This window comes from Bordetella genomosp. 12 (genome assembly GCF_002261355.1).
GTDB lineage: Bacteria > Pseudomonadota > Gammaproteobacteria > Burkholderiales > Burkholderiaceae_B > Bordetella.
Genome location: NZ_NEVU01000003.1, coordinates 967,732 through 1,023,895 on the forward strand (window position 1 = coordinate 967,732; position 56,164 = coordinate 1,023,895).

The 56,164-nt window shown below is 63.5% G+C and carries 54 protein-coding genes and 3 tRNA genes (2 of these 57 running past the window's edge); 36 read left to right on the forward strand and 21 right to left on the reverse strand.

Annotation, left to right across the window (positions count from 1 at the left end; all coding sequences use genetic code 11):
- On the reverse strand, positions 1-506 hold the 5' end (the start) of the coding sequence (murB, locus tag CAL22_RS16635) for a UDP-N-acetylmuramate dehydrogenase (protein ID WP_208622023.1). It extends 514 nt beyond the left edge of the window; only the first 506 of its 1,020 coding nucleotides appear in the window; its start codon is at positions 504-506; its stop codon lies off the left edge, out of view.
- A gap of 234 nt (positions 507-740) precedes the next feature.
- Between murB and CAL22_RS16640 the strand changes: the two genes are divergently transcribed.
- From CAL22_RS16640 to CAL22_RS16685, 10 genes are all read left to right on the forward strand, one after another.
- Positions 741-816, forward strand: a tRNA-Gly gene (locus tag CAL22_RS16640).
- 430 nt (positions 817-1,246) lie between these two features.
- A complete protein-coding gene (gene hisD, locus CAL22_RS16645; protein WP_094815170.1) occupies positions 1,247-2,569 on the forward strand; it encodes a histidinol dehydrogenase in 1,323 nt (440 codons plus the stop codon).
- Entirely contained in the window at positions 2,566-3,342 is a 777-nt protein-coding gene (locus tag CAL22_RS16650) for an SDR family NAD(P)-dependent oxidoreductase (RefSeq protein WP_244193918.1), read from the forward strand. Before hisD ends, CAL22_RS16650 begins: the two co-directional genes overlap by 4 nt.
- The gene (locus tag CAL22_RS16655) at positions 3,339-4,370 is read left to right on the forward strand and encodes a LacI family DNA-binding transcriptional regulator (protein WP_094815174.1); all 1,032 of its coding nucleotides are present in this window, start codon (positions 3,339-3,341) and stop codon (positions 4,368-4,370) included. Before CAL22_RS16650 ends, CAL22_RS16655 begins: the two co-directional genes overlap by 4 nt.
- 20 nt (positions 4,371-4,390) lie before the next feature.
- Positions 4,391-5,359 carry a 3-hydroxyacyl-CoA dehydrogenase gene (locus CAL22_RS16660; RefSeq protein ID WP_094815176.1) on the forward strand — a complete coding sequence of 323 codons (969 nt, stop codon included), beginning with the start codon at positions 4,391-4,393 and terminating at the stop codon, positions 5,357-5,359.
- A 95-nt stretch (positions 5,360-5,454) separates the two neighbouring features.
- Positions 5,455-6,450: a Bug family tripartite tricarboxylate transporter substrate binding protein gene (locus CAL22_RS16665; protein WP_094816729.1), complete on the forward strand. Its 996-nt coding sequence runs from the start codon at positions 5,455-5,457 to the stop codon at positions 6,448-6,450.
- Between the two features lie 9 nt (positions 6,451-6,459).
- Entirely contained in the window at positions 6,460-7,863 is a 1,404-nt protein-coding gene (gene leuC / locus CAL22_RS16670) for a 3-isopropylmalate dehydratase large subunit (RefSeq protein WP_094815178.1), read from the forward strand.
- Entirely contained in the window at positions 7,860-8,465 is a 606-nt protein-coding gene (gene leuD / locus CAL22_RS16675) for a 3-isopropylmalate dehydratase small subunit (protein ID WP_094815180.1), read from the forward strand. The genes leuC and leuD overlap by 4 nt, the downstream gene beginning before the upstream one ends.
- A gap of 30 nt (positions 8,466-8,495) precedes the next feature.
- Positions 8,496-9,359: an isocitrate lyase/PEP mutase family protein gene (locus CAL22_RS16680; RefSeq protein WP_094815182.1), complete on the forward strand. Its 864-nt coding sequence runs from the start codon at positions 8,496-8,498 to the stop codon at positions 9,357-9,359.
- Between the two features lie 91 nt (positions 9,360-9,450).
- Positions 9,451-10,455, forward strand: a complete 1,005-nt coding sequence (locus tag CAL22_RS16685; RefSeq protein ID WP_094815184.1) for a tripartite tricarboxylate transporter substrate binding protein — start codon at positions 9,451-9,453, stop codon at positions 10,453-10,455.
- A gap of 143 nt (positions 10,456-10,598) precedes the next feature.
- On the opposite strand, the gene gcvA is transcribed toward CAL22_RS16685, so the two are convergent.
- Positions 10,599-11,513, reverse strand: coding sequence for a transcriptional regulator GcvA (gene gcvA, locus CAL22_RS16690; protein WP_094815186.1), 915 nt, complete (start codon positions 11,511-11,513; stop codon positions 10,599-10,601).
- Positions 11,514-11,812: 299 nt separating this feature from the next.
- Between gcvA and CAL22_RS16695 the strand changes: the two genes are divergently transcribed.
- The 7 genes from CAL22_RS16695 (at position 11,813) to CAL22_RS16725 (ending at position 20,389) form a co-directional block, all read left to right on the forward strand.
- On the forward strand, positions 11,813-12,859 hold the full coding sequence (locus tag CAL22_RS16695; protein WP_094815188.1) for a zinc-binding dehydrogenase: 1,047 nt from the start codon (positions 11,813-11,815) through the stop codon (positions 12,857-12,859).
- 8 nt (positions 12,860-12,867) lie between these two features.
- The gene (locus CAL22_RS16700) at positions 12,868-14,070 is read left to right on the forward strand and encodes an MFS transporter (RefSeq protein ID WP_432264309.1); all 1,203 of its coding nucleotides are present in this window, start codon (positions 12,868-12,870) and stop codon (positions 14,068-14,070) included.
- 307 nt (positions 14,071-14,377) lie between these two features.
- Entirely contained in the window at positions 14,378-15,004 is a 627-nt protein-coding gene (dsbG, locus tag CAL22_RS16705; protein WP_094815192.1) for a thiol:disulfide interchange protein DsbG, read from the forward strand.
- 152 nt (positions 15,005-15,156) lie between these two features.
- Positions 15,157-15,864 (forward strand): GntR family transcriptional regulator, encoded by a 708-nt coding sequence (locus CAL22_RS16710; protein ID WP_094815194.1) that lies wholly within the window; start codon positions 15,157-15,159, stop codon positions 15,862-15,864.
- Complete coding sequence (gene acnD / locus CAL22_RS16715) at positions 15,861-18,476, forward strand: Fe/S-dependent 2-methylisocitrate dehydratase AcnD (protein WP_094815196.1); 2,616 nt, start codon at positions 15,861-15,863, stop codon at positions 18,474-18,476. The genes CAL22_RS16710 and acnD overlap by 4 nt, the downstream gene beginning before the upstream one ends.
- 60 nt (positions 18,477-18,536) lie before the next feature.
- Positions 18,537-19,721, forward strand: a complete 1,185-nt coding sequence (prpF, locus tag CAL22_RS16720; RefSeq protein ID WP_094815198.1) for a 2-methylaconitate cis-trans isomerase PrpF — start codon at positions 18,537-18,539, stop codon at positions 19,719-19,721.
- Positions 19,722-19,780: 59 nt separating this feature from the next.
- Entirely contained in the window at positions 19,781-20,389 is a 609-nt protein-coding gene (locus CAL22_RS16725; RefSeq protein ID WP_094815200.1) for a LysE family translocator, read from the forward strand.
- A gap of 113 nt (positions 20,390-20,502) precedes the next feature.
- Here CAL22_RS16725 and CAL22_RS16730 read toward each other — a convergent pair whose 3' ends face one another.
- From CAL22_RS16730 to CAL22_RS16750, 5 genes are all read right to left on the reverse strand, one after another.
- Positions 20,503-21,528 (reverse strand): Bug family tripartite tricarboxylate transporter substrate binding protein, encoded by a 1,026-nt coding sequence (locus tag CAL22_RS16730; protein ID WP_094815202.1) that lies wholly within the window; start codon positions 21,526-21,528, stop codon positions 20,503-20,505.
- Positions 21,529-21,591: 63 nt separating this feature from the next.
- The gene (locus CAL22_RS16735; RefSeq protein WP_094815203.1) at positions 21,592-22,344 is read right to left on the reverse strand and encodes an SDR family NAD(P)-dependent oxidoreductase; all 753 of its coding nucleotides are present in this window, start codon (positions 22,342-22,344) and stop codon (positions 21,592-21,594) included.
- Positions 22,341-23,048 (reverse strand): SDR family NAD(P)-dependent oxidoreductase, encoded by a 708-nt coding sequence (locus CAL22_RS16740; RefSeq protein ID WP_094815205.1) that lies wholly within the window; start codon positions 23,046-23,048, stop codon positions 22,341-22,343. Before CAL22_RS16740 ends, CAL22_RS16735 begins: the two co-directional genes overlap by 4 nt.
- A gap of 9 nt (positions 23,049-23,057) precedes the next feature.
- The gene (locus tag CAL22_RS16745; RefSeq protein WP_094815207.1) at positions 23,058-23,951 is read right to left on the reverse strand and encodes an isocitrate lyase/PEP mutase family protein; all 894 of its coding nucleotides are present in this window, start codon (positions 23,949-23,951) and stop codon (positions 23,058-23,060) included.
- Positions 23,935-24,693: a GntR family transcriptional regulator gene (locus CAL22_RS16750; protein WP_094815208.1), complete on the reverse strand. Its 759-nt coding sequence runs from the start codon at positions 24,691-24,693 to the stop codon at positions 23,935-23,937. The genes CAL22_RS16745 and CAL22_RS16750 overlap by 17 nt, the downstream gene beginning before the upstream one ends.
- Positions 24,694-24,987: 294 nt before the next feature.
- Between CAL22_RS16750 and acnA the strand changes: the two genes are divergently transcribed.
- From acnA to CAL22_RS16790, 8 genes are all read left to right on the forward strand, one after another.
- Complete coding sequence (gene acnA, locus CAL22_RS16755; protein WP_094815210.1) at positions 24,988-27,669, forward strand: aconitate hydratase AcnA; 2,682 nt, start codon at positions 24,988-24,990, stop codon at positions 27,667-27,669.
- 16 nt (positions 27,670-27,685) lie between these two features.
- Positions 27,686-29,047, forward strand: a complete 1,362-nt coding sequence (locus CAL22_RS16760; RefSeq protein WP_167383719.1) for a dihydroorotase — start codon at positions 27,686-27,688, stop codon at positions 29,045-29,047.
- Positions 29,048-29,066: 19 nt separating this feature from the next.
- Positions 29,067-29,789, forward strand: a complete 723-nt coding sequence (locus CAL22_RS16765) for an isochorismatase family protein (RefSeq protein WP_094815214.1) — start codon at positions 29,067-29,069, stop codon at positions 29,787-29,789.
- A 4-nt stretch (positions 29,790-29,793) separates the two neighbouring features.
- Positions 29,794-30,795, forward strand: coding sequence for a CobW family GTP-binding protein (locus CAL22_RS16770; RefSeq protein WP_094815216.1), 1,002 nt, complete (start codon positions 29,794-29,796; stop codon positions 30,793-30,795).
- 53 nt (positions 30,796-30,848) lie between these two features.
- Positions 30,849-30,924, forward strand: a tRNA-Gly gene (locus CAL22_RS16775).
- Between the two features lie 70 nt (positions 30,925-30,994).
- Positions 30,995-31,068, forward strand: a tRNA-Cys gene (locus CAL22_RS16780).
- 202 nt (positions 31,069-31,270) lie between these two features.
- A complete protein-coding gene (locus CAL22_RS16785) occupies positions 31,271-31,525 on the forward strand; it encodes a hypothetical protein (RefSeq protein WP_244193971.1) in 255 nt (84 codons plus the stop codon).
- Positions 31,526-31,575: 50 nt separating this feature from the next.
- Positions 31,576-32,151, forward strand: coding sequence for a DUF2946 family protein (locus CAL22_RS16790; protein ID WP_094815218.1), 576 nt, complete (start codon positions 31,576-31,578; stop codon positions 32,149-32,151).
- Here CAL22_RS16790 and CAL22_RS16795 read toward each other — a convergent pair.
- Entirely contained in the window at positions 32,129-32,533 is a 405-nt protein-coding gene (locus tag CAL22_RS16795) for a DoxX family protein (protein ID WP_094815220.1), read from the reverse strand. The genes CAL22_RS16790 and CAL22_RS16795 overlap by 23 nt on opposite strands.
- A gap of 117 nt (positions 32,534-32,650) precedes the next feature.
- Here CAL22_RS16795 and CAL22_RS16800 point away from each other — a divergent pair, with 117 nt between their 5' ends.
- Genes CAL22_RS16800 through CAL22_RS16820 form a run of 5 tightly spaced genes read left to right on the forward strand, consistent with a single transcriptional unit; the run spans position 32,651 to position 36,765 of the window.
- Positions 32,651-33,568: a LysR family transcriptional regulator gene (locus tag CAL22_RS16800; RefSeq protein ID WP_167383666.1), complete on the forward strand. Its 918-nt coding sequence runs from the start codon at positions 32,651-32,653 to the stop codon at positions 33,566-33,568.
- 9 nt (positions 33,569-33,577) lie between these two features.
- Positions 33,578-34,156: an NUDIX hydrolase gene (locus tag CAL22_RS16805; RefSeq protein ID WP_094815222.1), complete on the forward strand. Its 579-nt coding sequence runs from the start codon at positions 33,578-33,580 to the stop codon at positions 34,154-34,156.
- Positions 34,153-34,905: a leucyl/phenylalanyl-tRNA--protein transferase gene (gene aat / locus CAL22_RS16810; protein ID WP_094815224.1), complete on the forward strand. Its 753-nt coding sequence runs from the start codon at positions 34,153-34,155 to the stop codon at positions 34,903-34,905. The genes CAL22_RS16805 and aat overlap by 4 nt, the downstream gene beginning before the upstream one ends.
- Before the next feature lie 42 nt (positions 34,906-34,947).
- Positions 34,948-35,667: an arginyltransferase gene (locus tag CAL22_RS16815; RefSeq protein WP_094815226.1), complete on the forward strand. Its 720-nt coding sequence runs from the start codon at positions 34,948-34,950 to the stop codon at positions 35,665-35,667.
- Positions 35,668-35,709: 42 nt separating this feature from the next.
- Entirely contained in the window at positions 35,710-36,765 is a 1,056-nt protein-coding gene (locus tag CAL22_RS16820; RefSeq protein WP_094815228.1) for a quinone-dependent dihydroorotate dehydrogenase, read from the forward strand.
- Between the two features lie 171 nt (positions 36,766-36,936).
- Here CAL22_RS16820 and phaP read toward each other — a convergent pair whose 3' ends face one another.
- A complete protein-coding gene (phaP, locus tag CAL22_RS16825; RefSeq protein ID WP_094815230.1) occupies positions 36,937-37,515 on the reverse strand; it encodes a TIGR01841 family phasin in 579 nt (192 codons plus the stop codon).
- Between the two features lie 358 nt (positions 37,516-37,873).
- On the opposite strand from phaP, the gene CAL22_RS16830 reads away from it, so the two are divergent.
- Complete coding sequence (locus CAL22_RS16830; protein ID WP_094815232.1) at positions 37,874-38,851, forward strand: tripartite tricarboxylate transporter substrate binding protein BugD; 978 nt, start codon at positions 37,874-37,876, stop codon at positions 38,849-38,851.
- A 123-nt stretch (positions 38,852-38,974) separates the two neighbouring features.
- On the opposite strand, the gene CAL22_RS16835 is transcribed toward CAL22_RS16830, so the two are convergent.
- From CAL22_RS16835 to CAL22_RS16845, 3 genes are all read right to left on the reverse strand, one after another.
- A complete protein-coding gene (locus CAL22_RS16835) occupies positions 38,975-39,805 on the reverse strand; it encodes an IclR family transcriptional regulator (protein ID WP_094815233.1) in 831 nt (276 codons plus the stop codon).
- 113 nt (positions 39,806-39,918) lie between these two features.
- Positions 39,919-40,734, reverse strand: a complete 816-nt coding sequence (locus CAL22_RS16840; RefSeq protein WP_094815235.1) for a competence/damage-inducible protein A — start codon at positions 40,732-40,734, stop codon at positions 39,919-39,921.
- Positions 40,735-40,755: 21 nt separating this feature from the next.
- On the reverse strand, positions 40,756-41,544 hold the full coding sequence (locus tag CAL22_RS16845) for an EI24 domain-containing protein (RefSeq protein WP_094816734.1): 789 nt from the start codon (positions 41,542-41,544) through the stop codon (positions 40,756-40,758).
- A 61-nt stretch (positions 41,545-41,605) separates the two neighbouring features.
- Between CAL22_RS16845 and CAL22_RS16850 the strand changes: the two genes are divergently transcribed.
- Positions 41,606-41,989, forward strand: a complete 384-nt coding sequence (locus CAL22_RS16850; protein WP_094815237.1) for a thioredoxin family protein — start codon at positions 41,606-41,608, stop codon at positions 41,987-41,989.
- 108 nt (positions 41,990-42,097) lie between these two features.
- Here the strand turns inward: CAL22_RS16850 and CAL22_RS16855 are convergent, their stop codons facing one another.
- From CAL22_RS16855 to CAL22_RS16865, 3 genes are all read right to left on the reverse strand, one after another.
- The gene (locus CAL22_RS16855) at positions 42,098-43,555 is read right to left on the reverse strand and encodes a DEAD/DEAH box helicase (RefSeq protein WP_094815239.1); all 1,458 of its coding nucleotides are present in this window, start codon (positions 43,553-43,555) and stop codon (positions 42,098-42,100) included.
- Between the two features lie 162 nt (positions 43,556-43,717).
- Positions 43,718-44,047, reverse strand: a complete 330-nt coding sequence (locus CAL22_RS16860) for an AzlD domain-containing protein (protein ID WP_094815241.1) — start codon at positions 44,045-44,047, stop codon at positions 43,718-43,720.
- Complete coding sequence (locus tag CAL22_RS16865) at positions 44,047-44,718, reverse strand: AzlC family ABC transporter permease (RefSeq protein ID WP_094815242.1); 672 nt, start codon at positions 44,716-44,718, stop codon at positions 44,047-44,049. The genes CAL22_RS16860 and CAL22_RS16865 overlap by 1 nt, the downstream gene beginning before the upstream one ends.
- A gap of 429 nt (positions 44,719-45,147) precedes the next feature.
- Here CAL22_RS16865 and CAL22_RS16870 point away from each other — a divergent pair, with 429 nt between their 5' ends.
- The 3 genes from CAL22_RS16870 to CAL22_RS16880 are packed head-to-tail and all read left to right on the forward strand — an operon-like array spanning position 45,148 to position 46,912.
- Positions 45,148-45,351, forward strand: coding sequence for a zinc-finger domain-containing protein (locus CAL22_RS16870; RefSeq protein WP_029578974.1), 204 nt, complete (start codon positions 45,148-45,150; stop codon positions 45,349-45,351).
- A gap of 29 nt (positions 45,352-45,380) precedes the next feature.
- Positions 45,381-45,803 (forward strand): YybH family protein, encoded by a 423-nt coding sequence (locus CAL22_RS16875; RefSeq protein ID WP_094815244.1) that lies wholly within the window; start codon positions 45,381-45,383, stop codon positions 45,801-45,803.
- An 11-nt stretch (positions 45,804-45,814) separates the two neighbouring features.
- Positions 45,815-46,912 carry a YheT family hydrolase gene (locus CAL22_RS16880; protein ID WP_094815246.1) on the forward strand — a complete coding sequence of 366 codons (1,098 nt, stop codon included), beginning with the start codon at positions 45,815-45,817 and terminating at the stop codon, positions 46,910-46,912.
- A 13-nt stretch (positions 46,913-46,925) separates the two neighbouring features.
- Here CAL22_RS16880 and CAL22_RS16885 read toward each other — a convergent pair whose 3' ends face one another.
- Positions 46,926-48,443: a M48 family metalloprotease gene (locus tag CAL22_RS16885; protein ID WP_094815248.1), complete on the reverse strand. Its 1,518-nt coding sequence runs from the start codon at positions 48,441-48,443 to the stop codon at positions 46,926-46,928.
- A 74-nt stretch (positions 48,444-48,517) separates the two neighbouring features.
- Between CAL22_RS16885 and galU the strand changes: the two genes are divergently transcribed.
- Positions 48,518-49,357: a UTP--glucose-1-phosphate uridylyltransferase GalU gene (gene galU, locus CAL22_RS16890; protein WP_094815250.1), complete on the forward strand. Its 840-nt coding sequence runs from the start codon at positions 48,518-48,520 to the stop codon at positions 49,355-49,357.
- A gap of 16 nt (positions 49,358-49,373) precedes the next feature.
- Here the strand turns inward: galU and CAL22_RS16895 are convergent, their stop codons facing one another.
- The 5 genes from CAL22_RS16895 to CAL22_RS16915 form a co-directional block, all read right to left on the reverse strand.
- The gene (locus CAL22_RS16895) at positions 49,374-50,234 is read right to left on the reverse strand and encodes a cytochrome c oxidase assembly protein (RefSeq protein ID WP_094815252.1); all 861 of its coding nucleotides are present in this window, start codon (positions 50,232-50,234) and stop codon (positions 49,374-49,376) included.
- 72 nt (positions 50,235-50,306) lie between these two features.
- The gene (locus CAL22_RS16900; RefSeq protein WP_094815254.1) at positions 50,307-51,425 is read right to left on the reverse strand and encodes a porin; all 1,119 of its coding nucleotides are present in this window, start codon (positions 51,423-51,425) and stop codon (positions 50,307-50,309) included.
- On the reverse strand, positions 51,412-54,147 hold the full coding sequence (gene mgtA / locus CAL22_RS16905; protein ID WP_094815256.1) for a magnesium-translocating P-type ATPase: 2,736 nt from the start codon (positions 54,145-54,147) through the stop codon (positions 51,412-51,414). Before mgtA ends, CAL22_RS16900 begins: the two co-directional genes overlap by 14 nt.
- Before the next feature lie 292 nt (positions 54,148-54,439).
- Entirely contained in the window at positions 54,440-54,772 is a 333-nt protein-coding gene (locus CAL22_RS16910) for a hypothetical protein (protein WP_094815257.1), read from the reverse strand.
- Positions 54,773-55,225: 453 nt separating this feature from the next.
- Positions 55,226-56,164 carry the 3' portion of a sodium:calcium antiporter gene (locus CAL22_RS16915; protein WP_094816736.1) on the reverse strand. The gene runs 60 nt beyond the window's last position, so 939 of the gene's 999 nt are visible here — the last part of the coding sequence; its start codon lies off the right edge, out of view; its stop codon occupies positions 55,226-55,228.

Genomic DNA, 56,164 nt, shown 5'->3' on the forward strand with positions numbered 1-56,164 from the left:
ACGCTGTCTCGATAGGCAAAACGGCACTCCTGGGCCGAGAACTGCACCAAGCGCCCCTGATGCAGGTCCCAGGCGCACAGGCTATCGAAACGATCGGCAAGCTCCACCCCATAAGCGCCAATGTTCTGCACCGGCGCGGCGCCCACCGTACCCGGGATGAGCGCAAGATTCTCCAGCCCGTCCCAGCCCTGCGCGATGCAGTGAGCGACGAAGTCATGCCAACGCTCGCCTGCCCCGGCTTCCACGATCCAGGCCTGCGCGCGCGCCTCGACCAAGCGTATGCCGCGCAGCGCTACCCGCACGACCAGCTCGCGCAGGGACTCGCCCAGCACCAGATTGCTGCCGCCACCGAGCACCAGACAGCCGCCGTAACCGGCCGCCAGCGCGCTCAGGGCCGGCAACTGGGCCTCGTCTTCCAGGGTAATGAATGCAGAAGCGCGCGACGCCAGCCCGAAGGTGTTCAAACCGCGCAGATCCTGGCCCGTAGGCACAAGAGAAATTGACATGGGCAATAAAAGCTATGCTATAGTTTCTGTCTTCGCTCATATTACTTGAACGACTGATTTGTCTGAGCCCGGCCCGGCTTTCTAGCCCGTTATCAAGCTCTCTTGATACACGTTGCCGCACTCAACACCGCAGTGAGTTTCACCGCAGTTTGCACAAATCAAAAATTCATGTACAATGCGCGTCTTTCGTGAAAACAGTGTCGCATTGAACTGCGTTCAAAAACGAAAACCCCTGCGGGAATAGCTCAGTTGGTAGAGCGCAACCTTGCCAAGGTTGAGGTCGCGAGTTCGAGACTCGTTTCCCGCTCCAAATTCCGATGTACAGGCCTGCGCCTTGTACAGCACGCAAAAAAAAGGAGCTTCGGCTCCTTTTTGCGTTTCTGGCTGCCACGCGCGGCCCTCGCTCCGAAAACGACAAGTACGTCACCTGCCGACCAAAGCGCAGCGCAGCCGCTCGTGCGCGCACTGCCTTTTGTCCGCCGCTTGCGACCGCCCCCATCCGGTAGGTCAAGCGCTCGCGGGGCGCCACACCGCATTGCGTGGTCCGCTCGACCGACTCGCTGCTTAGCAGTACGCGCCCTTCACCCCTCCCAAAAAGCCGGCGCCCCCAATCAACCCTCAACCACCTGCGCCGCCAGCGGATCAGCGTCGAAAGCTGCTAGCTAGGGAAAACGCTTAGTTTGCATACGAATGCATAGATTTTAGTCTGCATACGTATGCACAACTAACCAGAGAGCTCCATGATCCGCTATCTCAAACGTGGCCGTGACGTTCAAGCCCGCCACGCCGATGATCTCGCCGTTCGCAATACCGTCGAATCCATCATCCGCGATATTGAGCAGCGCGGCGATTCCGCTGTGCTCGAATACAGCAAGAAATTTGATAACTGGGCACCCGAGGACTTCCGACTGTCGCAGGCCGACATCGAACAGGCGATGAAGAGCCTATCTGCTCGCGAACTGGAAGACATTCGCTTCGCCCAGACCCAGATTCGCAATTTCGCCCAGATTCAGCGCAACTCCATGCTGGATGTCGAAGTGGAAACACGCCCAGGCGTATTCCTCGGTCATCGGCACATTCCTGTCAATGCGGTCGGATGCTACATCCCCGGCGGCAAGTACCCTTTGCTGGCCTCAGCGCACATGAGTGTGCTGACTGCGAAAGTGGCCGGGGTAAAGCGCGTCGTCGCCACGGCGCCGCCTTTTCAGGGACGACCGCATCCAGCCATTGTTGCCGCCATGCACTTGGCCGGTGCTGACGAAATTCTCGTTCTGGGTGGCGTGCAAGCGGTCGTTGCGATGGCGGTAGGAACGGGCAGCATCGCTCCCGTCGACATGTTGGTGGGCCCCGGCAACATGTTTGTCGCTGAAGCGAAGCGTCAATTGTTCGGCCGCGTCGGGATTGATCTGTTTGCCGGCCCGACAGAGACCTTGGTCATTGCAGACGATTCGGTAGACGGCGAGCTCTGCGCCGTTGACCTTCTCGGGCAAGCTGAGCATGGTCCGACTAGCCCCGCTGTGCTGCTCACCGATAGTGAAGAGCTGGCTCAGGCCACGATGCGCGAAATCGAACAGCAACTTCTAAAGTTGCCGACCGCAGGAATCGCTGCTCAGGCATGGGCCGACTTCGGCGAGATCATCGTCTGCGACTCGCGAGAAGAAATGCTACAGAAAGCCGACGAGATTGCCTCTGAGCATGTTCAAGTGATGACGCGCGACCCAGATTGGTTCCTCAACAAGATGACCAACTATGGTGCGCTATTCCTGGGCCCCCGCACGAACGTCGCCTTCGGCGACAAAGTCATTGGCACCAACCACACCTTACCCACCAACAAGGCGGCGCGCTATACCGGTGGTCTGTGGGTAGGTAAGTTTCTGAAAACGTGCACCTTCCAACGTATCAGCTCGGATGCAGCAAGCGCTGAAATAGGCGAGTACTGCTCCCGCTTGTGCCACATGGAGAACTTCGCCGGCCATGGAGAGCAAGCGAACATCCGCGTGCGTCGCTATGGCAGCCGTGCCGAGGTGCCATGGTACGAGCCCGTCCCGGAGTTGCTGGCGTGAGTACAGAGCGGCCGCTTCCCACTTTCAGTGGTTTCAGACTGGAAGGCCGGCGCGCATTGATCACGGGCGGCAGCCGTGGCCTGGGTTTGGCTAGCGCTGCGGCGCTGGCTCAAGCCGGCGCACGTGTCACGTTGGCGTCGAGGTCAGCCAACGACCTCGAGGTTGCCTGCTCGGCCATCCAGGCACAGGGCGGCAGCGCCGATTGTCTCGTCCTTGACGTCACGGACGCCTCCGCCGTGCAAAGCGCGCTACGGCAACGCCCTCCCTTCCAGATACTGGTCAATAACGCTGGTATGAATCGGCCGAAGCCGCTCATCGAGACACCCGACGAGGATATCGACGCTGTTCTCGCTTTGAACGTGAAGGCCGCGTTCTACGTGGCAAGAGAAGTCGCTCGTACCTTACTGGCAGCGAAGCTACCCGGATCGATTATCAACGTCTCATCGCAGATGGGACAGGTTGGCAGCCCGCGCCGCACACTCTACTGTGCGTCCAAACATGCCATCGAGGGGATGACCAAGGCGCTAGCCTGGGAGCTCGGAGCGTCCGCCATTCGTGTCAATACTTTGTGCCCGACGTTCATTGAGACGGAACTCACGGCCCCAATGTTCGAGGATCGGAAATTCCGCGAATTTGTGCTCGAAAGAATTGCGCTTGGACGACTCGGAAGACTCGACGAAGTGATGGGTCCAGTTGTTTTTCTTGCGAGTGACGCCTCCAGCTTGATGACGGGAAGCGCCTTGATGCTCGACGGAGGCTGGACAGCGGCATGAAAGCAAAAGTGACCGCCCATGATGTCGCCCGCCTGGCCGAAGTGTCGCAGTCAGCCGTGAGCCGCGCCTTCACGGCGGGGGCAAGCGTCGCGCCCGAGACTCGTGACCGAATACATGCGGCGGCCCGAAAGCTCGGCTACCGGCCCAATGCCATCGCCCGCAGTCTGATCACTCGACGCAGCCGAATCATCGGCTTGGTCATGAGCTACCTGGAGAATCAGTTCTATCCCTTGGTCATTGAGCGGCTGTGCCAGGCGCTACAACAGGATGGCTATCACGTATTGCTGTTCATCAGTGAAACCGAAGATGCGGACAACGTTCTGACCGACATTCTGCAATATCAGGTCGACGGCATCGTGATGGCATCCACCACCCTGTCGTCGGAGCTGGCAAATGACTGTATTACCGCGGGGATACCGGTAGTCCTTTTCAATCGGATGGCGAAGCTGGGTGCTCAAGGCCAGTACTCGACGAGTTCGGTCACCTCGCAGAATAGGGCCGGTGGCCGATTGATCGGAGACCTCTTGATCCAAACAGGTCACCGCCGCATAGCTTGGTTGGCGGGGTCAGAGAACGCATCGACAAGCCGCGACCGGGAGGAAGGACTATTCGAAGCGCTGTCATCGGCCGGCTTGAAGCTCTATGCCCGGGCAGTAGGAAACTACGATTTCTCCGATGCCCAAGAGGCCGTCTTGCAATTGTTCTCGGATCCTGCCACCCGCCCCGATGCCTTATTCGCGGCCAATGACCACATGGCCATCGCCGCCCTGGAGGTTCTCCGTTGCCAGCTCCGGATGAACGTCCCCCAAGACGTATCTATCGTCGGGTTTGACGATGTTCCTCAGTCGGCCTGGCCTTCTTTCAATTTGACCACGGTCCGACAGGATGTCGAGCAAATGGTGGACGCCACGCGAACCATTCTTCTCGAACAAATCGGGGGGCAGGTATGGGGCCGTCGGGTCGCCGTGCCTTGCGTGCTCGTCGAACGCGGCACCGTGCGTAACCGCAGAAACAATGACTCATTCTGATCGCTGACCCCGGAGACGACATGACGAAAAACGTCGAAGTTCTGGCCCTGTGCAAGCACCGACCCATTGCAGTGATTGGCGCTGGACTGGTGGGCGCCGGTTGGGCCGTTGTCTTTGCCCGTGCAGGTCTCACGGTAAAGATGTACGACACGAACATCGAAACCACTCACACTGCGATGCGGCTGATCAAAGAACAACTCTCATCGCTGAGCGATCACGGACTCATCGACGAAGACCCCGGTACGGTAGCCGCTCGAATAACTCCTGTGCCCACGTTGAATGAAGCTATCGCCGGCGCCATATACGCACAGGAATCCGTGCTTGAACGCGTCGAAGTAAAACGAGGCCTGATAAGAGATCTAGATGCTTGCGCGCCGCAGGATATGGTCGTGGGGAGTTCAACCTCCGGCATACCCGCCTCCGAGTTTTCACTCGGGCTGCCCATCTCTCCCAGAGTCTTGACGGTACATCCAGTCAACCCGCCCTATCTCATTCCCGTCGTCGAACTCGTTCCCTCCACTCAGACCTCTATCGAGTCTATTGAGTTCGCAACATCCTTGATGAATGCATTGGGCCAGACCGTGGTCCACGTCCGCAAGGAGGTGGAGGGCTTCGTACTCAACCGCTTGCAGGCAGTTCTCCTACGCGAAGCTTGGGCACTCGTCCAGGAAGGCGTGGTCAGTTGCGAAGATGTAGACAAAACCGTTCGCGATGGGCTGGGCTGGCGCTGGTCTTTCATGGGCCCGTTTGAAACCATCGACCTCAACGCGCCACAAGGCGTGGCGGACTACGCCGAGCGGCTTGGCCCTCTCTATCAACGCATCGCTCAATCTCGTCAACACGATTCACCTTGGGATGCAGGGCTAATAGAAAACGTCGCGTCCCAGCTGCGGCAGCACTTACCACTGTCCGAACTCGAAGAAAGAAGGGCTTGGCGCGACCAACGCCTGATGGAAATCGCCTCTGCCAGGCGCACGAAGCAGCAGTAGCCCCCCCCGGCAAAGAATCCGCCCCTTTGTCAACAAAGCATGGGCCGCAGGATAAAAAACCAAGCATTTCACAAAAAATGAGGAGACAGAAAATCATGAACTTCAAATTATCAAACAGAGCCAGATTGCATATCTTGGGTGCCGCACTCACCCTGATCGCAATAGGTGTACCCACGGCGAAGGCGCAAGGTGACTATCCATCCCGGCCAATTCGTCTGATTGTGCCTTTCGCGACGGCGGGAGTAACCGACACGAGCGCCCGCATCGTTGCAGAGAAACTTGGTCAGAAGTTAGGTCAGCAGGTAATCGTCGAAAACAAACCTGGAGCAGCGGGCAACATCGGCACCCAACTGGTTGCGCAGGCTGAACCTGATGGCTACACCCTGGTACTTGGCTATGACGGAACGCTAGTCATCAATCCAAACGTCTACGCCAAAGTGCCCTTCGATTCTGTCAAAGACTTCGCCCCGATAGGGAAAATCGGCGACGCCATTCTTCTGATTGCAGCCAACCCAAAGATTGGTGTGAACAACTATTCAGAACTTCTGACATATGCAAAGACCGTGCCAAATGGTCTCTCGTACGGCAGCGCGGGCACTGGCAGCACAAGTCATCTTGCGGGCGAGATGCTGCGTCAGCGAGCGGGAGTTCCCATGACTCACGTCCCCTATAAGGGTGGCGGTCAAGCCTTGATCGATGTCGTTGGAGGCACGCTCCCCATCACCTTCGCCGCCGTGACAGGAGCGATGCCGTTTATCAAAGGAGGACAGATAAAAGCTATCGCAGTGACTTCCCGTCAGCGCGCGCCCTCGCTACCGGATGTGCCGACGCTCAACGAAAGCGGCTTACCGGGTTTCGAGATCAGCTCATGGGTTGGTCTACTCGCTCCTGCTCGCACTCCAAAACCGATTGTCGACAAGCTGAGCACGGCGCTAAAGCAGGTAATGGAAGACCCGGACATGCGAGATCGCCTCGCAGCGCTAGGCATTGTTGCTACACCGGGCTCAGCCGATGAGTTTGGACAAGAGATCTCCCGCGACCTGGAGAAGAACAAGTCCATCGTCAAAGCCGCCAACATTAAACTCGACTGATTGTCAGCAATGACCACTTTATTCGACAAAATATGGGTGTCGCACTCTATCGCCAGGAATGAGAGCGGTGAAGACCTGATTTATATCGATCGGCACCTGGTTCAGGAGGTCTCCAGCCCGCAAGCCTTTGCAAGTATGGCTGAAAGCGGACATACGCTTCGATCATCGGCGCGTCATATTGCTGTACAGGACCATAACGTCCCGACTACGGCCGACCGCTTGACCAACATCCCCAACGAACAAAGCCGCATCCAGATAGCCACATTACGCAACAACACGCAAGAAACAGGTATGCGGCTATTCGACTTGGACCATCCATTGCAAGGCATTGTCCATGTCATCGCGCCGGAGCTCGGGTATGTGTTACCTGGCAGCACAGTGGTCTGCGGCGACTCTCACAGCGCCACGCTTGGAGCGATGGGCGCATTAGCGTGGGGCATAGGTACATCGGAGGTTGCTCACGTCATGAGCACTCAAAGCCTATGGATGAAGAAGCCCCGCACCATGGGCGTTCGCATTGCTGGCGCGCTTCCGCTCGGGACCTATGCTAAGGATCTCGCCTTGGCGCTCGTACACCAAATCGGAACGAGCGGCGGTACGGGCTACAGCATTGAGTACCACGGCCCGACGATTGATCTCCTCTCAATGGAAGCGCGACTGACACTGTGCAATATGACGATAGAGGCCGGCTCTCGGTTCGGACTTATCGCCCCGGACAGCACGACACTGGACTACCTTCGCGATAGGGTCACAGGCGCTGCGCGGGAGCACTTCAACGACGCAGTGAGAGCCTGGTCAGCCATGCGAACCGACTCGACATCTGACTATGACCGCGAAATCGAATTCGACGCGTCCGCGCTTGCTCCCCTCCTGACATGGGGAACGACCCCGTCGGAGAGCACGGTATTCAGTGGCAGAGTTGGCGACGGCGCGGACTATAAAAATCAAGAAGAAACTCGACGCCTGGAGGAAAGCTTACTCTACATGGGCCTGCGACATGGCCAAGCCATTTCTTCGGTTCCCATCGACGTCGCCTTCATCGGCTCGTGTACCAACGGCCGCCTGGAAGATCTGCGCGCAGCGGCAGAGATTGCACGCGGACGCAAGGTGGCGAAGGGAGTACGTGCCCTCGTGGTGCCGGGTTCAAGCAGCGTCAAGCGAGCCGCGGAAGCGGAGGGACTGGCCCAGGTTTTTGTGGACGCAGGCTTCGAATGGCGCGAATCCGGATGTTCCATGTGTATCGGCATGAATGGCGATAGCCTCTCGCCGGGCGAAAGATGCGCATCCACATCCAATCGAAATTTCGAGAACCGCCAAGGTCAAGGCGGCCGGACTCATTTGATGAGCCCCGCAGCGGTAGCGGCATCCGCGTTGCAAGGCAAGTTGACTGATCCCCGAGAGTACATCGTATGAAGACAGTGATCGCAGAAGTGTATGGCCTGGCCGCGCAGATTCCGCGCGACGATGTCGATACAGACGCCATCTTTCCAGGCAGGTTCTTGCGCCTGGTGGAACGCAAAGGTCTGGGAAAGCACCTATTTGCGGACTGGCTGGCCGAGGGCCGTTCTGAAGTTGAGTTTATGAACAGTCCGTCTCCAATCCGCATATTGGTGGCTCGTCAAAACTTTGGCTGTGGATCATCCCGAGAGCATGCGGTGTGGGCTCTGTCAGATTACGGCGTTGGAGCGGTCATTGCCCTTTCTTTTGGCGACATCTTCCGCAATAACTGTGTAAAGAATGGCCTGGTGGCGGCAACGGTCAAACCAAGTGACCACAAACGTCTCACCGACGCCTTGAACAGCTTTCCAGAAGCTCCCTTGCTCTTGAGAATCGCCACAAGTTCGCTGACGCTCACAACCGGCGAGGAGATACCCGTAGCTTTGGCTGACGGGCATGCCGAGCAGCTCCTGTCGAGCGAGGACGAGGTTGACCGCACGCTCAAACATGAAGCCGCCCTGCGCGCGTATGAATCCCGCGTTCAACGCGAGCAACCCTGGCTGGCCTCTTTGGACTGAATACATCGATTACTTCACATTGGAACTGATATGGCAAATCCCATTCTTAGAGAGAAGATAACGTCGGGCGAGTTCATCGTCGTGCCAGGCGTGCAAGACATGATCGCCACCATCATGGCAAAAAAAGTGGGCTTCGACGTGATCTATGGAAGCGGCTATTGGCTAACTGCGTCAAATCTTGGACTTCCTGACGCGGGAATTGCCACCTACACCCAAATGGTGGATCGGATGCGAACCATAACCCGTACAACGTCGGCAGCATTGATCGCGGACGCAGACACGGGTTATGGCGGCCTCCTCAATGTCCATCACACCGTTCGGGGCTACGAACAAGCCGGAGTTACCGCTATCCAGATCGAGGATCAAGAGTTTCCAAAGAAATGCGGTCATACGCCCTATAAAAGATGCGTCCCGGTCGAGGACATGGTGGAGAAAATAAAGGTCGCGTGCGAAGCGCGGGATGACAAGGCTAACTTCCTTGTCATCGCCCGCACGGACGCGCGCGCCAGCTTGGGCATGGATGACGCAATGCGACGCATGGACGCCTATGCCAACGCAGGTGCCGACATTTTGTTCTTCGAAGCGCCTCAAAGCGAAGAGGAAATGTATCGAGCATGTGAGGCTTTTCAGCTACCCATGATGGCCAACATGGCTGATGGCGGAAAAACACCCATCCTGCCGGCCAGCGTACTGAAGGAAATAGGCTATTCACTCGCCATTTTTCCGGCGATGACCAGTCTTGTGGCCGCCGCCGCTATGGAAAAGTCTCTCCGCCATCTCAAGCAAGCAGGCACCAGCCTATCTCCGGAAATACCCATGGCCGACTTCAACGAGTTCTGCCGCCTGATCGGTTTCGAAGAGGTTTGGGACTTCGAGAAGCGCTGGGCACGCTAAGCGGCAGATCCCGCGCAGCCGCACGGGGTTACCCCTTAGCCCTATTCCAGGATGTTCAATACGCCCAAATAAAAAACAGGTGGAGACTGACATGCCGAAACACCATACTGCCAAACGTCTTTCGCAGAGCGCGACGAAGCAAATCCGTGTCTCTCTAATAACCCTCGTCAGCACGTTATGCATCGCCAACCCAGTATTGGCGCAAGCCACATGGAAGCCGGAGCGACAAGTGACCATCGTGGTCCCCTATGTCCCCGGCGGGGGGACCGATGCTACAGCGCGGGCCACGGCGAAACTGCTGGGAGAACAGTGGGGGCAGCCAGTCGTCGTCTTGAATATGGCGGGAGCTGATGGGCTTATTGGCACCCGCCACGTCACCGATTCAAAGCCTGACGGCTATACCCTGCTACTGCAGACGCCGGCAATCGTATTAACAAAGCACACGCCCGCTTTCAGCGGCACCGATCCTCTCAGCCGGCTTGAACCCGTGACAAACATCGCGCAATCACCCGGCGTGATCGTGGGCAATGGAAAGTTCCCGGCGAGTTCTCTTCCCGAACTTATAAGCTACTGCAAGACCGCGCCCAGCCCCTGCTCAATGGGCACCGGAGAGAACGTCGCAAAGCTATTCGGACAGCAACTGAAGGCCGAATCCCTACCAGACCTGATCGTGGTGAACTACAAGGGCACAGCAGCAATCATCACCGACATGATCGCCAATAACGTCAACTTTGCCGTTACGGGCGTTGCCTCAGCGCTGCCTCATCAGAAATCCGGCTCGCTAAAAATAATCGCCAATCAGGGAACGCACCGCTTCAGCCAAGCTCCTGAGGTACCCACGGTCATCGAGACAGGAATGCCTGAGTATGAATACACCACGTGGTTCGGCCTATTCGCCCCCAAGGGCACGCCTCCCGAGGTAATACAGGGAATCTATAGCGCGGTAAAAGAGGCCACCGGGAAGCCCGAGCTGCAAAAAGCGATCATCACGGCAGGCGCCGAACCCTTGGCCAATACTCCTGCGGACTTCGCCTCCCAGATCCAGAAGGAAGACCGCCGCTTCACTTCTCTGGCGAAACGCTTCCCGCTGGAATGATGAAACGCACTTCGGCGGCAGCGGTGCCACAGGTGGACGCCGCGGTACGGCAGCACACCATGTGCTGCCGTAGTAGGACGTCTACTTCCAGGCAACTCCCTCCGCACCGCAACGCCTCGGTTGCGAAGGCGTGGTCAGTGCCCTCAGGCTGCCCGACTCTCTTGCAACAACCACGTTCTGAACGCCGCCAGCCTGGGAAGGTTGGCGCATTCAGGGCGATACACGACGTAGTAGGCAAGCGGCGAAACAAAATCGATATCCGGAAAGAGCCGCACCAGGCGGCCGGCTGCCAGGTCGTCCCGCGCCATGACGCTGCGGGCAAGCGCCACGCCACGGCCTTCTGCCGCGGCTTGCAGCACCGCGGCCGAATTGTTGATACGCATGCCACGCTGCGTCGCAACGCCCGCTATGCCTGCTTTGCCTAGCCAGGCTTCCCAGGTGGGAAAGGCCGCGTGCCCATCCATGGAAAGGTCGTGAATCAGGGTTTTCGCGGCCAAGGCTTGCGGCGTAGGCGCATGCGTCATGCTTTGCAGCAGCTCTGGCGAACACACCGGGTAGATGTCTTCGTCCATCAGTTTTTCTGCGGTCAGACCCGGCCAATTCCCCGTGCCGTAGCGCACACCGATATCGATCTGCTGCGCCACGAAGTCCACCGGTTTGAGACTGGTGTCCAGCCGCACGTCCGTTTCCGGATACCGGGTTTGAAAACGCTCGATGCGAGGCAGCAGCCATTTCGCGGCGAAGGCCGGGCTCGCCGTGACGGTCAGGACGCCATGGGCAGCACTTTCCTGCAGACGTGCCCAGGCCAACGCCAGGCGATCCAACCCTGAGCGAATGTCTGGCAAGACGCGTTGCGCCGCTTCCGTGGCAACGAGCCGGCTAGCCCCTTTGGTGCTGCGCAGAAACAACGCAACGCCCAGCGACTCTTCTAGGGCGCGCACGAGTTGCCCCACTGCGGCAGGGGTGACGTGCAGTTCGGCGGCCGCGGCGGAAAAGCTTTGGTGCCGGGCGCTCGCCTCGAGCGCGCGCAGCGCGGTGACATGGACGGAGGACTTCATAGACTGATAGTTTTTCTATTCATCAAGCACAGTTTATCTCGTTTGTTTTCTCCCCCTGAGCGGCCGAGAATATCGCCCAATCCCCCCATATTTCTTTAGCAAGCGCATAGAGTCCGCCACGGACGGAACTCTCCCTCCCGGCAGATTAGATAGCTTTTCTTTGTTATTTGCGGGCAGCAGGTCCACCAGCAGAAGGCGCTTGCCCGGCGATCCAGGCGCAGGATGCGATGGACGCCGCATCCCCGCTGCAATGGGTCTCTCGTTGAGTCCCGTGCCACTTTTTATCAGGAGACGACACAATGCCAGCGACTTATCGCGCCATGCAGATCACCCGGCCTGGCATTCTGGAGATGGTGCAGCGCCCCGTTCCCGAACCTGGCGCGGCGGAGGTGTTGATCGCCGTAGAAGCCTGCGGCATTTGCGGCGCGGATGCATCCGACATCGAAGGCGCGGACCCGGCACGGCAACCCGCTCGCGTACCGGGCCATGAAGTGGTGGGCTGCCTCGTCAAGCTGGGCGACAAAGTGCCGACGCGCTGGACGCTGGGCCAGCGTGTGGGCATCGGCCGGCTCGGCGGACATTGCAACGAGTGCGACCCGTGCCGCCAGGGGCGCTTCGCGCTGTGCCTTAATCAGCACTTTGTCGGCGCGACCTGCGATGGCGGCTATGCCGAGATGATGATTGCCCGGCACACGGGTTTGGTGTCCATCCCCGACGCGTTGCAGGCGGAGGATGCGGCGCCCATTCTGTGCGCCGGGCTGGCAACCTTCAATGCCCTCAAGCGAAGCGGCGCGCAGGCGGGTGATCTGGTTGCCGTTCTCGGCATCGGCGGCCTGGGCCATATGGCGTTGCAATACGCCCGCGCGATGGGCTTTAAGGTTGTCGCGCTCGGCCGGGGGCAGGATATCGCCCAAGATGCGCTGACCCTGGGCGCGCACGTCTATATCGACACGCACCAGGAAGATGCCGCCGCCGCGCTGCTCCGTCTGGGCGGCGCGGCGGCCCTCATCACCACGGTCGCCGACATGGCGGCCATCTCGGCCGCCCTGCCCGGCCTGGCGGCAGGCGGCCGCCTGGTGCTGCTGGGAGCGGGCAAGGACCCGCTACCGGTATCCCCCGGATTTCTGGTCTGCGGCGAACGTAGCCTCATGGGTTCGCTCACAGGCTCGCCCTACGACAATGAGCGAGCCCTGGATTTCAGCGTGCTCACGGGCACAAGACCGTTGATCGACACCTTGCCGCTGGAGGCGGCCAACGAAGCCTACCAGCGCATGCGCTCAGGCAAGGTGACCTTCCGCATGGTGCTGACGATGGGAGCAAACCGCGAGGCATCCTCCTCCCAATGAGCCATCCCGTGTCCCTCAATACAACGCAACCCGCTTCGCCTGGCTCGCTGTCGGAGCGCGCTCAGCGCGGCAACATCATTCGCCTCACATTGGCGCAAGCCCTGGCAGGCGCAAACTCTGTCGTGGTGTATGCCACGGGTGCGGTCATCGGCCACATGCTGGCCCCGGACAAAGCGCTGGCCACACTGCCGGTTTCTCTGTTTGTGGTTGGCATGGCGGCCTGCATCCTGCCCGTGGGCGCCATCGCGCGGCGGCACGGTCGGCGCGCAGCATTCTTGTCGGGTACGGCAAGCGGCACCTTGAGCGGCATCCTCGCCGCCATCGCCATGGGGCTGGGCGCCTTCTGGCTATTCTGTCTGGCGACGTTTTTTGGCGGCGCCTACGCGGCCGTTGTTCTGTCGTTCCGCTTCGCGGCAGCCGACGGTGTCAGCCCGGCCAAGCGTGCCCGCGCCTTGTCCTTCGTGATGGGCGGCGGCGTGCTGGCCGGTGTCGTCGGACCTCAACTTGTCACGCACACCATGTGGCTGTGGCCTGCGCATCTGTTCGCCGCCACATTCGTGGCGCAGGCCCTCGTCGCAATGTTATCGGCGTTGGTGCTCATCGGGGTCCGCCTGCCCATGCCCGGCTCGGCGCAGATCGAAGGCGGGCGGCCGCTGCGCGTGATCGCACGCCAGCCCCGGTTCATCACCGCCGTCATCTGCGGTGCGGTGTCCTACATGCTGATGAACTTTCTGATGACTGCCGCGCCGCTGGCAATGCAGTTGTGCGGCCACTCGCAGCAGAGTTCCAACCTGGGGCTGCAGTGGCATGTGATCGCCATGTATGCACCGAGCTTCTTCACTGGCCACCTCATCACGCGTTTTGGGGCTGGGCGCATCGTGACCGCCGGCCTGCTGCTGACGGGGCTGTCGGCAGCAGTGGGTTTGATGGGCACGGATGTCGCGCATTTCGTGCTGACCCTGATCCTGCTTGGCGTGGGTTGGAATTTCGCCTTCATCGGGGCTTCCGCCCTGGTGCTCCAATGCCACCGCCCGGAAGAAAAGACCGCCGTACAGTCGCTCAACGACTTCATTATCTTCGGCACGATGGCCGTCGGCTCGTTCGCTTCCGGCGGACTCCTTGCCGCCTATGATTGGCGCACGGTGCTAGGGGTGTCCTTCATCCCGCTGGGGCTCGCCGTGGCGGCATTGGCGCTTTCCCGTTCGCGCTAGCGGCCCTGGGCCATCTGCACGCTCACTGGTCAGCATGACAGCGGCGGCTCTTACTCATCGCGGCGGCGGGCCCAGCGTCGATCACGCACCGGAAGCAGACGCCCTCACCCGCGCGGCACCGAACACCGCCGCGCTCGCCGCGTCCAAGCCGGGTGTGTCTTTGCCTCATTGACGGGTCTCCATCGCGAGACAGCGCCTTGTACACCGCGAATCGTCGTCCTGCCGCTCAGGGCGGCGCACCGCCGCGAGCGCGAAGCACCTCTCAGCCGTTGATCCCCCCGTCTCCCCTGGATACAGGAGTGTTGCCATGCCCTCGACAAAAATCTTTGCCCAACTGCTGCTCGGTCTGGCGGCCTGCATGATGGCCCCCTACACCGCGGCAGAAGACGCCCCCGCGATCCCGCGCGCCGCCGAGCTGGCGCCAGGGCAGGATCCTGCCTCACGCCAACGCCAGCCGAATACCAAGAGCGAACCCATCTGGAAGCAACTGGCCGCGGCGACTTGGGTCGCTGACGGCAAGGCCGACGCCCCGCGCGTGGTCTACACCTTCAGCGATCCCAATTGCCCCTATTGCCAGCGCTTCTCGGAAGCCGCCCGGCCCTGGGTGGATGCCGGCAAGGTGCAATTGCGCCATCTTCTGATCGGCCTCATCAGCCCCTCCAGCAGTACCAAAGCCGCGGCCATCCTGACCGCTCCCGATTCGACTGCCGCCTTGCGCGAGAATGAACGCCATTTCCGGCGCGGGGGCATCCTTGCGGCGGCGGATGTGCCGCAAGCCATACGCTCCCGCCTGGACCAGAACCGTGACCTCATGGCCTCGCTTGGCTTTCGGGGCACGCCCGGCATCCTCTATCTGGACGACGCGGGGCAGTTGCAGCGCCTCAACGGCCTGCCGCGCGCCGGCGCCTGGGAGCGCATCCTCGGGCGGAAATGACCCAGCGGCCGATCGGCGGCCCGGCCGACCCTGCTGACGTCGGACACCCGCTTGCGGCCAGCCCGGTTAAGCACTACATTGTTGACAATACCCGCACAAGACGCCGATAAACCGCGTCGAATCCGGTCAAAAACCCCAATATTGTCAACACGATGGACCACCCTATCCTGCCGCCAGAGCTGGCGGCAGACACTGAAACGCTCTCCGACCAGCTGTTTCGCAAGCTGCAGTCCGCGATTATCAAAGGCGAGATTGCGCCGGGCAGCAAGATGTCGGAACCCGAACTGGCGCGCGCCCACGGCGTGAGCCGCGGCCCGTTGCGCGAAGCGCTGCACCGGCTGGAAGGCCAACGCCTGCTGGTGCGGGTACCGCATGCCGGCGCCCGGGTGGTCTCGCTCAGCCCCAAAGAACTCAGCGAACTCTACGAAATCCGCGAATCGCTCGAAGGCATGGCGTGCCGCCTGGCAGCCGCGCGCATGCCGGCGCAGGAAGTTCAGCAATTGCGCGATGTGCTGCACGCCCACGAAAAAGATGCTGCCTTTCAGGCCGGCCTGGGCTATTACCAGCAGGAAGGCGATTACGACTTCCACTATCGCATCGTCAAAGGCAGCGGCAATCAGATGTTGTTTCGCATGCTGTGTGATGAGCTTTATCAGCTTGCCCGCATGTACCGCATCCAATATTCGAATACGCCCAACCGGCCCAAGCAGTCTTACGCCGAGCACCACCGCATTCTGGACGCCATCGCGGATCGCGACGGCGAACTGGCCGAGATCCTGATGCGGCGGCACATCCGCGCATCCCGCCTCAATATCGAGCAGCAAATCACCCAAGGCAAGCAGACCAAGAGGGAAGCATGAACCACGCCTATCGCAAGCCCCTGCCAGGCAGCCGCCTGGATTATTTCGACGCCCGCGCCGCCGTGGAGGCCATCGCTCCCGGCGCCTATGACGAGCTGCCCTACACCTCGCGCGTACTGGCCGAGAACCTCGTGCGGCGCTGCGACCCGGCATTGCTGACCGATGCGCTCAAACAGCTCATCGAGCGCCGCCGCGATCTGGACTTCCCCTGGTATCCGGCCCGCGTGGTCTGTCACGACATCCTGGGGCAGACGGCCCTGGTGGACCTGGCCGGCCTGCGCGATGCGATCGCCGACAAGGGCGGCGATCCGGCCAAGGTCAACCCGGTGGTGCCGGTCCAGCTGATCGTGGACCACTCGCTGGCGGTGGAATATGGCGGTAATGATCCCGACGCCTTTGCCAAGAACCGCGCGGTGGAGGACCGCCGCAACGAAGACCGCTTCCACTTCATCGACTGGACGAAACAGGCCTTCCGCAATATCGATATCGTGCCGCCGGGCAATGGCATCATGCACCAGATCAATCTGGAGCGCATGTCGCCGGTCATTTACACCCAGGATGGCGTCGCCTATCCCGACACCCTGGTGGGAACCGACAGCCATACCCCGCACGTCGACGCCCTGGGCGTCATCGCCATCGGGGTGGGCGGCCTGGAAGCCGAGAACGTCATGCTTGGCCGCGCATCGTGGATGCGATTGCCCGACATCGTCGGCGTGCGCCTGACGGGTCGACCGCAGCCCGGAATTACCGCCACCGACGTGGTGCTGACCCTCACGGAATTCCTGCGCAAGGAAAAGGTGGTCGGGGCCTATCTGGAGTTCCATGGAGAAGGCGCCGCGGCGCTCACGCTGGGCGACCGCGCGACCATCTCCAACATGGCACCCGAATATGGCGCCACCGCCGCCATGTTCGCCATCGATCAGCAGACGATTACCTATTTGCGGCTGACCGGCCGCGAAGAAAGCCAGATCGCGCTGGTGGAAACCTACGCCAAGACGGCTGGTCTGTGGGCCGACAGCCTGGCCCAGGCCCGCTATGAACGCGAGCTGCAGTTCGACCTGTCCAGCGTGGTGCGCACCCTGGCCGGCCCGTCCAACCCGCATCGCCGCCTGCCGGTCTCGGCGCTGGCCGAGCGCGGCATCGCCGGCAAGATCGAGCACCTCCCCGGCCAGATGCCGGACGGCGCGGTCATTATTGCCGCCATCACCAGTTGCACCAACACGAGCAACCCGCGCAACGTCATTGCCGCCGGGCTGCTGGCGCGCAACGCCAACCGCGCCGGGCTGCAACGGCAGCCCTGGGTCAAAAGCTCACTGGCCCCAGGCTCCAAGACGGTGGCGCTCTATCTGGAAGAAGCCGGGCTGCTGACCGAACTGGAGCAGCTGGGATTCGGCGTGGTGGCCTTTGCCTGTACCACTTGCAACGGCATGTCAGGCGCGCTCGACCCCGTCATCCAGCAGGAAATCATCGATCGGGATCTTTATTCGACCGCCGTGCTGTCGGGCAACCGCAATTTCGACGGGCGCATTCACCCCTATGCCAAGCAGGCGTTTCTGGCGTCGCCGCCCCTGGTCGTGGCCTACGCGATCGCCGGCACGATCCGCTTCGACATCGAGCGCGACGTCCTGGGAACCGACGCGCAGGGCCGCGAGATCCGCCTGGCCGACATCTGGCCCAGCGACGACGAGATCGACGCCGTGGTCAAGGCCGCGGTCAAGCCTGAGCAGTTCCGGCAGGTCTACGCGCCCATGTTCGGCATCCAGAACGACCGCAAGGCGGCCGTCGATCCGCTCTACCCCTGGCGCCCGGCCAGCACCTATATTCGCCGCCCGCCTTACTGGGAGGGCGCACTGGCCGGCGAACGTACGCTGCAGGGCATGCGCGCGCTCGCCGTGCTGGGCGACAACATCACCACCGACCACCTTTCTCCGTCCAACGCCATCATGGGCGACAGCGCGGCCGGCGAGTACCTCGCCAAGATGGGCCTGCCCGAGGAAGACTACAACTCCTATGCCACGCACCGGGGGGATCACCTCACCGCCCAACGCGCCACTTTCGCCAATCCCAAGCTCTTTAACGAGATGGTGCGCAACGAAGACGGCAGCGTGTGCCAGGGTTCGCTGGCACGGGTTGAACCCGAAGGCCAGGTCATGCGGATGTGGGAGGCCATCGAAACCTATATGCAACGCAAGCAACCCCTGATCATCGTGGCGGGCGCGGACTATGGCCAGGGCTCCTCGCGCGATTGGGCGGCCAAGGGCGTACGCCTGGCGGGCGTCGAGACCATTGTCGCCGAGGGCTTTGAGCGCATCCACCGCACCAACCTCATCGGCATGGGCGTACTGCCGCTGGAGTTCAAGCCGGGCATCAATCGCAAGACGCTGGAGCTCGACGGCACCGAGACCTACGACGTTCTGGGCCAGCGCAAACCGCGTGCAGACCTCACCCTCGTCATCCACCGCCGCGACGGCCGCCGGGAAGAGGTCGTCGTGACGTGCCGGCTCGATACCGCCGAAGAAGTGTCGATCTACGAGGCCGGCGGCGTCCTGCAACGATTTGCCCAGGATTTCCTGGAGGCTTCCTCGGCGGCCGAGGCGCGCCAGGCCGGCTGATTTTCGGACGGGCGCATGCCGCGCCCGTTTTCTCTTTCCCTTTTTTACCAGGACTGCGACATGGCATTTGCCCCCCAGACCCGGATCCGCGCAACCTATATGCGCGGCGGCACCAGCAAAGGCGTTTTCTTCAAGCTGGACGATCTGCCCGAATCGGCGCGCGTGCCCGGTGCGGCGCGCGACGCACTGTTGATGCGCGTCATCGGCAGCCCGGACCCCTATGGCAAGCAGATCGATGGCATGGGCGCGGCGACCTCCAGCACCAGCAAGACCGTCATCCTGACCAAGAGCAGCCGGCCAGGACACGACGTGGACTATCTCTTCGGCCAGGTGTCGATCGATCAGGCCTTTGTGGACTGGAGCGGCAACTGCGGAAATCTTTCCGCCGCGGTCGGGCCTTTTGCCATCAGCAATGGGCTGATCGACGCAGATCGGGTCCCTGCCAACGGGGTTGCCGTGGTGCGCATCTGGCAGGCCAATATCGGCAAGACCATCGTGGCGCACGTCCCCATGACCGACGGGGCCGTCCAGGAGACGGGCGATTTCGAACTCGACGGCGTGACCTTCCCGGCCGCCGAGATCCAGCTCGAGTTCATGAATCCGGCCGAAGAAGGCGATGGCGGCTCGATGTTTCCGACCGGCAACGTGGTCGACGAACTCGACGTGCCAGGTGTTGGCCGCTTGCAGGCCACCATGATCAACTCCGGCATCCCGACCATCTTTCTGGACGCGCAAGCGCTGGGCTACCAGGGCACCGAACTGCAGGAAGATATCAATGCCGACCCGGCGGCGCTGGCCCGTTTCGAGACCATACGCGCCCACGGCGCCCTGCGCATGGGCCTGATCCAGCGGATCGAGGAAGCCGCCACGCGGCAGCATACGCCCAAGGTTGCCTTTGTCTCGCCGGCCCGCGCTTATGTGGCCTCCAGCGGCAAGCCCATCGCGCAGGACGACGTCGACGTTCTGGTGCGTGCGCTGTCCATGGGTAAGCTGCACCACGCCATGATGGGAACCGCGTCGGTGGCGATCGCCACCGCCGCCGCGGTGCCGGGCACGCTGGTCAACCTCGCCGCAGGCGGCGGCCAGCGCGACACAGTATGTTTCGGCCATCCCTCGGGAACGCTGCGCGTGGGCGCCCAGGCTGAAGCCGTCAACGGCGAGTGGACCGTCACCAAGGCCATCATGAGCCGCAGTGCGCGTATCCTCATGGATGGCTACGTCCATCTGCCGCGCATCGGCTTCTGAATGCGGGTCGGGGCGCGGCCGCGCGCCCTCCCGCCCATCCTCTTTTTCCGGTCTCGCCCATGGCTTTGCATAGCTGGCTGATCTATCTGATCGCCGTTACAGGACTGTCTCTCACCCCCGGCCCCAACACGCTGCTGGCCTTGACCCACGGCGCCTTGCACGGCCATCGCCGGGCCCTATGCACCATTGCCGGCGGCGCAGTCGGCTTCATTGCCCTCATCGCCTTGTCCATGCTGGGCATCAGCGCGCTGCTCAACGCCTGGGCGCCGGCGCTGAACGTCCTGAAATGGGCCGGCGGCCTCTACCTGGTATGGCTGGGGATACAGTTGTGGCGCGCGCCTGGCGTGCGCTTGCGCGCCACGCCAGACATGCCCCGCCTGCGCGGCACACAGATGTTCAGCCAGGGATTCCTGTCGGCCATCGCCAACCCCAAAGCCTTGCTTTTCTATGGCGCTTTTTTGCCGCAATTCATTGATCCGGCACGCAGCCTGCTCGTGCAGTTTGCCATCATGGCCGGCACCTTCGCTGTGATCGAGTTCGCGGTGGAGTATCTGCTGGCCCGGCTTGCTCACCGGGTTCGCCCCTGGCTGGAGCGCAGCGGCCGCCGCTTCAACAAGGTGTGCGGCGGGCTGTTCGCCCTCATGGGCATCGCGCTGCCCACAACCTGAGCGGCATGCCAGCCGCGAAAAAAAAGAGCCAGGCCTACAGGCCTGGCTTGAAAATAGCGCGACATCAGCGGTGACCGGCGAGACACCGTAATCCCGCACCTTGGTGCAAACAATCAGTCCACGCGAGCGCCCGAGATCTTGACGGCCTCGGCCCACTTGGCGATTTCCTTATCCAGGAAGGCGGCGAATTGCTCCGGCGTGGAGGGCGTGAACTCACTGCCAGCGGCAATCATCTTCTCTTTGGCGGCCGGATCGGCCATGACCTCGCGCATATCAGCCGAAATCTTCTCCACCAGCGCCTTGGGCGTCCCCTTGGGCGCGAAGAAGCCGGACCAAGGCGGCGCCGAGTATCCCGGGAAGCCCTGTTCGGCCACGGTCGGATACTCCGGCGCACTGGCGAAACGCTCGCCCGTGGTCAGGCCGATGATCCGCAGCTTGCCGCTCTTGGCATAGGCCTGCACCGCCGGCAGACCGGTGATGCCCACCTGGATCTGGCCGCCGAGCAAGTCGGTCACCATGGGCGCGCTGCCACGGTAGGGAATGTGGGTCAGGGCAAAATTGCCCTGATTCTTCAGCAACTCCATGCCCAGGTGGGACGCTGTGCCATTGCCGTCCGAACCGTAGGAGTACTGCACCACCCCCTTCTTCAACAGGGCGATCAGCTCGGGCAGATTCTTGGCCGGCACATCGTTGTTGACGACGATGGCATTCGGGTAGAGCGTGGCCTGCGTAATGGGCTCGAAGTCCTTGCGCGGGTCATAGCGCATGTTCTTGTAGAGCGAGGTGTTGATGCCATGCGAACCGGTCACCCCCAGCACCAGCGTGTAGCCGTCGGGTGCGGCGCGAGCCACGTACTCCGAGCCGAGGTTACCGCCCGCGCCGGGCCGGTTCTCGACGACGACGCCCTGGCCCCACTTCTTGGACAGGCCCTCGGCAACCAGCCGCGCGGTGATATCGGTTGCGCCACCCGCCGGGAACGGCACGATGATCGTGACCGGCCGCGTCGGGTAAGTGCTTTGTGCCAGGGCGCCCGCCGTGGCGGACAGGCCCAACACCCCGGCCAGCAAGGGCAAGGCGGCGTGCTTGAGCAGACTGCGGCGCAGGCTGGCGCCGGCAGTGGTGAAATTCCCCGTCTTCATGTGTCTATCCTTCTGTGCTCGAATCAATGCAAACATCAAATACAAACCACAAATCGGCCACCGCTATACTGCGGTGTACCCCCCATCCACGCGCACATCCGTGCCCGTGATGAACGCGGCATCCTTGCCCATGAGGAACAAGGCGGTACGCGCAATTTCTTCCACTTCGCCCAATCGGCCGACGGGATAGCGTGGCGCGAGCGCGTCGCGCGCCGCGTCGGCATGCCCGTAGCGCCTCAGCACCCGGCCGGTCAGCACGGCACCGGGCGACAGGCTCAGGGCCCGGATGCCTTCATCGGCGTGATCCACCGCAATGGCCCGCGCCAAGGCGATCAAACCCGCCTTGCTCGTCCCATAAGCGCCCCGGCCGGCAGCGGCCACGCTACCCAGTTGCGAGGCCACATTGATGACCACGCCGCGGCCGGCACGCCGCATGGGAGCCAGCGCCCACTTACTCATCAGCCAGGCGCCAGTCAGATTGATGGACATAGCCTGATGCCAGTGTGTCGCAGACAGATCCCCAATCTTGTCGCCGGGCGTCACCACGGCGGCGTTATTGACCAGCACATCCAGGCGCCCCCAACGCGCCAGCACGGCGTCTACCGCAGCACGGGTCTGCATGGGATCGGCAACGTCGCATTGCAACCGCAGAATCCGGTCGTCCTCGGCATGTCCCAGAGGCGCAAGCGCGTCGGCGTCTAGGTCGATCAGGGCCACGCGCGCGCCAGCACCGAGGCACTCGCGGGCGATTCCCCAACCCAGGTCGCCGGCCGCGCCGGTGATCACGACGACGTGTTCAGCAAGATCGGTACTCATATCGCCATCGTTCCCAACGAAGCCCCGCCGCAGACGTACAGCGTCTGGCCCGTGATGGCGCCGCTCAGAGGGGACAGAAAAAAATCAATCGCGCCCACCACTTCTTCTGGGCGTATCAGGCGTCCCAGCGGCAGGTCTACCTTCGGTGGCGCGCCCCGCTGCGGATCGTTGAGCATGGGCGTATCGACCGCGCCGGGCGCCACCACATTGACGGTGATGCCTCGCCCGATCCATTCGGCCGCCAGACTGCGGGCCATGCCGATCTGCGCTGCCTTGGAGGCGGCATAGGCCGCACGATGCGCGCGTCCGAGGACGGCGCGGCTGGACACCAGCACGATGCGGCCCGCGGTCGGCGGCAATCGCGCCGCCAGCAGCCCGATCAGCGCCAGGGGCGCGGCGCCGTGCAGGCGCCACAACAGCTCCGTGTCCTGCGCACGGGAATCCTGCGCCCCGCCGCTGCGCATGACCCCGGCACAATGCACAAAGGCCTGCACGTGAGCGGGCAAGGTATCGGCCAGACGGTCGATGGCCGCCGTCTCCGTCAAGTCGATCAGATGGTGCCGATAGGCGGCTTGACCTACCTCGGGCCAGGGCTGCCGGTCCAGGCCGTGCACGCACCAACCGTTGGCCAGCAAATGCCTGGTCAGCGCCAGGCCGATGCCTGAGGCGCTTCCCGTAATGACGGCTACGCGGTCAACCGACATGCTCGCGCCTCATTCGTCGAGGGTGGTCAGGCGCTTTTCCAGCGCGCGCATCTGCTCATAGCCCATGAGCTGCATGATGTCTTCGATACCCACCAGCAGATCGGGGCGGTCGACCGGTTCGCCGGTGGCGATCACTTCCTGCATGACCCCCAGCGCCTGGCGCATGCCGAAGATGGCCGCGGCCGGCAACATACGCGGCAGGCTGATGCGCTTGACGCCAATTTCCTTCAGGCGGGCCAGCGGGATAAGCGGGGTCGTGGGCCGGTTGCGAATACCAAAACCCATGTTGATGGTCAGCGGCACGCCGGCGGCATCGACCAGCCGCTTGATGTCGTCTTCGGTCCGTACGGCATCCGGGAAAATCATGTCCGCCCCCGCGGCGGCGTATGCGCGCGCACGTCGCACCGCGCCCTCAATACCCTCGACCGCGATCGCGTCGGTGCGTGCGATGACGACGAAGTCGTCGTCGCGGCGAGCCAGGCAAGCCGCCTCGATCTTCTTGACCATTTCAGCCTGGCTGATCACGTCCTTGCCAGGCATGTGGCCACAGCGCTTGGGACTGACCTGGTCTTCCAGGTTCACGCCCGCCACACCGGCCTCTTCAAACAATTGCACCGTGTGAAAGACATTGACCGGGTTGCCATAACCGGTATCGGCATCGGCGGTCAGCGGGATGGAGACCGAACGCGCCAGATTGCGGCAGTGCGTCACATTCTCGGACAGGCCCATGACGCCGATATCGGCGATGCCGAGCAAGGCATTGGAAACGGCGGCACCGCTCGTGCAGGCCGTCTTGAACCCCGCTGCTTCGACCAGGCGAATGCTGTAACCATCGTAGACGCCAGGCGACACGATGAAGGGTTCGTTCTTCAGCAGTTGCCGGAATTTATTGCGCGGATTCATGTCTTGCTGCTCCAGGACTTTCAGGTGGCCGCAGTGGTTGCCCGGAGAAGGTGGGCACCGTCTCGGCCAGGTGTTCAAAAAGATGCTGAGCCGCCCGCTCGATGTGTGAACGCATCAGCGATTCGGCCAACTCGGGGTCGCGCGCCTGGATGGCGCGCAGAATCTGCCAGTGTTCTGCGTAGGCGTCGTCTTTGCGTTCGAGCACCGTGCCCGAATGCCGGCGATAGACGCGCAGCAGGTGATATAGGTCGCCGCACAGGCAATTGATGATGCGATGGTTGCCGCTGGCGCGCACGATGCGCTCGTGAAAGTCGAAAACGCGCGGTTTGGGTCCCAGGCCCAGCGCGGCCTGTTGGCGGCGCTGGCGGTCCTCATCGAGCTCGGCATGCAGCTGCCCGATCTCCTCGTCACGCATGCGCCGCGTGGCCAGATTGCAGGCCACGCCTTCGAGCGCCATACGCATCTGAAACAACTCCAGCGCCGAGGTCGCCGACAAAGTCACGACCCGGGCCTTCATGTAGGGCTCACGGGTGACCAGTTGGATACCTTGCAGGCGACGCACCGCCTCGCGCACCGGCCCGCGGCTGACACCGAACTCCTGGGCCAGCGCCACCTCGTTGACAACACTTCCCGGGGCCAGGCGGCCCTGGTAGATGGCGTCGAGCACCTGGTCGAACACGACATCGGCCAGGGGGCCGACGGTGTCTTCCGGCAGGGCGAGAACGGTGGATGAGTTGCTCATAGTGTTGACAGGCTAGCAAACCCAGATTCAAAGTGTCAACTCTTTTGCGAAGTGCTGCCTGCTCTCTCGGCACCCTGACAACCCACCTCCGGCAGCCTAAGTTTCCATGTTTACGCTATATATACGCGGGAAAACCCTAGTGTCTCGCAAAAGCCGCAGAGAGCCACGCAGTGTTTTTACATTCAAAACTGTACGAGCATCAAGGATAAATCCATTCGAGCAAGCCCATAGTGTTGACACTATGATCGGATCAGTCTTAAGATCAATCCCGCCTGGAATTCTTCTTTCACCACCATGATTCATGCCTTATCCAGCGGCGGCCGGTCGCTGCACTACGTTGACCTGGCCAGCGCAGCCCAAGCACAGGGCCGCGATCTGCTCGCGCAGCCCTACGTCATCCGCGTCCTGCTGGAGAATCTGTATCGCCATCAACAATGGGGCGATGCCATTTCCGACGCGGAGATCGAGCGTCTGTGGCACTGGCGTGACCATGTCGGCGCCGACCTTGCCCTGCACGTCGCCCGAGTCATCCTGCCTGACTCCAGCGGCCTGCCCGTGCTGCAGGATCTCGCCGCGCTGCGCGATGCCGTCGCGCAGGCCGGCGGTGACGCGGCGCAAGTCGACACCCGCATCCCCGTGGACCTCATCGTGGACCACTCCCTGCAAGTGGATCACTGGGGCGACGCCCAGGCGGTGTCGCGCAACCTGCGCCGGGAGTTCGAGCGCAACGACGAGCGCTACCGGTTTCTCAAATGGGCCCAACAGGCCTTCAAGGGGCTGCGCGTCATCCCCCCGGGTATGGGCATCATCCACCAGATCAATCTGGAATATCTCGCGCCGGTCGTCGCGACCCGGCAGCGCGGTGACGAGTGCTGGGCCTACCCCGATTTCGTGATCGGCGGCGACTCGCACACACCGATGGTCAACGCATTGGGCGTGCTGGGGTGGGGGGTGGGCGGCATCGACGCCGAAGCCGCCCTGCTGGGCCAGGCCTACACCTTCCCGGTTCCGGAGGTCATTGGCGTGCGCCTGACCGGCCAGATATGCCCGCCGGCGCTCACGACCGACGCAGCCTTGCTGATCACTCAGCGGCTACGCGCCGCTGGCGTTACCGGCCGCATGGTGGAGTTCTTCGGGCCGGCGGTTGAGCAACTGAGCATCCCCGAGCGCGCGACCATCGCCAACATGGCGCCCGAGTATGGCGCGACCTGTGGCTTCTTTCCCATCGACGCGCAAAGCCTGGCCTACGCGCGCATGACCGGGCGAGCGCCGCAGCAAGTTCAGCTCATCGAAGATTACGCCAGGGCCAATCACCTCTGGCGCGACGCCAGCACGCCCGTGCCGCACTATGCCCGCATCGTCGACATCGACCTCTCCGAAGCCGTGCCCAGCATGGCGGGCCCGCGCCGGCCGCAAGACCGCATGCCCTGGCCTGACGTCCCAGCCGATTTCCGCCGCCGCCTCACCCAGCCCTTGAACGAGGGCGGCTTCGGGCTGGCGACGGCGCCGGCACCGGCCTCACGTCAGACGCTCACGCATGGCTCCATCGTGCTGGCGGCGATCACCTCCTGCACCAACACGTCCAACCCGGCCGTCATGCTGGCCGCCGGCCTGGTCGCCAAGAAAGCCCTGGCACTGGGGCTTACGCCCCCCGACTGGCTAAAGCGCTCGCTGGCGCCCGGTTCGCGCGCCGTCACCCGCTACCTGCAGGACGCCGGCCTGCTCGAAGCCCTCCAGGCGCAAGGGTTCGAAGTCATCGGCTACGGCTGCACGACCTGTGGCGGCAAATCGGGTCCGTTGACCCCGCAGGCCACCGACGCCATCGGCCAAGCGGGTCTGGTCACGGCCGCCGTTCTGTCGGGCAACCGCAACTTCGAAGGCCGGATCCACAAGCTCGTGCGCGCCAATTACATTGGATCGCCGGCCATGGTGGTGCTTTTCGCGCTGGCCGGCCGGGTCGATATCGACCTCGACACCGAACCCCTGGGCCCAGGCCGGGATGGCCGGCCGGTTTACCTGGCCGACGTCTGGCCCACGCCGCAAGAAATCCAGGCCTTGCTGCCCTACGCCGCCAATCCGGCCATTTTTGCCGACGTCTATGCCCCCGAAAGCCTGGACAGCGCGATCTGGCAGGATCTGCAAGCCCCCGGCGGGCTGCACTTCCCCTGGGACCCCGCTTCGCGCTACCTGGTGGAGCCGCCTTTTTTCCAGGGCGGCCCCAGCCATCCGCTGCAAGATCTGGCACGCAGCCTGCGGCAGGCGCGCGTCCTGGCCGCGTTCGGCGACTCGCTGACGACCGACCACATTTCACCCAGCGGAGAAATCCCGGCCGACACGCCGGCCGGGCGCTACCTCACCGACGCCGGCCTGACGCCGCGCGACTTCAATACCTATGTGGCGCGGCGCTGCAATCACCACGTCATGACGCGCGCCACCTTTGGCAATATTCGCATCAAGAATGAACTCGTCCCCGGCATCGAGGGCGGCTTTACGCGCCACTTCCCGGACAACGCCACCACCACCATCTTTGACGCCGCGCAGGCCTACCGTCAGGAAGACACGGCGGCCATCGTGTTGGGCGGCAAGGATTATGGGATGGGCAGCAGCCGTGACTGGGCCGCCAAGGGCTCGGCGCTGCTGGGTGTGCGCGCCGTGATCGCCGAATCCTTCGAACGCATCCATCGCGCCAACCTGGTGGGCATGGGCGTGCTGCCCCTGGCCTTCGAACCCGGACAAGGCTGGCGTCAATTGGGCCTGGAGGGCAGCGAACGCTTCGCGCTGCACAACATCGAGGCCGGCATCATGAGCGGAGAGCCCATCGAAGTCACCGCCGAGGCCGTCGATGGCCAAACAACCCGCTTTACCGTAAGCGCTCAGGTTCTGACCGAAGCCGAGCGCCAACTCATGGCCGCAGGGGGGATACCCGCCAGCGTGCTGCACAGTTTTTTGAATGAACCGGCCGCCAACCCCGCTTGAGCAGGAAATGACCACCATGCTGGATCTCGTACTTATCAATGCAAGACTGATGTTGCCAGGCCAGGGCCTGACCGAAGGCGTTCTCGGCGTTCGCGAAGGGCGTATTGTCCTCATCGCCGCGCCCGGCGAGGCGCCTGCGGCGCGCGAAACCATAGACTGCGAGGGTCTGTGGGTGTTGCCCGGCTTGATCGATCCGCACGTGCACTTTGGCTTTGGATCGCCCGAGACCGACTTCGAAACCGAATCGCGCTTTGCGGCCCTGGGCGGAACGACGTCGGTACTGTCCTTCCACCGCTCGGCCGACATCCGCGAATCGTTCGACGCCGTGCGCGAACGGGCGCTGGCGCAAAGCTGCGTAGACTTCGGTTTTCACTTTGGCATCACCAGCCACCTGCACGTCGACACGCTGGATGATATTTCGCGGCGGTTTGGCGTGTCTTCGTACAAGCTTTACATGATGTACAAGGGCGCAGCCGGGCTGTCCAAGGGATTTACGGATATCGACGACGGCCTGCTCTATTCCGCCCTGAAGACCACAGCGTCCATCCCCGGCGCCATCATGGGCGTGCATTGCGAGAACGTCGAAGTCATCCCGGTGCTGCGCGATCCGCTGCGCGCGGCCGGCCGCGATGACCTGAAGGCCTGGAACGAACAAAGCCCGGATTTTCTCGAAGCCGAGAACGTGCATCGCGTGTGCTACTTCGCCAACAAAGTCGGCGCCGCCGTCAACATCGTGCATCTGAGCAGCCGCGAAGCCCTGAATGAGGCGCGGCGCCACCGCCGCACGCCTGGCGCGCCCCCCGTCTACGTCGAAACCTGCCCGCACTACCTGTTTCTGAACGACGAATCGCCGGCCGGCCCTTACGCCAAGGTCAATCCGCCCGTGCGCGGGCAGGATGACGTGGAGGCCATGTGGGAAGGTGTGCTGGACGGCTCCATCACCACCATAGGCACCGACCATGTGCCGCGCAAACGGATCACCAAGGACAAGGACATCTGGGCGGCCACCAACGGGTTCCCCGGCACGGGACTGATGCTGCCCATCCTGCTGCACGAGGGCTATCACCGCCGCGGCGTACCGCTGGAAACCCTGATGAAGGTCGCCGCCGAAAACAGCGCACGCATTTATCGCATGCCTTCCAAGGGCAGCATCGAGATCGGCAAGGATGCCGACCTGGTCGTGGTCGACCCCGATCTGCAACGCGTGGTCGACCCCGCGACCCTGGAATCGAACTCCGATTACTCGCCCTATGAAGGCATGACCCTCAAGGGCTGGCCGGTGCGCACGCTGGTGCGTGGCCGCACGGTTGCCCTGGACGGCCGCATCACCGATCAAGCGCGCGCCGAGCCCGGTGGCCGCTATCTCAACCGCTTCTGATTTTTCTGCAGGAACCGACATGAGCGAAACCAAGAAACGCATCTGGGACGACTTTCTGACCGAGCGCGACAAGCAGGTGCTGGCCCAGGCTGGCTACGGCAAGCGCGGCGGCTTTGGCAAGCGCCCCGCCCTGTTCATCATCGACGTGCAGTACAACTTCTGCGGCGATACGCCCGAAGACATTCTCGAAGGCCTGAAGCAGTACCGCACGCACTGCGGCCGCGAAGCCTGGGAAGCCGTCGAACACATCGTGCCCTTGCTCGAACTCGCCCGCGACAAGAATATTCCGGTGTTCTATACCGAAAGCGGCCGACGCGCCGATCTGCTCGACAGCGGCGTGCAAGTGGGCAAAAACCATCGCGGTGGCGAGAAGACCGTGCTGGCCGACACCCATGCCACGCAGACCGTCGAAGCGCTGGCGCCGCGCCCGCAGGACATCCGCATCACCAAGCAGAAGCCTTCGTGCTTTTTCGGCACGATCTTCATGAGCCATCTGAACTTCCTGGATGTCGATACGCTGATCCTGGTGGGCTGCACGTCCTCCGGCTGCCTGCGCGCCACGACCGTCGATGCCTATTCCTATAATTTCAAGGTCATCATCCCCGAGGAATGCGCCTTCGACCGCTTCCAGTCCAGCCACGCCATGAGCCTGTTCGACCTGAACTGCAAGTACGCCGACGTGATCCCGAGCGTGGAGGTCGCAGACTATTTGCGCGAACTGCCCGCGCCCAAGGCTGACTGACCTCATGAATACGGCGACCGCCCTGCCGGTCTATCTGTTGACCGGGTTTCTGGGCAGCGGCAAGACCACCCTGCTTTCACGCCTGGTGCACAGCCCTGCCTTCCAGGACACCGCCGTCATCATCAATGAGTTTGGCGAAGTCGGCCTGGATCACCTGCTGCTGGGCCAGGCCGACGACAGCGATGTGGTGTTGCTGGACTCGGGCTGCCTGTGCTGCGCATCCAGCAGTTCCCTGGCCGACACGCTGGAGTCGCTGTATTACCGGCGCCAGCGCGGCGAGCTGCCGCCGTTTGCGCGCGTGGTGATCGAAACGTCCGGGCTGGCCGATCCCGGTCCGGTGATCAACACGCTGGCCTCCGATACGCTCATCGCCCGCCACTACCGCTTCGCCGGCGCCGTCGCCACGCTCGATGCGGTTCATGGGGTGCAATCGGTGCACGACTACCGTGAGGCCGCCACCCAGATCGCCATCGCCGATCGCATCGCGCTGACCAAAACCGATATCGCCGCGCCGTCATCCATTGCAGCGGCGCGCCAGTTGCTGCAGGAGCGCAATCCCACCGCCAGCGTGCTGCCCACCACACCGGCCAATATCGAGCAAAGCGCGCCCGCCTTGTTCGCCGACCTGCAAGCCGGCCACCTCGACGCCGTGCCCGCCCAGCCCAGCGGGCCTGCCACGCCGATCGCCCACGTGCTGCGCTATGGCATTGCCTCCTATATCTGGCGCCAGGCGGACCCCATAGGCTGGGAAGCCTATGCCCGCTGGGTACGCTACCTCCAGTTGCACCTGGGAGAGCGCCTGCTGCGTGTCAAAGGCCTGTTGCGCTGGAGCGACGGGTCGCTGCGCGCCGTGCATGGCGTGCATCACCTCTTCAATGCTCCCGAGCCGCTGTGCGGTCCGGCCGCCGCGTCGTCTCAGGCTGGCGCGCTGGTGGTCATCGCGCGGGATCTCTCGGCCGAGGAACTGGCCGATGCGATGCTGCAACTTCAAGCGCACGCCACTTGAACATGCCTGCAAAAAATGTGTATAATTCTTTTCTTCGTTGAATACGAAGCCCTGCGGGAATAGCTCAGTTGGTAGAGCGCAACCTTGCCAAGGTTGAGGTCGCGAGTTCGAGACTCGTTTCCCGCTCCAAATTCAAAAAAGGGAAGCTTAAGGCATCTAGCCCTTGCTTCCTTTTTTCTTGCAGCAACGTTTTACTGCCGGCGCAATGGCAGAGTGGTTATGCAGCGGATTGCAAATCCGTGTACGTCGGTTCGATTCCGGCTTGCGCCTCCAAATTCAAACCCCCGTTACGGTCCATCCTGACGGGGGTTTTCGTTTGGTGCGCAGCCACGCCAGCCCGCGCATTTGCTTACGCTTGCCTACGGCTCGCAGCGTCATGGTGCCGCACGCCTTGCTATGGTGTGCGCTGACTGACAAGCCCTTGAACACCATGACCGATCTTTTCCTGACGTGGCGCCGGCGTCTGCCCGGCGCGATGATTGCCGTGCTCCTGGCCGCCTGGGCCGCCCCCTCCCTCGCGCACGACCACCCTCATCGCCGTGGCGACTATACCCAGACCTACTGGGACGGCGCCTGCAAGGTGGAACGCAAATGGAAGCGCAATGGCCAGTACAAGGAAAAGCGCAAATGCCGCCCCGCCTATGCCTATCCGCAAGCCGTGCATCCCCAAACGGTTTATGGCCCGCCCGCCATTGTCATCCAGCCGCCGCCCATCATCCTGCGGCCGTAAGCGCCTGCCTATAATGCCCAGGCGCGGCCTCATGCCGCAATGAGCGCCTCATGGATCAAGCCGTCTTAGACTCCCTGCAACGCTGGCCCAATGTCCCCGCCGTGTACGGCTGGCTGTCGCTGGACAAGCGCGGACGCTGGCGGCTGCACCCGGATCAGGGCGAGGCCCAGCCCATCACCAATGCGCAGATTCTGGCCTTCATGGACCGCAACTACAGCGTGGACGAGGCCGGCTGCTGGTTTTTCCAGAACGGCCCCCAACGCGTCTACGTGGACCTGGCGGGCGCGCCCTACATCCTGCGGCTGGATGACCATGCGCAGCGCCTGATCAGCCATAACGGCCTGCCGGCGGGCACGATCAAACAGTGGTGGCTGGACGAGCGCGGCCAGCTCTGGGCGGACACCGAGCTGGGCCCCGGCCTGCTCGATGACCGCGACCTGCAGAGCGCGCTCGACCGGCTCATGCTCGACGATGGGCGCGCCCTGCTGGATGCGCCCGATGCCCTGCAGGGGCCGCAAATTCTGCAGGGCCTGGGCAGCCGGACCGCGTTCGCCCTGACCGACCAGGCCAGCCTGCCCGCCAGGCTGGGCTTCGTGCCGCGCCCTAGGCCCGGCGACCGCTCTTGACCAGCGTGAACTTGCCGTCGCCCAGCAAGGCCAGCACGGCTGCCGACAGCGCCAGGAATACCGGGTACTCCCAGCCGCCGCCCGGGTTGCCGAACCCCCAGCCATTGCCAAAATGCACCGTGGACGCCACCAGCAACTGGACCGTGGCCACCACGGCCACCCAGCGCGGCACAATGCCCAGAATCAGAAACAGGCCGCCCACAATTTCGAAGAAAGTCACCGGATAAGCCAGCCAGCCGGCAAAACCAATTTTCGCGAAGAACTGAGCCGTGCCGGGCAGCGTAAAGACCAGCAACTTGGTCAGGCCGTGGGCCAGGTACATCACGCCCAGCATCAGGCGCAGAAGAAAAGCGGCGTAAGGCGCGCTGCGGGTATCGATCATTATTATCTCCATAGGAACATCGAATCGCCTTCAAGAGCGATGGCAGCATTCTGTCGATTCCAAAAGCGGAGATAAACCGCCAAAATCGCAAATGGTTATTGCCAAACCAGGAACAATATGGACACCTATGGCGCCATGCAGACCTTTGCCAAGGTCGTCGAGCTGGGCTCATTCGCCGGCGCGGCCGACCGCGCCGGCATCGCAAGATCCGTCGTAACGCGGCAGATCGCTTTTCTTGAAGAAAAGTACGGGGTGCGGCTGCTCAACCGCAGCACCCGCAAACTCAGCCTCACCGACGCCGGGCGCGCCTTCTATGAACGCGTGCGCCCCCTGCTCAACGAGCTGGCCGAACTGGACCTGGCCCTGCAGGCGCAAGGCAGCCAGCCCACCGGCCGGCTGCGCGTAGCCGCCCCGGTGTCGTTCGGCGCCCTGCATCTCGGGCCCGCCATCGCCGACTATCTGCAAACCTACCCGCAGGTCGTCATCGACCTCGATCTGAACGACCGGGTCGTGGACCTGGTTGAAGACGGCTACGATGTGGCCGTGCGCATCGGCCCGCTGACGGACTCTTCGCTGGTCGCCCGGCCGCTGGCGCCGCAACCGCTCTACGTCTGCGCTGCCCCGGCCTACCTGGCCCGCCACGGCACGCCACAGCAACCCGAAGATCTGCGCCTGCACCGCTGCCTGCATTACAGCTATGCCAGCGGCGGCAATGACTGGACCTTCGAGCAAGACGGGCGCACCACGGTGGTGCGCATTAATCCGGCCATGCGCGCCAATAATGGCGATGTCCTGCGCACCGCGGCGCTGGCCGGCCACGGCATCATCCAGCAACCGGAGTTTTTGGTCGGTGAGGACCTGCGCGCCGGCCGCCTGGTGGCCGTGCTGCCGGACTACGAACGGCCGCCGATCACCATGATGGCCGTCTACCCCCATCGCAGGCTGCTCTCGCCCAAGGTCCGCTCATTTGTCGAGCACCTGGAAACGCACTTCGGCACGCAAACTTCCGCTGCCGGCACCCTACGCAACCGGTAGAATCAAGCCATGACCGCGCCCACCTACTTCCCGGCTCCGCGCCGCGCCAATTTCTGCAGCCAATGCGGCTCACCCGTTGCCCACCGCGTGCCGGAAGGCGACAACCGGGAAAGAGACCTCTGTGATCACTGCGGCGCCATTCACTACCAGAATCCGCGCATGGTGGTGGGTACGGTACCCGTCTGGCAAGGGCGCATCCTGCTGTGCCGGCGCGCCATCGAGCCGCGTTACAACACCTGGACACTGCCGGCCGGCTTCATGGAGCTGGGCGAAAGCACGGCGCAAGGCGCCGGGCGCGAGACGCTGGAAGAATCCGGCGCACGGATCCGCCTCGGCCAGCTCTACACCATCATCGACGTCCCCCAGATCGAGCAGGTACATATCTTCTATCTGGCCGACTTGCTCGGCCCGGAGCTCGATCCCGGCCCCGAAAGCCTGGAGGCGCGTTTTTTTGACGAGTCCGAAATCCCTTGGGACGATCTGGCGTTTCGCACCGTGGCCACCACGCTGGAGCGCTACCTGCAGGACCGCCGCACGGGCCACTTTCCGACGCACCACTACACGCTCGAGTCGCATCGCTCATCTTGAAGCTGCCCTGGCTGCAGGCCGACACGCCGTTTCCGCCGCCCGACACGGCGCTGACCGAACCCAACGGCCTATTGGCCGCCGGGGGTGAACTCTCGGTCGAGCGCCTGCGGCAAGCCTATTCTCAAGGCATCTTCCCCTGGTATTCGCAGGGCGAGCCCGTGTTGTGGTGGAGCCCTGATCCGCGCATGGTGCTGGCCTGTGACGACTTCGCCATCTCGCACTCGCTGCGCAAGAAACTGCGCGGACTGGCGCGCGCCGAGCAAGCCGACGAAGCCGGCATCACAGTGCGCGTGGACACGGCGTTTGCCGACGTCATGGCCGCCTGCGCGGGCGCACGCCCCGGCCAGCCCGGCACCTGGATCACCGCCGAGGTGCAGGCTGCCTACTGCGCCTGGCATGCGCAAGGCCAGGCGCACAGCATCGAAACCTGGATGGACGGCCGCCTGATCGGCGGCCTGTATGGCATCAGCCTGGGCGGCATGTTCTTTGGCGAGTCGATGTTCGCGCACGCCACCGACGCCTCCAAGATCGCGCTGGCCTACCTGGTGGGCCTGCTCAAGCGCCACGGCGTGGCCTGGATAGACTGCCAGCAACAGACCCGTCACCTGGCCAGCCTGGGCGCGCAGCCCGTACCCCGCTCCCGCTTCGTGGCCCACGTGGCGCAAGCCATCCGGCTGCCGGCGCCGCCATGGCGGCCCGGCAGGCTGCTTCAAACCGGCGACATCGTAGCCCTGGCGGTTCAGCGTTAATATGGGTTCGGCCGCGCCTCTACGCGCCGGCTGCCGCCCCGGATGAGCCAGCTCAAAGAACTCCCCTTCTCGACGCTTCAGTTCTATGCGACCGCCCCCTACCCCTGCAGCTATCTGCCGGGCCATCAGGCGCGCTCGCAGGTCGCCGCTCCCGGGCACCTCATCAATGCCGGCACTTACTCCCAACTGGTGCAGCAGGGCTTCCGGCGCAGCGGCCTGTTTACTTACCGGCCACATTGCGACAATTGCCGCGCCTGCACGCCGGTGCGAGTCGACACCGCCCAATACGCGCCCAACCGCAGCCAGCGCCGCGCCTGGAAGGCCCACCAGGATCTGCGCGCCTTCGTGGCCGAACTGGCCTGGTCGCCCGAACACTACGAGCTGTACTCCCGCTATCAGCAAGGCCGCCATCCCGGCGGCGGCATGGACGACGACAGCCGCAGCCAGTATGCGCAGTTTCTGCTGACCTCGCGGGTCAACACCCGCCTGGTGGAGTTCCGCCGGCCCGACGGGGCTTTGGCCATGATTTCCATCATCGATGTCCTCGAAGACGGCCTATCGTCGGTCTACACGTTCTACGACCCGGATGCGGCGGGCAGCCTGGGCACCTACAGCATCCTCTGGCAGATCGAGCAGTGCCGCAAGCTGGATCTGCCCTGGCTCTACCTGGGTTATTGGATCAAGGACAGCCGCAAGATGGCCTATAAAGCCAGTTTCCAGCCGCAAGAGCTCCATATCGACGGGCAGTGGCGCGCGCCCTGATCCCGCGTCGCGCGGGCGCCGACTCGCTTACAATTCTGCCTCATGTCTATCCTCTTCAATGCCTATCCCCTGGCCCGCCCGGCGTTGTTCGCCATGGATGCGGAAACCGCCCACGAAGTCACGCTCGCGGGCCTGCAACGAGCCTATGATTGCGGCGCGACGCGGCGTTGGCTGCATGACCAGCCCCGGCTGCCGACGACCCTGATGGGGATGACATTACGCAACCCGGTGGGTCTGGCTGCGGGCCTGGACAAAAATGGCGCCCATATCGACGCGCTGGGCAACCTGGGTTTTGGTTTCGTCGAAGTCGGCACGGTCACGCCGCGCGCCCAACCCGGCAATCCCAAACCGCGCATGTTCCGCCTGCCCCAGGCCACGGCGCTGATCAATCGCCTGGGTTTCAACAATCAGGGGCTGGACGCCTTTCTGGCCAACGTCCAGCGCAGCCGCTTCCGCAGCGAGGGCGGCATTCTGGGCCTGAACATCGGCAAGAACGCCGACACGCCGATCGAACGCGCCGCCGACGACTATCTGATCGGGCTGGCCGGCGTCTACCCGCATGCCGATTACGTCACGGTGAACATTTCTTCGCCCAACACCAAGAATCTGCGTGCGCTGCAGGGTGGCGACGAGCTGTCCGAATTACTGGCTGCCTTGCGCGACAAGCGAGCCGAACTCGCCCAGCAGCATCAGCGGCAGGTACCGCTGGTGGTCAAGATCGCGCCCGACCTGACCACTGAGCAGATCGACGTCATCGCCGACGCGCTGCTGGCCCACGGCGTGGATGGCGTCATTGCCACCAACACCACGCTATCGCGCGACGCCGTGCAGGGCATGGCACACGCGACGGAAGCCGGCGGCCTGTCCGGCGCCCCCGTACATGAACTGTCGCTGGCCGTCATTGCCCGCCTGCGGCAACGCGTCGGCAGCGCGCTGGCCATCATCGGCGTGGGTGGCATCGTCTCGGGCCAGCAGGCGCGCGAAAAAATGGCCGCTGGCGCCGATGCCGTGCAGCTGTATACCGGCCTGATCTACCGGGGTCCGGCCCTGGTGGGAGAATGCGTCGGCACCCTCAAGAACACGGGCGCCGCCCGCTGATCGCCCGCCCCAGGCAGACAAAAAAAGGCCACCCCGTTAAGGGTGGCCCTAATTCCAGCTCTGCTCTGTCACTCAACAGTACTACGACACGGTCGGGACAACAAGCCCACCGGGCAAAAAACCGGCGGCAGAAACACCGGCAGGCTTCCGACCGTTAACAGGCCACGTGCATCAAGCCGAACGGCGCGTGCGACCGGCGGCCTTCGTGGCAACATCAGCGGCGTCCGAGGCAGCCTTGAACGTGGCGTTGGCCGCTGCGTTCAGGTTGGACTCGGCGACTTCGGCAGCCTGCTTGGCGGCCTTGGTCAGCGAATCGTAGGCGCTGTTGGCGGTAGCCAGCGAGGACTTCATCAGGGCAACGGCGCTTTCCGAGCCGCTGGGCGCATTCTTGGAGAATTGCTCAACGGCGTCCTGCATCTGCTGTTGGCCTTCGGCGATCTGTTCTTCGGCCAGCTTGGCCAGATCGACCTGAACGCCGTTCAGGATGTCATAGACGTGCTTGCCATAAGCCAGGGCCTTTTCGGCGCTGGGCTGCACCAGGCCGGACGTGAAGGAAGCCGCATCCTGCGCATCCTTCAGATCCACGGCTTGCTGCGACTTCTGGGCAACTTCATCCAGCGTGGCCTTGACGACCTTCAGATTCAGGTCGATGAGTTTTTCGAACCCACCGAAAACGGCGGTTTGCGCCGCAACCAGAGTTTGAATGGCGGATTTCTGGCGAGCCAGAACTTGTTGGGGGATGGCGCTCATAGGGGTTCTCCTTCACATTAATTAGGATGGGCCTGGCCTGACGGGCCTATGGCCGACCACCAAACGGGCGCGGACCTGGTGAAACTGACCGCCGGCTCGTTTGTTGCGATGCACAATTTGTATTGTAGGTCGAAAAAATCCTCTGTCAAGCGCTATTTGTGCATCGCAACAATAACGGCAAATCCTTGTCGGCAAAGCGATTTTCGCCTCCCGTCAGGAATTTCCCCAGGGTGACGCCAGGCGCAGACTTCCCTACACTTCACCCCTCACCCAACTAATAACAATCCCTTACAAGTTGGGCCAAGATAAATTCATAACAAGTCATTCGCAGCGTTTTTTTCTCTGCATTGGAGACCCCATGAATCGCCTTTCCCGCACGCTTACGGTCGCTTTTGCCGCCGGCACGATGTTTGCCGCCGGTAGTGCAACGGCCGCCTATCCGGATCACCCCGTCAACATGGTGGTGCCCTTCGCCGCCGGCGGCCCGACGGACAACGTCGCGCGCTCCCTGGCGGAAGCGATGCGTCCCAGCTTGGGCGAAACCATCGTCGTCGAGAACAAGGGCGGCGCAGGCGGCACCATCGGCACCAACCAGGTTGCCCGCGCGCCGGCCGATGGCTACCAGATCCTGTTGATGCATGCCGGTTTCTCGACCGCGCCCTCGCTGTACAAGAGCCCTGGCTACGATCCTTACACCAGCTTCGCGCCTATCGGTCTGGTGGTCGACGTGCCCATGACCATCATCGCCCGTTCGGATTTCCCGGCCAACAACATCAAGGAACTGGCCGAGTACGTGAAGAAAAATCACGACAAGATCTCGCTGGCCAATGCCGGCATCGGCGCGGCCAGCCATTTGTGCGGCGTGATGCTGGCCGAAGCCTTCGGCGTGAATCTGCTGACCATCCCCTACAAGGGCACGGCACCGGCGATGAACGACTTGCTGGGCAAGCAGGTCGACCTGCTGTGCGACCAGACCACCAACACCACCCAGCAGATCGCCTCGGGCAAGGTCAAGGCCTATGCCGTCACCAGCCTCAAGCGCGTGCCGACGCTGCCTGATCTGCCCACGATGGACGAGTCGGGCTTCAAGGACTTTGAGGTCGGTATCTGGCACGGCATGTGGGTGCCCAAGGACACGCCCAAGGACGTGCAGGAAAAGCTGGTGAAATCCTTGCAGGCCGGCCTGGCCGATCCGAAGTTTCAGGAGCGCATGAAGCAGCTCGGCGCTACCGTGCTGTCTTCGGAGGCCAATCCCAAGGCGCTCGACGCCAAGGTCAAGCAACAAGTCCCGCAATGGGAAAAACTGTTCTCCAAGGCAGGTGTCGAGAAACAGTAAACACCGCGGCGGGCAAACCCGCCCCACGGTCAAACGGCCCGTCCTGGCAAGGAGGGGCCGTTTTTTTTGGGGATGCCGCCGTGCCTGCGCCGCCGCCCCGCGGCACTGCCGGGGCGCGAGAAACTAGGCCGCCACCACGCCGGGGTGGGCGTCGGGTTCGAAGCCCAGGGCCTCGGAGATGGTGGCCGCCGCGTCGGTCAACAGGCGCACCCATTCGTCCTGCAGGCGCTCCGCCGGGGCGGAAATCGACAGCCCCGCCACCAGGCGGCCGGTATCGTCGCGGATACCGGCGGCGATACAGCGCACACCGAGTTCGAGCTCTTCGTTGTCGCGCGCATAGCCGTGGCGGCGCACCAGCGCCAGCTCGCGCTCGAGACGGTCGGGCTCGGTCAGGCTGTTGCGCGTATGGCCGGCCAGCCCGGTACGCAAGGCGTAGGCGCGCACCTGGCGCTGATCCCAGGTCGACAGAAACAGTTTGCCCGTGGAGGTCAGGTGCAGCGGAGCGCGCCCGCCAATGGCGCGCACCACCTGCATGCCCGAGCGCTCGCTCCATGCACGGTCGATGTAGACGATCTCATCGCCCTGCTGTACTGACAGATTGATGGTCTGCCCGGTGGAACGATGCAGATTGCGCATGATGCCGATCGCGGCTTCGCGCACGTTCAGGCGCCCCTTGACCAGAGAACCCAGCTCGAGCAGCCGCATGCCCAATTGATAGAGACCGTTATCTACCCGCTCGACATAGCGGCCGATGACCAGATCATTGAGGATGCGATGCGCCGTGGAAGCATGCAGCCCCGTCGTGGCCGACAACTCTTTGAGCGTGACCGGCTCCGGCTGCGCCGCCAGCGCGTCAAGCAGGCTCATGGCGCGCTCTATCACCTGGATGGCGATTTGCGGCTGACCGGCGTCGGGGTCCGGCGTGGTGACGGAGGCAGAAGGCTGACGGGACATAGTCTCTGACGTGCGCGCCCGAAATGCGGCAACGCAGCAAAATTTTATTTATCGTATTGTGAAATTCGGGCTGCCATTTGGCAACCCTTATTTGTACGCCCGCCCGGCTGACATCAGCCTTTTACGGGGGCCGTGAACTGTCCCCCCAGGCGCAGCACCTCGGCCCGCAAGAACTCGAGCGCCTCGGCCGCCGGTTCGGGCTCGCCTTTGACGCCCAGTTCGATGTGTCCGGGCGCGCCTGCTTCACCCACGCTGGGCAGGCTGAAAGCGCGCACGGCAGGCCAGCGCGACTCCAGCGCCTGCAAGGACAGCGTGATGCGCGACTCCGGCATGTTGAACACCAGAAAAGAATGCTCGCTGTGGCGCACCGTGTGCTGCAGCTCGCGGTAGCGCGTATCCAGGGTCCACTCCAGCATGGGCCAGGCCATCACCGGAAAACCCGGCACGAAGCTGTGCTCGCGGATGTAAAAACCCGGGATGCGGTTGTAGGGATTGGGAATGATCTCGCAGCCCTGCGGAAAGACGCCCATTTGCAGGCGCTGCTGGTTCTCCGGCGTGCTCATGTCCGCCGTGCCCTGCCCTTTGGCAACCAGATCCTGGGTGCGCTGCACGATGGCCTGCTCGGCCTGCGGATGCAGGGCCAGATCCACGCCCAACGCCTCGGCCGCGGCCTGCCGTGTGTGGTCATCGGGGGTAGCGCCTATCCCCCCGCAAGAAAACACGATATCGCCACTGGCGAAGCTGCGCCGGTAGGCCGCCACCAGCTTGTCGCGCTCATCGGGCAGGAACTCGGCCCACGACAACTGCATGCCGCGCGCGCCCAGCATTTCGATCACTTTGGCGAAATGCTTATCCTGGCGGCGTCCGGAGAGGATTTCATCACCCACGATGATCAGACCGATGCGGCGGGCGGCTATATCTGCGGCCATGAGAATTCCAGAGAAATGAGGTTAATCGTCTATCGGCGCCTGCTGCGCCCGCAGGCGTTGCAGGCTGTGCAAACCGTAATGCGCATACACCAGGCTGGAATACACCGGCAGGATGATCCAGGCCGGGGGCAGCAGATTGAGCAGCGCGCAGATCAGGCCGATAACCCAGAAACCGGTGTTGTGGCGGGCCAGTAGCCAACGCCGCTCCTGCGGGCTGGCATGCTCGACGATGGCATCGACGCGCAGCATGCGCGTGAAAGCGAACGCCCACCAGAATACCGACAGCAGCAGCGCCATGGGCGGCACCAGCCAGAAGGGCAAGGTCAGCAACCAGCCCAGGGCAAACAACAGACTGACCCAGATGGCGTTCCAGACGCTGACGACCGTGGCGTTGCGGCCCATGCGGGTCAGGCCGGCGTACTCGCGCTGGCTCACATGGCGCAGGACCAGCGGCATGACGAACACCGCGGCGATCGCCAGCCCCAGAATGCCCGAGATCGGTAGCAAAATGGCGGCCGCCACCAGGGGCACGAGATAGAGCTTCAGCGAAAACAGGCCGATGGCCACCAACCATTCATCGACCCGGTTGACCATCTCCCATTGCGAGGCCTCCAGACGCAGCCAGTCCGTCAGCGGCGTCCAGAACAACCACAGCAGCAGGATGGAGCCCACCAGCGCGATCAGAAAGGGCAAAAGCACGGCGAACAGCATGCCCGGATGCAATTGGGACACGAAGGCGCGCTTGAAGGCGCGCGCCACATCGGCCCCGGTACTGGCCGAGTAGGCCCGAGGATGGGAAGGAAGGGTCATGGGCGCCGCCGAAAGAAAGGCATGCCGGGTATGATAGTCAAACACGCTGCGATTTGCCCACATGCCTTTACTCTTGCCCGGAACCGACTCCCAAAGCCTGCGCCAGGCGCTGGCCCGTCCCGATACCTGGCTGATCGCCTGTTTCTGCGCCGCCTGGTGCAGCACCTGCCTGCAATACCGGCCCAAACTCGACGCCCTTGCACACGCGCGCCCCGGCCATGTCTTCGTGTGGGTGGATATCGAGGACCACCCCGATTTGTTGGGCGATGAGGATGTCGAGAACTTCCCCACGCTGCTGGTGCAGGCGGGCGGGCGCACGCTGTTTTACGGCACCATGCTGCCGCACATCGGTCATCTGGAGCGCCTGCTCGATAGCCTGACGGCCGACGCGCCAGCCGTCACCACCGCATTGCCCGATATCCGCGCATTGCTCACGCAAGCCTGAGCCCGCGCCTGCCTTGCGGCGGCCCGGATGGCTCAGTAGGGTCAGAAGATCGGCGTGATGGCCGCCAGGCCGGGAACGCCATGCGGCCCGGCCTGCGGCAGCGCAACCTTAGTCAGGCTTGCGGCTGCCGCCCAGGAGCACGGCCAGCTGGCGCTTGCCCGTCGACGGCGAGCGCGGGGCATCCGGTTCCGCGGCGGCACTGGACGCGGCGGGTACATAGGGCTTGTAGAAGAAGTCGTCCACCGGTTGGCGCGGCGCGCGGCGGTTGTCGCGCCCGCTGTCACGCCCTTCCCGGTTGTCCCGCCCTTCGCGGCCCTCACGACCCTCACGGCCCTCACGGCTGCTGCCGCGTTCGCCGCCACGGCCGTGGCTGGCCGCCAGCAACTCGGCGGGGATTTCCAGTTTGCCGCGCGGCACTTGACGCTTGATCAGCTTCTCGATGTCGAGCAGGTAACGCTCTTCTTCGGGGGTGAACAGGGCAATAGCCTCGCCGCTGGCGCCCGCGCGGCCCGTACGGCCGATGCGGTGCACATAGTCTTCGGCGTTGTAGGGCAGGTCATAGTTGATGACGCAGGGCACGCCCGCCACGTCCAGGCCGCGCGCGGCCACGTCGGTGGCAACCAGCACTTCCAGTTCGCCCGCCTTGAACGCTTCCAGCGCCTTCATGCGGTCGGCCTGGGATTTGTCGCCATGGATGGACTCGGCCTTGACGCCATCGCGCTCGAGCTGACGGGCCAGCCGGGCCGTGCCGATCTTGGTGTTGGAGAACACGATGACCTGCTTCAGGCCGCGCGATTTCACCAGATGCACCACCGCGGCGCGCTTGGCTTCGCCCGTCATCTGATAGGCGATCTGCGTGACCGTATCGGCCGTGGCGTTGCGCGCCGCGACTTCGATCTCGACCGGCTGGTTCAGATAGGAACGCCCCAGCTTGCGGATTTCATTGCTGAAGGTGGCGGAAAACAGCAGGCCCTGGCGCTGCGGCGGCAGCAGGCGAATGATGCGTTCGAGATCGGGCAAAAAGCCCATGTCCAGCATGCGGTCGGCCTCGTCGAGCACGAGGATGCCGACCTGGCTGAGATTGACGTTCTTCTGCTCGACGTGGTCGAGCAGCCGGCCCGGCGTCGCGACCAATACTTCGCAGCCGCGGCGCAGAGCTTCCTTCTGCGGACCAATATCCACGCCGCCGAACACCACGGCCGAACGCAAGGGCGTATGCAGGCTGTAGCGCTTGACGCTTTCGTAGACCTGATCCGCGAGTTCGCGGGTCGGCGTGAGGATCAGCGCGCGCACCGGATGCCGGGCAGGCGAAGCACTGCTGTTGGCCATCGGCATCAATCGATGCAAGATGGGCACGGTAAACGCGGCGGTCTTGCCGGTCCCCGTTTGCGCGGCCCCCATGACGTCGCGCCCTTCCGCAACAATCGGGATCGCCTGAGCCTGAATAGGCGTGGGGCTGGTGTAGCCCGTCTCGACAATGGACTTAAGCAGTAACGGATGAAGTCCGAAATCGGCGAAGGTGCGCGCCTCTGATGAGGGCGCGGCGGAGGAGGTAGATTCAGTCATCGGGATGGGCAGATACCGGGCCACGAGAAAAAGAACAAAACGGATTACGGCTAGCCCGGATTGCGGTGGATAACTTTATTTTAGCTCAGCCGCGCCATGACATCGGTACGGGCCGTCAAAGCGGGGCCGCACGGGGGGCCTGACCGCTGTCTCAGGAAGCGTTCAACCCGCCAGCCAGCGCAGGCCCCAGAGAGCCAGCATCCCCACCACGATCACCATGACGGCGCTGCGGGTGCGCAAAAAAACAACAATCCCCAAGAGCGCGGCGACCAGTTTGTAGTCAAAGACCGGCCCCAGGCCCGCCTGCCAGGGCAGAAAATCCGGCACCACAATGGCCGTCAAGGCGGCCACGGGCGCATAACGCAGCGCGCGCCGCACCGAAGCCGGCAGCGGCAGATAATCGCCAAACACCATGAAACCCGAGCGTGTGATCAGGCTGCACAAGCCCAGCAGCAAAATGGCGCTGTAGACGTAGATATCGTGATCGTCCATCAGCGGGCCGGCCGTTTCAGGTAGCGTTCGGCCAGCATGCCGGCGACGATGCCCGCGATAACCGCGGCGGCCAGACCCAGGCGCAGCGGCAGCGCCTGCCCCACCCAGGCCACCAGACCGGCGGCCAGGACGGACACGACAATGGGCCGGGTCGTGACCAGCGGCACCGTGATGGCCATCAGCGCCAGCACGGCCGCGAAATCCAGCGACCAGGCCGAGGGCACCATGGCGCCCAGATAAATCCCGATGATCGAGGCGGTTTGCCACACCACCCAGCCGGGGCTGATGGTGCCCAGGAAAAACCAGAGCTGCTCCCGCGTGCCGCGCACACTGGCTTCGCCGTAGCGCGGCATGAACAACACAAAGCCCATATCCGTCGTGAAATAGCCCAGCCCCAGGCGCTTGGGCCAACTCAAATGCCGAAAATACGGATGCAGGGCGGCGCCAAAGATCAGAAACCGCAGATTGACCACGAAACCGGCCGCGAAGATAAGCCATAGCGGCGCGCCGGCCATGATGAGCGGCAGGGAGGTGAGCTGGGCCGACCCGGCGTAGAGCAGCAGCGTCATGGTCACCGCCATGGACTCGGTCAGGCCCGACTTGACCATCGCCACACCGGTCACCAGCCCCCAAGTGCCCGTCGCGATCAGGGCGGGGGCAATCGCGTGCACGCCTTGCCGGAAGGCAACGCCGCGCTCGTGGCGGATCTGCCGGGCTTCTTCAAGCGTACAGTCGGAAGAATCAGAAGCCACTGCCGGGCCTCTGGCGGAACAACGACATGGTGCTCACAGAAATAGGGGAAAGACAGGCCCAGGGCGCCAACCGGCGGGGCAACGCTGTACCACGCTGCAACTTTGAGGTAGGCCAAGGCACGAATTGACCCTTATTGTAACCTTCCCGCTTGATACAATAAGGCGCACTGGAAGGAGGAAGGCAGGCCGATGGCTCATCGTAGTGGATTCGTCCGGATGGCCGCGATCGCCGGTCGGACGACCCGTCCGCCTCTTTCGCTTCGCCGCGATGCCCCGCAGCCGGCCACGTCCCGGCAGCAATGAACCTTTCCCACGATTGATCGTCTTACGTTTTTTTAGGAACGTCTCATGACCGCCGCCGCCCAAGCCGCGCAAAATGCCATCGAAGTTGGCGCCGAAGATCTGCCGGTGTATTGCCCCGGCCCCAAGGCTCCGCTGTGGAGCATGCATCCGCGTGTATTTCTCGACGTCGCCCACACCGGCAGCGCCCGCTGCCCCTACTGTGGGACCGAGTACCGGCTCAAACCCGGCACGGTTGTCCACGGTCACTAACCGCGCGTCGAGCGCTTGCCCCTGCCGCCATGTTCGCCACTCCCGACGAAGCCGAGCACGCTTTCTACGACGCCCTCGAGCAGGCCGACGCCGACCGGCTCATGCAGATCTGGGCTGACGACGAAGAAGTCGTCTGCATCCATCCCGGAGGCCTGCGCATCGTGGGCCACTCCGCGGTGCACGAGTCCTGGCAGCAGGTGCTGGCCAATGGCCCGCTGCGCATCCGCCCCCTGCGCCCGGTCGTGGTGCAGAGCATGATGTGCGCGGTTCATGTGCTGGTCGAACAGATCACGGTGCTCACGCGGGAAGGCACGCAGTTCGCCAACTGCTACGCCACGAATATCTATCACAAAGGTCCGACCGGCTGGCGCATGGTCATGCATCATGCCTCCCAGGCGCCGGCCGAAGCCGGCGTGCTGGATTTGCACGACGTACCCGACCGTTTGCACTAGGTGCGCTTTCCTTGGCTGCAACACGGATAGACCTCACCGCCTGCCCCGTCCCGTCCTGGCTGCCCGATGGGCATAGCCAGACCTTGTACGCGGCGTCGCTGGCCCAGTACCACCGCATCGCCTTTGTGCGCGAACGGGTGGACACGCCGGATACGGATTTCGTCGATTTCGACTGGACCGGCCCCGGCCTGTTTCCGCACAAGACGGCCGACGGGCGCGCCTTCACGGGCGATGCGCCAGTCAATGGCAAGACCGCTGCCGCGCGCTGGATGGCGCCCGAAGACTGGAACTCCCTACCGCGCAACGCCGATACGCCCGCGCTGGTGCTGTTCCATGGTTTGGAGGGCGGCAGCAACAGCCGCTATGCCCAATCCGTCGCGCACCATTTCCGCGCGCGGGGCTGGATCGTGGCCATCGCCCATTTCCGCGGTTGCTCGGGGGTGCCCAACCGCCTGGCCCGGGCCTACTACTCGGGCGACTCCGAAGAAGTCGGTTTCATGCTGGAGACCGTGCGCCGCCGCATTCCGCAGGCCCGCTGGCATGCGGTGGGCGTGTCCCTGGGGGGCAATGCCTTGCTGAAATATCTCGGCGAACACCCCGACAGCACGCAATGGCTGGCCGGCGCGGCCGGCGTGTCCGTGCCCTTGGACCTGGTCGCCGGCGGCAAGGCGCTGTGCCAGGGTGTTTTCGGGCGCCGCATTTATACGCCCTATTTTCTGCGCACCATGAAGCACAAGGTGCTCGAGAAGGCCAAGCGCTTTCCTGGCGCGATCGACGTCATGCGCATCGCCAACGCGCGCGACCTGCGCGACTTCGATGATGCCTATACCGCGCCCATGCACGGTTTCCGCAACGCACTGGATTACTGGACGCGCGCGTCGAGCAAACCCTGGCTGGCCAAGATCGGGATCCCGACCCTGGTGCTCAATGCGCGCAATGATCCTTTCCTGCCGGAAAGCGCCCTGCCCGTGCCGGCGGAATGCGCCGATCAGGTGCTGCTGCATCAACCGGCGGCAGGCGGGCACGCGGGATTTCCGTCGGGTCCGTTTCCGGCGCACCTGAACTGGCTGCCGCAACGCCTGGGCCGTTTTTTCGAGACCGGCAAGTAAGCCGGCCGCCGCCTCATCCCGAGCGAAAGCGCTCCAGCAAGGCGCGCTCATCGGCCAGCTTCTGCTTGACCTCGCGGATCTGCACGTCGATCTGCGACTGCTCATAAAAATCCGTGGACAGATTGCGGGCCTGCTGCAGTTGCGACTCGGCGGCGGCGTAGGCGCCCGTGGCCACGTAAAACCGCGCCATGTCGCGCCGCGCATCGACCGGATGCCCCGTGCGCTCCTGGCTTTGCGCCAGCAGCTGATACAGCTCGGGCTCGTCGCTGCCCCACTGCTCGATACGTTTGCGCAGATAGGCCTGGGCCTCGGCATTGCGGCCGCTGTCCTGCAAGGCCTGCGCATAGGCCATGCCCAGCGCGCGGCGATCCGGCCATTGTTTGATGGCCGCCTGAGCCAAGGCGAGCTCGCGCGCGCTGTCCTTGCGCGCCGCGGCGATATCGATGGCAAGCTTGGCCATTTGCGGCGACGTCCGCCCGCCGGCCGAGGCCAGATCCAGATAATGCTGAGCCTGGTCCAGGTCGTTGCGCGTGAAGTTGTAGTACGCCAGGCCATATTCCGCCGCGGCGCGCCGCACGCCCGACAGGGCCCGGCTTTCATCCAGCAGTTGCTGCTGAGCCGTGCGCAGGCTGGCGGCATCCCGCCCCTGCACCACCCGCATTTTGGCGCGGATGAACCAGAAATCATCGCTATCGATATAGCGCGAGGACGGCTGCTCGCGGATGCGGTTTTGCACGTCCGACATCCGTTCGATCGACAACGGGTGGGTGCTGGCCCAGGCGCCGCCGCCCAGCCCCTCGTTCAGGCGTGAGGCGTTCATGAGGCGCTCGAACATGCGCGACATCCCGGCCGGGTCGTACCCGGCGCGCGTGAGCATCTGCAGGCCGGTGCGATCGGCCTCCCGCTCGGCATCGCGCGAGAACCCCAATTGCCGATTGATGGCCGCGGCCTGCCCGAAAGCCGCCACCCCCATGGCCAGATTGCCCCCGCCGCCGGCCAGCGCGGCCAGCAGGGCCGCCGCCAGGCTGGCCATCATCACCACACTGTTCTGATTCTGCTGGGTCATACCGCGCGCAATGTGACGCTGCGTGACGTGGCCGATTTCGTGCGCCAGCACCGCCGCCAGCTCCGACTCGCTGGACGAAGAGACAATCAAGCCGGTGTTCACGCCGATGAAACCGCCGGGCATGGCAAAAGCGTTGATCTCGGGATCGCGCACCCCGAACATCTCTACCTCAGGCACGCCGCCGGGCGCATGCGAGGCCAGTTTGCGCCCCATGGTGGTGAGATACTGCGCCAACTCCGGATCGTTGACGTAAGTCGGGTCGCGCCGCCCTTGCGCCATGATGGCTTCGCCCAACTGGCGTTCCAGGGCCGGAGAGAGATCGGCCGACGAGGCCGCTCCCATGGAAGGCAACCCCACTGGCTGCGCCACGGCCGGCGCCACCGGCACCAGAAGTGCCAGACAAAGCAAGGCGGCCAATGAACGATTTCCAGCCTTGAGCGAAAATAAGCAGGTGTGGCGGTTCATGGCACTATGATAGCTAGAGCCAGAAAAAGTTTTCGCCATCCACCTACCTACCGATTAAATTTGTTGGAGTCTCGATGAAAACCGTGCGAAAGGCCGTCTTTCCCGTTGCAGGCATGGGAACGAGGTTCTTACCCGCCACCAAGGCCATGCCCAAGGAAATGCTGCCGGTTGTGGACAAGCCCTTGATCCAATATGCCGTCGAGGAAGCGGTGGCCGCCGGGATCACCGAGCTGATTTTCGTCACCGGCCGCAACAAGCGGGCGATCGAAGACCATTTCGACGCGGCACCCGAACTCGAGACCGACCTCGAAAAGAAAGGCAAGACCGAACTGCTTGCGCTGGTGCGCGACATTCTGCCGCCCAACGTCAATTGCATCTACATCCGGCAGTCCGCTCCGCTGGGCCTGGGTCATGCCGTGCTCACGGCCGCCCCCATCGTGGGTGATGAGCCCTTTGCCGTTGTACTGGCCGATGACCTGATCGACGCCGATAAGCCAGTACTGTCGCAATTGATCGCCTGCGCGGCCGAGCATCAAGGCAGCGTCCTGGGTGTGCAGGAAGTCCCGCGCGAGGACACCCGCAAATACGGCATCGTCGCCGCCAAGGAAGTTGCCCCCCGCACCGAGCGTGTCTCGCACATGGTGGAAAAGCCCGCTCCCGAGGATGCGCCTTCCACCCTCGCTGTCGTCGGCCGTTATGTGCTGGAGCCGCAAATCTTCGCGCACCTGCGCGCCACCAAAATGGACAAGAGCAACGAGATCCAGCTCACCGACGGCATCGCGGCCATGATGCGCGAACGCGCGGTGTTCGCCTACCGTTACGAAGGCCGCCGTTACGACTGCGGCAGCAAATCCGGGATGTTCCAGGCCACCGTGGCCATCGGCCGCAAGTACCACGGCCTGACACCCGAATAAGCCGGGCGCCTGCCGTCTACATCCCGCCCTGAGCCTGGCCCGGTGACTGCCGGGCCAGGCGGTCTTCGCGCCGCAATCGGCCTTTGCCCGACAGCCGCATCAAGGTGCCCAAAGCCACCAGCAGGCCGATCACCTCCACCAAGGCCGCCGGGATCCACATCGTCAGTCCGCCGATGGTCTGATCCGTCTGGGCCGACAGGGCGATCGCCCGCCCGCACAATTCGAACAAGGGGTAGAGATCGGTTTCGGTAAAGGCGATGACGGCCCCGGCCACCATCTGCGGCGCCATGGTCATGATGGGCGAGAGCACCCGCCCCCCTGGCGACATGGCCGCGGGAGGACGCGGACGCCGATCGAGGATGAGATTCCAGTACATCAAACCGCTGATGACCACCGACCAGTTCATCAACCGGTACAAGCGCCAGTCCAGCATGGAATAGAACTGCACGGTCGGCAACAGCCAGACCAGGACCAGAAAAACAAACAGAAAAGGGACGAAAAACCGCTGCGTGAGCCCCGCCACGAGCGTCTTGCCGGCGGGGGTCAGCAAGGCATCACGCAGACGGCGGCGCCAAGCCAGGGGCAGGCCCGCGCGCATCACCGAGCCGGGGTAGCTGGCCATCACCAGCAAGGGGCCGAGATGATGCAGCACGAGATGCTGAGCCCGATGGATGAAGAACATGCGCTCGGCGTAATAATCCAGCCGCGTGTGCAAAGACAGATAGAGCAGCACGACGCCGCTCCAGAACAAACACTGCCGTGCCAGCGTAACGTGATGAACTCGACGCCCGCGCACGAAAAGCACGATGCTCAGGGCAAAGGCCAGCACCAACGTGGGCGAAAACTCCCAGGGAATGAGCCAAGCGAGAACATCCATGCCGCGACCGGACCTCCAGGAAACCTGAACGCTGCGCTGGGCCGCATTGCAGCGGCGTCCGGCCGATTGTAGCTAGAACTGTTGGGTCAGTCCTATGGCGACACGCGTGCTGCGGGTCGCCTCGGGCGTAAAACCGTCATCGAGGCTGCCGTGCCGCATGCGGCCGACAAACGCGTAGACGCTGGTGCGCGGCGAGAGATCCTGACGCCAGCCCAGGGTATAGAGCTGCACGGTGCGGGCGCGCTTCCCGTCCTCCCACGACCAATCGGGACGCGACCACGAGGCCTGCAACAACAGCGCGGACGACGCGCCCAGGGAGACCTCGGTGCCGACCAGCCAGGCATCGGCCCTGCCGCCCTGCACGAAGCCCATGGGCCCCAGCCCCTCTATGCCGCCGCCATCCTGGCCGACATAGCCATCGCGCTGCCGGGTCCAGGCAAGCGCCAGCTTCCAGCCCTCGGCCTGATAGGCCATGCCCGCCTGCCAGGCCGAGGGCTGGCGGCCCGCCGCCGCACTGCCCGTCCCTGGGTGCAGACGATCCCAGGTCAGGACAGCCAGCCACGGCTCGCTGTCGTACCGCAGACCCGCGCTCCAGGCGTGGCCCCGCCCGGACGAGGGGGGGCCATCGGGGCCCGCGGCATCGAAGGCATAACCCAGGCCCGCCTGCCAGCCGCCCCATTGCGGCGAGTACAGATTGACCAGATTGTTGCGCTGGTAGTTATCGGAAGCCTTGAACAAGGCACCCATGCCCATGTCGCGCCACGGCGCCACCTCCAGCTCACTGCCATAGCTCGCACCAATGGTGGCTTGCCGGCCCAGGCGGATTTCGCCGAAGCGGCCATTGGCCAGGCCCACCCAACTGCCGTAGTCGAATAACTGGCCGGAAGTGTTGGCGGAACCATTGACGAGATCAAAACCGCTTTCGAGGCCGGCGTTGACCTTCCAGCCATTGCCCAGCGGCTCCGAGACGCGCAACCCCCAGAGGCTGTCGCTCTGCCCGCCCGAGAGCAGGCCATTGCGCGTGCCCGACGACGCGCCGCCGCTGACGTGGGTGCTGGAGATGCCGGCATCCACCAGACCGTAGAGCTGCAGCACGGTATCGTCGGCCTGGGCACCGCCAGCCCAGGCGCTGGCGGCCAACAGCGCCGCCAGCGCCTGGCGCGGGTAACGGAGCGCGTTATTGCCAGCCATAACGCCGCACCCAGACATTCTTGAGAAGCTGGGTCAGCCAGGCATAACCCAACAGGATGGCCAAAAGGAAGGGGAAGTAGATCCAGGACAGGGGCTGCATGTCGAAATAGGCCGCGAGCGGCGAAAAAGGCAACAGCAGGCCGACCAGCATCACCAGCCCCGTCATGATGAGCAAGGCAGGCGCCGCACGGCTTTGCACAAAGGGAATGTTGCGCGTACGGATCAGGTGCACGACCAGCGCTTGCGACAGCAGGCCCTCAACAAACCAACCGGACTGAAACAAGGACTGATGCTCGGGAGAGTTGGCACCAAACACGTACCACATCAACACGAAGGTCAGTATGTCAAAAATGGAGCTGATCGGGCCGAAGAACAGCATAAAGCGGCCCAGGCCGGCAGGATCCCAGCGCTGCGGCGCCTGCAGTTGCTCCGGATCCACCCGGTCAAAGGGAATCGCGGTCTGCGAGAAGTCATAGAGCAGATTCTGCAGCAGCAGTTGAATGGGCAGCATGGGCAGAAACGGCAGAAACGCGCTGGCGATCAGCACCGAAAACACATTGCCGAAATTGGAGCTGGCCGTCATCTTCAGGTACTTGAGCATGTTGCAGAAGATGCGCCGCCCCTCCACCACACCGTCTTCGAGCACGGTGAGGCTTTTCTCCAGCAGGATGATGTCGGCGGCTTCTTTGGAGATATCCACCGCCGAGTCGACCGAAATGCCGACATCGGCCGCGCGCAGCGCCGGCGCGTCATTGATGCCGTCGCCCATGAAACCCACCGTCGCCCCCTGAGCGCGCAGCGCACGCACCAGACGCTCCTTGTGCGCCGGCGTCAGTCGCGCGAACACCGTGCCGCGCTGGGTGGCCGCGGCCAGCGCGGCCTCGTCCATGGCGTCCAGATCCGCGCCCAGATAGCACTCATCGACCTTCAGCCCCACCTCGCGGCAGACCTTCTGCGCCACGGCGAGCACGTCGCCGGTCAAGACTTTGACGGCGATGCCGGAGGCCATGAGGGCACGCAATGCGGGCGCGGCCGACTCCTTGGGAGGGTCGAGAAAGGCGATGTAACCCACCAGCGTGAGGTCGCTTTCGTCCGCAACCCGGTAAGCGCCATGGTCGGCGGGCAGCCGCTTGATGGCCACCGCGATGACGCGCAGCCCCTCGGCGTTGAGGCGATTGGTCGCTTGCCGGATGCCATCCCGGGCGGCGTCATCCAGCCAGGCCTCGCCATCGGCCGTGCTCACGCGCGCGCACACCGCCAGGATCTCCTCCAGGGCGCCCTTGCAGATCAGCTCATGGCTGCCGTCGCCACCGCGCTCGCTGACCACGACGGACATGCGCCGCCGGGAAAAGTCGAACGGGATTTCGTCGATCTTCAGGTAATTGGCTGCCGGATTCAGGTGCCGGCCGACCTCGGCGTGCTCCAGCACGGCCACGTCGAGCAGATTCTTCAGCCCGGTCTGGTAGTGGCTGTTGAGATAGGCATAACCGAGCACGGCATCGCTGGGCATGCCATCGACGTCAATATGCCGCTCCAGCACGATACGGTCCTGGGTGAGGGTGCCCGTCTTGTCGGTGCACAGCACCGTCATGGCGCCCAGGTTCTGGATGGCGTCCAGGCGTTTGACCACGACTTTCTTGCGCGACATGGCCACGGCGCCCTTGGCGAGGGTGGAGGTCACGATCATGGGCAGCATTTCCGGGGTCAGCCCGACCGCCACGGCCAGCGCAAAGAGCAAGGCCTCCAGCCAGTCGCCCTTGGTCAGGCCGTTGATGAGGAACACCAACGGCACCATGATGAGCATGAAACGGATCAAGACCCAGCTCACGCGGTTGATCCCGCGCTGAAACTGCGTGGGCGCGCGCGTGGTGGCCGTGACGGTGCCGGCCAATTGACCAAAGCTGCTCTGGCTGCCGGTGGCCAGCACCAGCGCCAGGGCGGAGCCGCTCACCACGTTGGTGCCCATGAAGGCGAGGTTTTCCAGCTCGAGCGGATTGCGCTGGCCAGCGCGGGCCTGCGCGAATTTTTCCACGGGCAGGGATTCACCGGTCAGGGCGGCCTGGGCCACGAACAGATCCTTGGCCGTCAGGATGCGGCAGTCGGCCGGCACCATGTCGCCGGCCGACAGCGCCACCACATCGCCGGGCACGAGATCGCGCAGCGGCAGCTCCAGCCCGCGCGCAACGCCTGGGCGCAATACCGTCGCGGTGTTCTGCACCATGGCCCGCAGCGCATCGGCGGCGCGATTGGAACGCCGCTCCTGCACGAATCGCAAAACGGTGGCGATCAAGACCATGCTGCCGATGATGATGACCGCAGCCCAGCTGCGGTCGGCCGGTTCGGCCAGATGCACATCGGTGACCCAGGACAGCACCGCCAACGCGGTCAGCAGCAGGTTAAAGGGGTTGCGAAAGGACAGCCACAGGTGCATGGGCCAGGACAGGGGACGCTCCTGGTCGACCTGATTGGGGCCGTAGACCAAACGCGCGGCTGCGGCCTTTTCATCGCTCAGCCCCTGCGGGCCGCTGCCCAGTTCGGCGTAGAGCGCATCGACGGGCGCTTCGGCCAGGGACAGCATGCGCGCGCCGTTGCGGCGGGCCATGTCGGCAGCCGCGCCGTGGTCGGGGCCAATTTGTTCGAGGATGGGATCACGGCGGAAGTAGCGGCCAATATGGCGCACTTGGGCCGCCGTGGAAAACAAGGCTTTGAAGACGTGCAGCATCGGAGTTCTCCGAACAGGGGCGCTGGCGATGGACGAACGCCAGCACCGGGATTCAACCGGAAGGAAATCGGCGATGCGCCGGGAGACAAGCGGAGAACGAGACCAGAGCCCTGCGGGCAGGTCATCCAGGAGGCGTCAGATCAGACCGCCTTCGCGTGCGGAGGGGGTCTGATCTAGCGTCGCATGGAGCGTCGCGCTTTGCGCGCCCGGCGCCATCGAGGCTCGGGGTCGGCGGTAGCGGGCATGAGATGACGCTCCTGGAAGGGGATGAGAGTGAAGAGGCGCGGCCGGATCAGGCGTTCGCGGCGCGTGCGCCGAAACGCACCTGGCGCACGACGGGATTGGCGCTCAGGCGCTTGGCTTGGGACATCAGTTCCCCGCGCAGTTCGGGCGGGCAATTGACCGTGACACAGGCCGAGGCGAGATCGGCGTGCTGCGAGGTGTCTACCTGGAAATGCGCCACCCGCAAGCCGGCGGCGGAAAAATCCAGGCAAATCTGCTTGCGCACGTCGCCCAGCGCATCGCGCGGGCATACGACGGTCAGCCGCGACGTACCCGGGCGGCGGTTCTGGGAGCCGGCACGATCCACACCGGCGCGACGCAGGAACAAGTCGAAAAAGCGCATAACGACCTCCGTACAGCAAAGCGGAGACGCACTGCGAACACGCACGCCGGCTCTCTCGGTACACGGGTGCGCAAACGGACGGCGCAACGCGGGCACGCGAAAAAACGGCGGTTCTGGCGTAGGTGTTGGGGAGACTGCCCTGCCTCGTCAGCGTGCTGCTGAAAGACTTGCTGAATGACGGCGCGATGGCGTCAAAGACGCATCAGGCCACTATCAGTTTTGGGCGGGACGCCGCAACCTGCATAACTCAACAGGCGCGGCAGAGTGGTTCTGCGTGTTCCTGTTAAGCAGCGATGTCGATACAAGATCGACTACTACTGTCGCCGGAATCGGTGTTCACAGAACAACTCCTGAGATTGAAAACAGAAGAATTTTACGCGGGTTTGTACTGATGGACAAGATTTTGCGTAAAAAAAGCGCCGGCCGCTTCCGGCCGGCGCGCCAATCCGGTCATCAGGCGTAGAAATGCCAGCCCAGATAGGCCACGAACACCCCGTAAAGCCCGCCCACGGCGGTCAGGGCGGGCACGCTCATGCGCGCCTGGCGGAAACGCAGCCACAGCAGCATGATCGCCAGCAGCGTCATCAGGCCCGCGACCAGCAAAGGGCCGTCCAGCAACCAAGGCGTCATGAATATCCCCAGCGCGCTCGGGATGGTCGCCTGGATCATCATGGCGCCGGAAATATTGGCCAGCGCCAGGCGCTCCTTGCCCTGCCGCACCCAGATCAGCGCGTTCATGATCTCGGGCAGCTCGGTGGCGACGGGCGCAAGCAGCAAGGCGGCCAGATGGGGCGAGGCGCCCATGGCAACGCCCAGAAACTCGATCTGGCGGACAAAGACATGCGAGGCGACGCCGATCACCAACAAGGCGAGCAGCGTCTGCATACAGGACCAGAACAAAGAGGGATTGCTGTCGCGCGGACGCAACTTCAGCGGCTGCAGATCCTCGCTGGCCAGGCTCTCCTCGTCATTGGAGAGCTCGCGCTTGACGTAGAGCCCGTAAATGCCGAGAAAGAGTATGCCCAGCCAGGGTTTCCAGGCAAAGGCCAGCAGCCCCAACCCGACCTTGAAGACGAAAATCCCCATGAACCATGCCTGGTCGCGCGCCAACCGCGGCTGATCGGCATGGATGGCCAGGGACTGGCCGGCGCGTCGGGCACGCCATAGCGCCAGCCCCACCACTGCATAGGCCAGCGTGGCCAGCACCAGCGGGCCGCCCATGGCCGCGCCCACGCCAATATCTTTTTGCTCAGGCGTCTGGCCGAAGACCACCGCCATGAACGTCACCGCACTTTCGGGCAGCGCCGTGCCAAAGGCGGCCAGAACCGTGCCGGTGGCGGTGGCCCCGAGGCGAAAGTGGTGGCCGACCCATTCGACGCCATTGACGAAAAA

Bases quoted from the DNA above. Each gene is read 5' to 3' on its own strand.
- CAL22_RS16785 (WP_244193971.1), top strand. From the start codon at position 31,271: ATGATTGCCGTGCTCCTGGCCGCCTGGGCCGCCCCCTCCCTCGCGCAC.
- CAL22_RS16680 (WP_094815182.1), top strand. From the start codon at position 8,496: ATGGCAAATCCCATTCTTAGAGAGAAGATAACGTCGGGCGAGTTCATC.
- CAL22_RS16760 (WP_167383719.1), top strand. From the start codon at position 27,686: ATGCTGGATCTCGTACTTATCAATGCAAGACTGATGTTGCCAGGCCAG.
- CAL22_RS16850 (WP_094815237.1), top strand. From the start codon at position 41,606: ATGCCTTTACTCTTGCCCGGAACCGACTCCCAAAGCCTGCGCCAGGCG.
- CAL22_RS16875 (WP_094815244.1), top strand. From the start codon at position 45,381: ATGTTCGCCACTCCCGACGAAGCCGAGCACGCTTTCTACGACGCCCTC.
- CAL22_RS16685 (WP_094815184.1), top strand. From the start codon at position 9,451: ATGCCGAAACACCATACTGCCAAACGTCTTTCGCAGAGCGCGACGAAG.
- hisD (WP_094815170.1), top strand. From the start codon at position 1,247: ATGATCCGCTATCTCAAACGTGGCCGTGACGTTCAAGCCCGCCACGCC.
- CAL22_RS16695 (WP_094815188.1), top strand. From the start codon at position 11,813: ATGCCAGCGACTTATCGCGCCATGCAGATCACCCGGCCTGGCATTCTG.
- CAL22_RS16835 (WP_094815233.1), bottom strand. From the start codon at position 39,805: ATGTCCCGTCAGCCTTCTGCCTCCGTCACCACGCCGGACCCCGACGCC.
- CAL22_RS16750 (WP_094815208.1), bottom strand. From the start codon at position 24,693: ATGAGCAACTCATCCACCGTTCTCGCCCTGCCGGAAGACACCGTCGGC.
- CAL22_RS16725 (WP_094815200.1), top strand. From the start codon at position 19,781: ATGGCTTTGCATAGCTGGCTGATCTATCTGATCGCCGTTACAGGACTG.
- CAL22_RS16815 (WP_094815226.1), top strand. From the start codon at position 34,948: ATGAGCCAGCTCAAAGAACTCCCCTTCTCGACGCTTCAGTTCTATGCG.
- CAL22_RS16655 (WP_094815174.1), top strand. From the start codon at position 3,339: ATGAAAGCAAAAGTGACCGCCCATGATGTCGCCCGCCTGGCCGAAGTG.
- CAL22_RS16885 (WP_094815248.1), bottom strand. From the start codon at position 48,443: ATGAACCGCCACACCTGCTTATTTTCGCTCAAGGCTGGAAATCGTTCA.
- CAL22_RS16660 (WP_094815176.1), top strand. From the start codon at position 4,391: ATGACGAAAAACGTCGAAGTTCTGGCCCTGTGCAAGCACCGACCCATT.
- CAL22_RS16840 (WP_094815235.1), bottom strand. From the start codon at position 40,734: ATGGCCGCAGATATAGCCGCCCGCCGCATCGGTCTGATCATCGTGGGT.
- CAL22_RS16910 (WP_094815257.1), bottom strand. From the start codon at position 54,772: ATGCGCTTTTTCGACTTGTTCCTGCGTCGCGCCGGTGTGGATCGTGCC.
- CAL22_RS16805 (WP_094815222.1), top strand. From the start codon at position 33,578: ATGACCGCGCCCACCTACTTCCCGGCTCCGCGCCGCGCCAATTTCTGC.
- CAL22_RS16830 (WP_094815232.1), top strand. From the start codon at position 37,874: ATGAATCGCCTTTCCCGCACGCTTACGGTCGCTTTTGCCGCCGGCACG.
- CAL22_RS16765 (WP_094815214.1), top strand. From the start codon at position 29,067: ATGAGCGAAACCAAGAAACGCATCTGGGACGACTTTCTGACCGAGCGC.
- leuD (WP_094815180.1), top strand. From the start codon at position 7,860: ATGAAGACAGTGATCGCAGAAGTGTATGGCCTGGCCGCGCAGATTCCG.
- CAL22_RS16855 (WP_094815239.1), bottom strand. From the start codon at position 43,555: ATGACTGAATCTACCTCCTCCGCCGCGCCCTCATCAGAGGCGCGCACC.
- galU (WP_094815250.1), top strand. From the start codon at position 48,518: ATGAAAACCGTGCGAAAGGCCGTCTTTCCCGTTGCAGGCATGGGAACG.
- CAL22_RS16795 (WP_094815220.1), bottom strand. From the start codon at position 32,533: ATGATCGATACCCGCAGCGCGCCTTACGCCGCTTTTCTTCTGCGCCTG.
- acnD (WP_094815196.1), top strand. From the start codon at position 15,861: ATGAACCACGCCTATCGCAAGCCCCTGCCAGGCAGCCGCCTGGATTAT.
- prpF (WP_094815198.1), top strand. From the start codon at position 18,537: ATGGCATTTGCCCCCCAGACCCGGATCCGCGCAACCTATATGCGCGGC.
- CAL22_RS16820 (WP_094815228.1), top strand. From the start codon at position 35,710: ATGTCTATCCTCTTCAATGCCTATCCCCTGGCCCGCCCGGCGTTGTTC.
- CAL22_RS16800 (WP_167383666.1), top strand. From the start codon at position 32,651: ATGGACACCTATGGCGCCATGCAGACCTTTGCCAAGGTCGTCGAGCTG.
- CAL22_RS16735 (WP_094815203.1), bottom strand. From the start codon at position 22,344: ATGAGTACCGATCTTGCTGAACACGTCGTCGTGATCACCGGCGCGGCC.
- acnA (WP_094815210.1), top strand. From the start codon at position 24,988: ATGATTCATGCCTTATCCAGCGGCGGCCGGTCGCTGCACTACGTTGAC.
- CAL22_RS16710 (WP_094815194.1), top strand. From the start codon at position 15,157: ATGGACCACCCTATCCTGCCGCCAGAGCTGGCGGCAGACACTGAAACG.
- CAL22_RS16895 (WP_094815252.1), bottom strand. From the start codon at position 50,234: ATGGATGTTCTCGCTTGGCTCATTCCCTGGGAGTTTTCGCCCACGTTG.
- mgtA (WP_094815256.1), bottom strand. From the start codon at position 54,147: ATGCTGCACGTCTTCAAAGCCTTGTTTTCCACGGCGGCCCAAGTGCGC.
- phaP (WP_094815230.1), bottom strand. From the start codon at position 37,515: ATGAGCGCCATCCCCCAACAAGTTCTGGCTCGCCAGAAATCCGCCATT.
- CAL22_RS16740 (WP_094815205.1), bottom strand. From the start codon at position 23,048: ATGTCGGTTGACCGCGTAGCCGTCATTACGGGAAGCGCCTCAGGCATC.
- CAL22_RS16860 (WP_094815241.1), bottom strand. From the start codon at position 44,047: ATGGACGATCACGATATCTACGTCTACAGCGCCATTTTGCTGCTGGGC.
- CAL22_RS16790 (WP_094815218.1), top strand. From the start codon at position 31,576: ATGGATCAAGCCGTCTTAGACTCCCTGCAACGCTGGCCCAATGTCCCC.
- gcvA (WP_094815186.1), bottom strand. From the start codon at position 11,513: ATGAAGTCCTCCGTCCATGTCACCGCGCTGCGCGCGCTCGAGGCGAGC.
- CAL22_RS16900 (WP_094815254.1), bottom strand. From the start codon at position 51,425: ATGGCTGGCAATAACGCGCTCCGTTACCCGCGCCAGGCGCTGGCGGCG.
- CAL22_RS16745 (WP_094815207.1), bottom strand. From the start codon at position 23,951: ATGAATCCGCGCAATAAATTCCGGCAACTGCTGAAGAACGAACCCTTC.
- CAL22_RS16730 (WP_094815202.1), bottom strand. From the start codon at position 21,528: ATGAAGACGGGGAATTTCACCACTGCCGGCGCCAGCCTGCGCCGCAGT.
- CAL22_RS16870 (WP_029578974.1), top strand. From the start codon at position 45,148: ATGACCGCCGCCGCCCAAGCCGCGCAAAATGCCATCGAAGTTGGCGCC.
- leuC (WP_094815178.1), top strand. From the start codon at position 6,460: ATGACCACTTTATTCGACAAAATATGGGTGTCGCACTCTATCGCCAGG.
- CAL22_RS16665 (WP_094816729.1), top strand. From the start codon at position 5,455: ATGAACTTCAAATTATCAAACAGAGCCAGATTGCATATCTTGGGTGCC.
- dsbG (WP_094815192.1), top strand. From the start codon at position 14,378: ATGCCCTCGACAAAAATCTTTGCCCAACTGCTGCTCGGTCTGGCGGCC.
- CAL22_RS16770 (WP_094815216.1), top strand. From the start codon at position 29,794: ATGAATACGGCGACCGCCCTGCCGGTCTATCTGTTGACCGGGTTTCTG.
- CAL22_RS16845 (WP_094816734.1), bottom strand. From the start codon at position 41,544: ATGACCCTTCCTTCCCATCCTCGGGCCTACTCGGCCAGTACCGGGGCC.